The 57671-nt window shown below is 48.6% G+C and carries 46 protein-coding genes and 1 riboswitch (2 of these 47 only partly in view); of the genes, 38 read left to right on the forward strand and 8 right to left on the reverse strand.

Annotation, left to right across the window (positions count from 1 at the left end):
* Positions 1-93 carry the start of a TetR/AcrR family transcriptional regulator gene (locus ACT89M_RS01060; RefSeq protein ID WP_154891538.1) on the reverse strand. The gene continues 474 nt to the left of window position 1, outside the view, so the window shows 93 of its 567 coding nt (coding positions 1-93); its start codon is at positions 91-93; the stop codon falls past the left edge of the window.
* Positions 94-279: 186 nt separating this feature from the next.
* A complete protein-coding gene (locus ACT89M_RS01065; RefSeq protein WP_154891537.1) occupies positions 280-615 on the reverse strand; it encodes a winged helix-turn-helix transcriptional regulator in 336 nt (111 codons plus the stop codon).
* Between the two features lie 105 nt (positions 616-720).
* Between ACT89M_RS01065 and ACT89M_RS01070 the strand changes: the two genes are divergently transcribed.
* The gene (locus ACT89M_RS01070) at positions 721-1107 is read left to right on the forward strand and encodes a RidA family protein (protein WP_154891536.1); all 387 of its coding nucleotides are present in this window, start codon (positions 721-723) and stop codon (positions 1105-1107) included.
* Between the two features lie 153 nt (positions 1108-1260).
* Here ACT89M_RS01070 and pdxA read toward each other — a convergent pair whose 3' ends face one another.
* The 4 genes from pdxA to ACT89M_RS01090 form a co-directional block, all read right to left on the reverse strand.
* Positions 1261-2262 (reverse strand): 4-hydroxythreonine-4-phosphate dehydrogenase PdxA, encoded by a 1002-nt coding sequence (pdxA, locus tag ACT89M_RS01075; RefSeq protein WP_253498657.1) that lies wholly within the window; start codon positions 2260-2262, stop codon positions 1261-1263.
* The gene (locus ACT89M_RS01080; protein WP_154891534.1) at positions 2259-3554 is read right to left on the reverse strand and encodes a four-carbon acid sugar kinase family protein; all 1296 of its coding nucleotides are present in this window, start codon (positions 3552-3554) and stop codon (positions 2259-2261) included. Before ACT89M_RS01080 ends, pdxA begins: the two co-directional genes overlap by 4 nt.
* A gap of 313 nt (positions 3555-3867) precedes the next feature.
* Positions 3868-4854: a 2-keto-3-deoxygluconate permease gene (locus ACT89M_RS01085; RefSeq protein ID WP_154891533.1), complete on the reverse strand. Its 987-nt coding sequence runs from the start codon at positions 4852-4854 to the stop codon at positions 3868-3870.
* Between the two features lie 235 nt (positions 4855-5089).
* Positions 5090-6778, reverse strand: a complete 1689-nt coding sequence (locus tag ACT89M_RS01090; protein WP_308723422.1) for a PrpR N-terminal domain-containing protein — start codon at positions 6776-6778, stop codon at positions 5090-5092.
* Between the two features lie 230 nt (positions 6779-7008).
* Here ACT89M_RS01090 and ACT89M_RS01095 point away from each other — a divergent pair, with 230 nt between their 5' ends.
* From ACT89M_RS01095 to ACT89M_RS01230, 28 genes are all read left to right on the forward strand, one after another.
* Entirely contained in the window at positions 7009-7227 is a 219-nt protein-coding gene (locus ACT89M_RS01095; protein WP_308723421.1) for a hypothetical protein, read from the forward strand.
* Positions 7228-7314: 87 nt separating this feature from the next.
* On the forward strand, positions 7315-8022 hold the full coding sequence (locus ACT89M_RS01100; RefSeq protein WP_186809812.1) for a PspA/IM30 family protein: 708 nt from the start codon (positions 7315-7317) through the stop codon (positions 8020-8022).
* Between the two features lie 30 nt (positions 8023-8052).
* Entirely contained in the window at positions 8053-9084 is a 1032-nt protein-coding gene (locus ACT89M_RS01105) for a TFIIB-type zinc ribbon-containing protein (protein ID WP_308723420.1), read from the forward strand.
* A 23-nt stretch (positions 9085-9107) separates the two neighbouring features.
* A complete protein-coding gene (locus ACT89M_RS01110) occupies positions 9108-9881 on the forward strand; it encodes a TPM domain-containing protein (RefSeq protein ID WP_373323321.1) in 774 nt (257 codons plus the stop codon).
* Positions 9882-9975: 94 nt separating this feature from the next.
* Positions 9976-11022: an SPFH domain-containing protein gene (locus ACT89M_RS01115; protein WP_308723418.1), complete on the forward strand. Its 1047-nt coding sequence runs from the start codon at positions 9976-9978 to the stop codon at positions 11020-11022.
* Between the two features lie 349 nt (positions 11023-11371).
* Positions 11372-11599, forward strand: coding sequence for a DUF896 domain-containing protein (locus ACT89M_RS01120; protein WP_308723449.1), 228 nt, complete (start codon positions 11372-11374; stop codon positions 11597-11599).
* Between the two features lie 179 nt (positions 11600-11778).
* Positions 11779-12738: a ring-cleaving dioxygenase gene (locus ACT89M_RS01125; RefSeq protein ID WP_154891528.1), complete on the forward strand. Its 960-nt coding sequence runs from the start codon at positions 11779-11781 to the stop codon at positions 12736-12738.
* A gap of 105 nt (positions 12739-12843) precedes the next feature.
* Positions 12844-13932, forward strand: a complete 1089-nt coding sequence (locus ACT89M_RS01130; protein ID WP_154891527.1) for a low temperature requirement protein A — start codon at positions 12844-12846, stop codon at positions 13930-13932.
* A 303-nt stretch (positions 13933-14235) separates the two neighbouring features.
* A complete protein-coding gene (locus ACT89M_RS01135) occupies positions 14236-17019 on the forward strand; it encodes a glycoside hydrolase family 3 C-terminal domain-containing protein (protein WP_308723417.1) in 2784 nt (927 codons plus the stop codon).
* A 243-nt stretch (positions 17020-17262) separates the two neighbouring features.
* Positions 17263-17454 (forward strand): hypothetical protein, encoded by a 192-nt coding sequence (locus tag ACT89M_RS01140; RefSeq protein WP_090924244.1) that lies wholly within the window; start codon positions 17263-17265, stop codon positions 17452-17454.
* A gap of 379 nt (positions 17455-17833) precedes the next feature.
* Positions 17834-18853 (forward strand): sialidase family protein, encoded by a 1020-nt coding sequence (locus ACT89M_RS01145; RefSeq protein WP_308723416.1) that lies wholly within the window; start codon positions 17834-17836, stop codon positions 18851-18853.
* Positions 18854-18929: 76 nt separating this feature from the next.
* Complete coding sequence (locus tag ACT89M_RS01150) at positions 18930-19769, forward strand: copper homeostasis protein CutC (RefSeq protein WP_154959877.1); 840 nt, start codon at positions 18930-18932, stop codon at positions 19767-19769.
* A 131-nt stretch (positions 19770-19900) separates the two neighbouring features.
* Positions 19901-21394, forward strand: coding sequence for an alpha-L-fucosidase (locus tag ACT89M_RS01155; RefSeq protein ID WP_308723415.1), 1494 nt, complete (start codon positions 19901-19903; stop codon positions 21392-21394).
* Positions 21382-23190, forward strand: a complete 1809-nt coding sequence (locus tag ACT89M_RS01160) for a glycoside hydrolase family 35 protein (protein WP_308723414.1) — start codon at positions 21382-21384, stop codon at positions 23188-23190. The genes ACT89M_RS01155 and ACT89M_RS01160 overlap by 13 nt, the downstream gene beginning before the upstream one ends.
* Before the next feature lie 115 nt (positions 23191-23305).
* The gene (locus ACT89M_RS01165; protein ID WP_308723448.1) at positions 23306-24172 is read left to right on the forward strand and encodes a sugar phosphate isomerase/epimerase family protein; all 867 of its coding nucleotides are present in this window, start codon (positions 23306-23308) and stop codon (positions 24170-24172) included.
* Positions 24173-24453: 281 nt separating this feature from the next.
* A complete protein-coding gene (locus ACT89M_RS01170) occupies positions 24454-25512 on the forward strand; it encodes a Gfo/Idh/MocA family protein (protein ID WP_308723413.1) in 1059 nt (352 codons plus the stop codon).
* Positions 25513-26210: 698 nt separating this feature from the next.
* Entirely contained in the window at positions 26211-27623 is a 1413-nt protein-coding gene (locus ACT89M_RS01175) for an alpha-L-fucosidase (RefSeq protein WP_154891521.1), read from the forward strand.
* Between the two features lie 314 nt (positions 27624-27937).
* Positions 27938-28915 carry an ABC transporter permease gene (locus tag ACT89M_RS01180; protein ID WP_154891520.1) on the forward strand — a complete coding sequence of 326 codons (978 nt, stop codon included), beginning with the start codon at positions 27938-27940 and terminating at the stop codon, positions 28913-28915.
* A 15-nt stretch (positions 28916-28930) separates the two neighbouring features.
* Positions 28931-29839 (forward strand): carbohydrate ABC transporter permease, encoded by a 909-nt coding sequence (locus tag ACT89M_RS01185; RefSeq protein ID WP_090924237.1) that lies wholly within the window; start codon positions 28931-28933, stop codon positions 29837-29839.
* Between the two features lie 102 nt (positions 29840-29941).
* Positions 29942-31576, forward strand: a complete 1635-nt coding sequence (locus ACT89M_RS01190) for a type 2 periplasmic-binding domain-containing protein (RefSeq protein WP_154984867.1) — start codon at positions 29942-29944, stop codon at positions 31574-31576.
* A gap of 169 nt (positions 31577-31745) precedes the next feature.
* Entirely contained in the window at positions 31746-33971 is a 2226-nt protein-coding gene (locus tag ACT89M_RS01195; protein WP_308723412.1) for a helix-turn-helix domain-containing protein, read from the forward strand.
* Positions 33972-34014: 43 nt separating this feature from the next.
* The gene (locus tag ACT89M_RS01200; protein WP_308723411.1) at positions 34015-36342 is read left to right on the forward strand and encodes a glycoside hydrolase family 3 N-terminal domain-containing protein; all 2328 of its coding nucleotides are present in this window, start codon (positions 34015-34017) and stop codon (positions 36340-36342) included.
* Positions 36339-39644, forward strand: coding sequence for an alpha-mannosidase (locus tag ACT89M_RS01205; protein ID WP_308723410.1), 3306 nt, complete (start codon positions 36339-36341; stop codon positions 39642-39644). Before ACT89M_RS01200 ends, ACT89M_RS01205 begins: the two co-directional genes overlap by 4 nt.
* 219 nt (positions 39645-39863) lie before the next feature.
* Positions 39864-40739 (forward strand): sugar phosphate isomerase/epimerase family protein, encoded by an 876-nt coding sequence (locus ACT89M_RS01210; RefSeq protein WP_154891515.1) that lies wholly within the window; start codon positions 39864-39866, stop codon positions 40737-40739.
* A gap of 11 nt (positions 40740-40750) precedes the next feature.
* Positions 40751-41623, forward strand: a complete 873-nt coding sequence (locus tag ACT89M_RS01215) for a sugar phosphate isomerase/epimerase family protein (RefSeq protein WP_308723409.1) — start codon at positions 40751-40753, stop codon at positions 41621-41623.
* A 189-nt stretch (positions 41624-41812) separates the two neighbouring features.
* The gene (locus ACT89M_RS01220) at positions 41813-42040 is read left to right on the forward strand and encodes a MerR family transcriptional regulator (protein WP_090924231.1); all 228 of its coding nucleotides are present in this window, start codon (positions 41813-41815) and stop codon (positions 42038-42040) included.
* 127 nt (positions 42041-42167) lie between these two features.
* Positions 42168-42728: a hypothetical protein gene (locus ACT89M_RS01225; RefSeq protein ID WP_308723408.1), complete on the forward strand. Its 561-nt coding sequence runs from the start codon at positions 42168-42170 to the stop codon at positions 42726-42728.
* 177 nt (positions 42729-42905) lie between these two features.
* Positions 42906-43334, forward strand: a complete 429-nt coding sequence (locus ACT89M_RS01230; protein ID WP_154891512.1) for a VOC family protein — start codon at positions 42906-42908, stop codon at positions 43332-43334.
* Positions 43335-43477: 143 nt separating this feature from the next.
* On the opposite strand, the gene ACT89M_RS01235 is transcribed toward ACT89M_RS01230, so the two are convergent.
* On the reverse strand, positions 43478-44323 hold the full coding sequence (locus ACT89M_RS01235) for a hypothetical protein (RefSeq protein ID WP_308723407.1): 846 nt from the start codon (positions 44321-44323) through the stop codon (positions 43478-43480).
* A gap of 242 nt (positions 44324-44565) precedes the next feature.
* Here ACT89M_RS01235 and ytxJ point away from each other — a divergent pair, with 242 nt between their 5' ends.
* From ytxJ to ACT89M_RS01275, 8 genes are all read left to right on the forward strand, one after another.
* Positions 44566-45105, forward strand: a complete 540-nt coding sequence (ytxJ, locus tag ACT89M_RS01240; protein ID WP_253498604.1) for a bacillithiol system redox-active protein YtxJ — start codon at positions 44566-44568, stop codon at positions 45103-45105.
* Positions 45106-45536: 431 nt separating this feature from the next.
* A complete protein-coding gene (gene kdpF, locus ACT89M_RS01245; RefSeq protein ID WP_373323320.1) occupies positions 45537-45614 on the forward strand; it encodes a K(+)-transporting ATPase subunit F in 78 nt (25 codons plus the stop codon).
* A gap of 95 nt (positions 45615-45709) precedes the next feature.
* Positions 45710-47383, forward strand: a complete 1674-nt coding sequence (gene kdpA, locus ACT89M_RS01250; RefSeq protein ID WP_308723447.1) for a potassium-transporting ATPase subunit KdpA — start codon at positions 45710-45712, stop codon at positions 47381-47383.
* Between the two features lie 144 nt (positions 47384-47527).
* Complete coding sequence (gene kdpB / locus ACT89M_RS01255) at positions 47528-49621, forward strand: potassium-transporting ATPase subunit KdpB (protein ID WP_154891509.1); 2094 nt, start codon at positions 47528-47530, stop codon at positions 49619-49621.
* Between the two features lie 106 nt (positions 49622-49727).
* On the forward strand, positions 49728-50291 hold the full coding sequence (kdpC, locus tag ACT89M_RS01260; RefSeq protein ID WP_308723406.1) for a potassium-transporting ATPase subunit KdpC: 564 nt from the start codon (positions 49728-49730) through the stop codon (positions 50289-50291).
* A 138-nt stretch (positions 50292-50429) separates the two neighbouring features.
* Positions 50430-52778 carry a histidine kinase gene (locus tag ACT89M_RS01265; protein WP_308723405.1) on the forward strand — a complete coding sequence of 783 codons (2349 nt, stop codon included), beginning with the start codon at positions 50430-50432 and terminating at the stop codon, positions 52776-52778.
* 17 nt (positions 52779-52795) lie between these two features.
* Complete coding sequence (locus ACT89M_RS01270; RefSeq protein ID WP_308723404.1) at positions 52796-54412, forward strand: DUF4118 domain-containing protein; 1617 nt, start codon at positions 52796-52798, stop codon at positions 54410-54412.
* Positions 54413-55114 carry a response regulator gene (locus ACT89M_RS01275; RefSeq protein ID WP_308723403.1) on the forward strand — a complete coding sequence of 234 codons (702 nt, stop codon included), beginning with the start codon at positions 54413-54415 and terminating at the stop codon, positions 55112-55114. It abuts the gene before it with no gap.
* Between the two features lie 89 nt (positions 55115-55203).
* Here the strand turns inward: ACT89M_RS01275 and melA are convergent, their stop codons facing one another.
* A complete protein-coding gene (melA, locus tag ACT89M_RS01280; RefSeq protein ID WP_221790162.1) occupies positions 55204-56502 on the reverse strand; it encodes an alpha-glucosidase/alpha-galactosidase in 1299 nt (432 codons plus the stop codon).
* 226 nt (positions 56503-56728) lie between these two features.
* Between melA and ACT89M_RS01285 the strand changes: the two genes are divergently transcribed.
* Entirely contained in the window at positions 56729-57565 is an 837-nt protein-coding gene (locus tag ACT89M_RS01285) for an AraC family transcriptional regulator (RefSeq protein ID WP_154891503.1), read from the forward strand.
* A gap of 99 nt (positions 57566-57664) precedes the next feature.
* A riboswitch (cobalamin riboswitch) is annotated at positions 57665-57671 on the forward strand (it continues 188 nt past the right edge of the window).

The following is a 57671-nucleotide window of genomic DNA, read 5'->3' on the forward strand; positions in this document are numbered from 1 at the left end:
CTTGAGGTGGAAACCGTCGTACCCATGCTCAAGCACCAATTTTTTGGTCATATCCAGCAGCTCTGTTTCCGTAAACGATTGCTTTCTTCCCATGAACAATCTCTTCTTTCGTCTGATTTAAAACTAAAACGTGTCTTGTGATCGTAAAATGGTGCAGCGACTGCAACACAATCTACTGAATATACTCAGTTTAGCATAAGATACCCGAATGCCGAATATAGACCATTGAAAATGACAGGGAATCCATCTTTATTCGTTGTCTCTAAAAGCATTACCGCTTTAACGATTCTTTTCGCCCCACTCGCACAGCTGTTCCAGCACGGGTAATATTGTCTGTGCTTTCGATGTCAGTGAATATTCTACTTTGGGCGGGATCTGCGGGAACTCCTTACGCGTAACTAATCCATCGGCCTCGAGTTCCTTGAGCTGTGCACTTAGAACTTTGTACGTGATCGCTCCAATCTGCCGCTGCATTTCATTGAAACGAACCGGTTGCTTGGCAGCGAGCAGATATAAAATAATCATCTTCCACTTACCACCGATGACAGACATGGTGTAGCCAAAAGGTGTATCTTGAATAGCTATATTCTCGCCTTCAAAGTCGGATATGCCCATGTTTACACTATCCTTTCAGATAGTACCTATCATTATTGTGCGTACTATCCTAATCTTTTTGCTCAGTCTATACTAGCCTTAATTTAAAGTAAAGGGGCTAGTTATATGACCACAATTCAAACGTACAATCATGATCTCTGGGATCACGGGATCTCTCAAGGCTACTGCGTCAACAATACGCTGTACATTTCTGGACAATTTTCTCACAACGCAGAAGGTAGCTTTGTTGGTGAGGGGGATATTCAGGCACAAGTATTACAGACATTAGAGAACTTGGATACCGTATTAGCACAGTTTGATGTAACCAGGTCTAATCTTGCATATGTTGAAATTTACTTGACTCAGGCGCAGAAGCACGGGGAAATCGCCATCGAAATGTTTAAAGAGTATATTGGTGAGCATCGACCGGCAGGCAGTCTGATTGGGGTAAATTATCTGGCATTCCCTGAACAATGGGTGGAGATTCGAGGCGTTGCCCATGTTGGTTCATAAAAATGGGCAACAGAGGAATCGTAGCTGTTCTTTTCATTAGAGGTGTATGGATATAAAAAAATAACAAGGCAAACCTTCGAATGAAGTAGGTTTGCCTTGGTTGATCTATATGATGTTTACTTTATAGAGCTATATACTAAAGGATTACTCTCTTTACACCAAATCTTTCGGTGCAAGCTCAATGGCGGAGCGAATAGCTGCCAGCATGCTTTTGTCATCAGCGATGTTTTTGCCAGCGATATCAAAGGCTGTGCCGTGGTCCACGGATGTACGGATGATGCCGCCTTTCAGTCCAACCGTGATATTCACGCCTTCCTCAATGCCCATCACCTTGATTGGGGCATGACCTTGGTCGTGGTAGCAGGCTACAACGATGTCGAAGTCGCCGCGGCCTGCGCGGAAGAAGAGTGTGTCCGCTGGCAGTGGACCAACGACGTTAATACCTTCCTGCTGCGCACGCTCAATGCCGGGCTGCAACTTCTCTTCTTCTTCCCCGTTGCCGAATAGGCCGTTCTCTCCGGCATGAGGGTTAATCCCGCATACCGCGACGCGTGGATTGTCAAAGCCTGCTTTTTTCAACGTATCATGAGCCAGCTTCACAACCGTGTAGGTTCTTTCCGGGTTAATGCTCGCAATAGCATCAATCAGACCCATATGAGTGGTCAAGTGAATGACGCGCAAGTTAGGCGTAGTGAGCATCATGGAGAAGTCCTCGGTGTCGGTCAGGTCTGCCAAAATCTCCGTATGGCCTGGATACAGATGACCTCCCAGATGCAGTGCTTCTTTGTTAAGCGGTGCTGTGCAGATCGAGTGAATCTGTTTCTTTTTCGCCAAATCAATGGCCTTCGCAAGAAACTGAAATGCCGCATCTCCCGCCACAGCTGACACTTTGCCGTACTCCAGATCAGCTGGAACAAGGTTCAGATCAATGACATCGACAGTGCCGAATTCATACTTTGCTTCTTCTGGTTCCTGAATAGAATTCACTTTCAAGTTGGAGCCGATCACGGGTAGCACACGCTCCAAAATCTTTGCATCACCAATCACAAGTGGGTTGCACTGATCATACACCTCTTGATGTGCCAATGCTTTCATAATAATCTCCGGTCCAATGCCTGCGGCATCGCCCATCGTAATACCTACTGTGGGTTTCATACGAGAATACCCCCTTTTAATTTTTGAATTGCTCGGATAAAGACGTCCGGTTTGCCGAATCCGCCTGCTTTGGTAATCACATATAAATCTTCAATACCCATAAATCTGGAGATTGGCACGCCGATTTCAAGCTCGTCCAGCAGTTCGAAGCCGCTGATATTCCATTTTAGACAAATCTGTTTGGCGGTATCGCCGCCCGTCATGGATACTCCTTTGAAAAGTCCCTCTTCGAGCAGTCTGGCGCATATTTCGCCTATCGCACGTACGATTTCGTTGCTGACTTGTGTGTGATTCAATCCGCGATTCTCACCTGTTGCCCGTGCCAGCTCAATATCGATGGATTCGGCAGTGGAGTAGAGCACGACATCTTCCCCCTCCAGTGCTTTGGTTCTAACCTCATCGTAGACACGTTCCATCTCCGCAGTACGATCTGCTTCTGCCGATACGGCTTTGAACGAATGAAACGATACGGACGCAATCCGAGACTGACGGAGCAAACGATACAACTGCTCCCGAGAGTTTTTATTCACACTGCCCACGACGGTTAAGATGGGGCCGGTATTCTCCGGGATCGTGAGTGCGGCGGATTTGGATTCTAGCTCATAGTGAGCCGGGAGATAGTTCGCAATCCCTGCTGAACCCGCCCAAGCAAATGTATACGGCATGTCCCGTGTCATCTGCAAAATCTGCTCCAAATGTGCTTCCTCCGTGGAATCCACCAGTACATACGGAATGTTGTTTTGTTTGAACTGCTCCAGTTTGGCATGTAATTGCTTTTGTCCGGCTTCCAGATCACCAACTGTGATCTCGCCCACGCGGTATTTCGTCTGCTGTTTGAGCAGATCCGGCAGGTAAGAGATCGTTACGGGTGTTTTTGGATCAAGGGCAATTTCTGTCTCCGCAAGTGGCACGCCGTTTAGGTAATGAATGCCCTCTCGAATGGTACGGTTATTTTTGGGATAACCGGGGGCGATCATCATGAAATCAGGTTGTACAACATCATATACTGCATCGATCTCGATACCGATATTGCCTCGCATGGTGGAATCCATCTTTTTGAAAAGCGTATCGAACCCGTTCTCCGTCAGCAGCTTGGCTGCATGATACACGCGATTATAAGCTTCCTCTGCTGCAATAGAACGGCTATCCGTATCAAAAACAACGGTATCATAAGAGGCCAGAGAGGCCTCGTCCATATTAAATAGAACACTCGTCTTCAGGCCATGCCGGGCTAGCTGCACCCCGCTGTCATTGGCACCGGTCAAATCATCTGCAATAATGGCCAGTTTCATGCAGTCATCCCTCCTTTAGTTTTCGTTTGTTACATTAACCATATAAATTGAACCAAAGGTGTTTACACGGATCACTCCGATGACAGAATAACCTTCCAATCGCTGTTATCCCCAGATTTCTTGAATCCCTTTTCCAAAGGGGGAAATCCGGTGATAAAGGCGAAGCTTATGCTTCCGATGTAGCTTTCTTTCAGAAAGCTTTTGGCTTCGCTTCTCCAGGTTTTTTCTGTCCTCTCCGTTAATGTGTAAATAGATAGTTCGATTTATATGGTAAAAAATTCAAAAAAAATTACTCAGTATTAATGCCCATTATTTATGTGGTCGGTCGTTTATTATATTTGGCGACCCCGCCTGATTTCTCCAGCCGTTTGGAGAGGAAACCGATAAAGATCGGCAACAAAATTGCCGTGGTCACAACACTTGCCGCAATCTGCACCGTAGCAATCTCCGCAATAGGGCCAAATGAAGCGTTGGCAGCTACGATGGCAGCTGGTGTACCTACCGCATTACCCGCTGTGGAACCTTCAGATGCGCCAACAATGGGATTCCAGCCGATGGCTTTGAAGAGCAAGTATCCAACCCCGCCTGTAAGAAGCACAGTCAGCACGCCGAGCAGAATTCCACCAAGTCCACCTTGGATAATAGAGGAGAAGTTGATGCCCATACCGAGCGCAAAGGCAAAAAACGGAACGAGCTTGTCACTGCCTTTGTGCAGCCATTCAGCCATATTACGATCCAGATTACCAATAATGACACCAACGATCAGTGGAAGCAATACCGCAACAAAGGACATCGGAGAGAACATACCGTTCGCAAAGCCCATCGCACCAAAGATCGAGAGCGCTACCATCGTTAGAAACGGTCCGTCACTAAGTGCGAGGAACGGGTAGGCTGCTTTATCATCTTCTTTGCCATATTGACCTGCAAGTGCAATGTAGAGGCCACCGTTGGAGTTCGTCATAGCTGCAATAATGGCAAGCGGAGCAAGTCCTAGAAATAAGCCGTTTGAGTCAGCGAGTAGAATAGCGATGAAACCAAGACCAGCACCGATTACCCACTTGAACGTAAGCAGGGTCAAACCTTTGCCGACAGAGGAACCAGCTGTTTTAAATGTGATCTGTGTACCTGCAATTAACAGGAATAATGCAATGAGTGTGCTCGCACTGTTTACAAAAAGAGCTTCTGTAAATCCACCGATGCGTAGAGCATTCGGGAAAAATGTATTGATCGTTGCACCTAGCAACAGGGGAACAACCATCATACCGCCAGGGATGCGATCGAGAGTAGCTTTAATGTTCATAGTCGTAGCTCCTTATGAAGTAATCGTTTTCTTAAGCGCTTGCAGAGACTATGTTAGCTTATGTTGTTTAAATTAGCAACAATAAATTATTGTAAATTTAAAGTAAGTTCAAAATTGTTTAAAAATGCAACACAATCATCATGTGCAGTCCAATATCCATTGAACGAGCATAAGGAGTGCTGCTCTTGAAAAGAAGCCCGCAAAAAAAGCCTATAAAAAAGGCGTAAACTTAAAGTTAATCTTTAAGTTTACGCCATAATGTGGCTCGGTTAATCCCCAGACGCTCAGCGGCTTTGGATTGATTATTATTTTCTTCCTGTAGCACTCGCTTAATGACTTCCTGCTCAATTTCTTTTAATGTACCACCAAGCTTCATTGCACTTACATTTGCCGCAGACTGTTGATGAAGTAGACGGGTTAAAGTGCCCCTCGTAATGACATAATCCGGTTCATTCAGGGCAGCTTGTTTGATCAGATGTTTCAGTTGATTGACGTTCATCTGTGCGGCCTGATCCCGAATTATCTGTAATGCATCCTCCTTGATTCGTACAGCGGTAGTGCCGTATTTGTGATAATACCCCGTCAGGAAATGCTGCATCAACGGTTCAAGATCCTCCGTACGTTCGGCCAGGCTTGGCATCATGAGTGTGTTCAGCTTCAGCCGGAGTGTCCAATTCGGATCAGGCACTTGCTCACTTAGAATAAACAGACCGATGTTGTTTTGGAGACAGGTCTCGATGAAGGTAAGCAGCTCAGGATCGTTCAGGCGTGATTCGATCTGATTCAACTCGACCGTTTTCACCTTGGTTAACGGGATTTTGTGCAAATGACCTGAAGGAACCTGGGAGAGATCAATTTGCAACAAAAGTCCACCGCCAGCATGTATCTGATGCATATGTTTGACCAGAAAGGATTTACCAGAGTCGGCTTCGCCCAATAAGTATATCGCTTCATTATGCGAATAGAGTGCGCGGATATTCTTTAATACAGCCTGCATGGCAGGTGATTCGGCAACGATGGGCTCCATCGAGGAATCGGTGAACGTGGTGATGCCGAATTGTGCAAATGCGTAAGGTTCTTCTTTTTCCAGCAGATACACCTTGTAGCTCTTGTTATCCAGCTTGGTTTCATAAGCCTGCACCGTCAATTGATAATCGTCTACCATAAACACGTTCTGAATTTTGGATTGATGGAACTCCAGACTTGTGTTCATTAGATACAAGTGATTTTCGGTGAGTGGATTATGATCAAAATCAGCCCAGTTTTCAAAAACTACTTCGTCCTGTTCGTCCAAAATCAGCAGATTCCGATGCTCTTGGGTCACGAGATCATGGAGTATGATGGAGACCGTCTGATTTTTGCTCAAATAACGGTAGACTAGCTGTGCATCCTCCATGGCTCTGAGAATGGATTCGGTGCCCGATTGAATCAATAAACCGTCCAGACCGTAGGCCTTTGCGGTATTCACGGTAATAACGTCACCCACAATCTGCTGGTACCCAGAGGCCTTCAACTCCAGTAGTAACCTGGCGACCTCTTCGGAGCTATGTATGGTGTAAACTTTGAGCGGCAGATCCATCAGGTCGATTATGGACTGTGCGCCAGATGTAATGTTGGAGAATCCAACGATAGCTGTATGTCCGTTAAACTGGCTTGCCAGTGTGAGAGAACGAATCATGTCATAGCCAGATAGCTGCACATCGATGACAGGAACGGCCACCGCTTGTTTAATGAGTTGCGCGGTTCCACCACGGCTAATAATAATTTCTGCACCGTTTTTCTCAGCTTGAATGGCCAGCTCTACCCCTTTTGCCAAGTCACCCACATCGGTCTGGATGGATAGCTCAGGATAGCGCGGGATGCATTCTTCTATAATAGGAATCATCGATTCATAAGGAGCGATGAAATGAACTCGTGTACGCATAGTTTTCCTGCCTTTTATAAAATCATTGATCCCTTTATTATAGCTAATTTGAAGAAGAAAGGCATCTTTGAAGAGGAGTGAAGCGAGGTATGAAGAACGGTGTGACGAACTGCACTGAATCAAAACAACATGTATTTCAAAATTAAAGCATTGGGAAGGAATTTACCTGAGTGCATAGTTAGAGCGTGTTTGCGACATCAAAGCTAATTTATATAAAGGAGTCGAGACATATGCCAAATATACATAAAGCCGCTGATCCAGACCATATTATCCAGTGTGTGGTGGAGCGATTCCCTTGCAGAGTGCTGTGGAGCGAAGGCCGTCCGTGCCTGGAGTATCAGCGGCAAGAGGATGTGGCAGATATTACAGAATACGTGCGGACTGCGTATGGTGTGGAGCTGCTGGATGTCTTTTTTACAGCGGTGGAGAGCCTGCCTGAGGAGATGTAGCCAGAGCTTAGAATCATTTTAATGAAACGTATGCGGTGTTATTCATGTATTATATTCATATGAACATACCCGAAGGAGGAACAAATGGTGGGAATCTTATCGAGGTTTAGAGACGTGATGAAGGCCAATGTGAATCATATGCTGAACCGGGCAGGCGACCCGGAGAAAACGGTGAACGAGTACATGCGGAGCCTGAGCAGTGACCTGGGACAGGTGAAAGCGGAGACAGCCGCGGTACTGTCGGATGAAAATCGGGCCAAGCGGGCACTGGATGAGTGCCAAGCTGAGGTGAACAAGTTGCAACGTTATGCGGAGAAATCAGCGGAGTCAGGTGATGTGGACAAGGCACGCAGCTTTTTGGAGAAAAAAGTGAAGCTGGCTGACAAACGCAATGAATTACAAGCGGCATATGACCGGGCCTCCGCCAAAGCGCAGATGATGAAACACATGAACGACAAACTTGTTGCAGATTTGGGGACATTGGAGGCAAGACATGCAGAGCTGAAAGGCCGCATGGCTGATGCGAAGGCAAAGCAGCAGTTGAATGAACAAAATGCATCTGCGAGCCGTGCTGAATCTGCGTTTAAAGCGATGGAAGATCAAGCGAATCAGGCATTAAATGAAGCGGAAGCACTTGCCGAGCTTCGTGCAGGCACACAGGAAGATGATCTGGATGAACTTATTGCACAGCTGGAGCGGGATATGAACGCGGATGCGGGTAATAGGAATAGAGAGAATCCAAGTCCAAGTGCGGACGAGGAACTGGCAGCGATCCAGGAGAAACTAGGGAAGTAAGACATCCGATTTAGACACGGAGGTGAACAGATGCCGGTATTAGAGTATAAATGTCCGAATTGCGGCAGCGGCATGATTTTTGATAGTGTGTCCGGTGCATTATCTTGTCCGAGCTGCGGGCGGCAGGACAACATTGAACAGCTCCCTGATCCCTTGAAGAAGCAGGTGTTTACGGAGGGGGAAGTGAAGGAATATCACTGCAACAGCTGCGGAGCAGATATCGTGACCGAACCGGAGACAAGTGCAACGACATGCAGTTTCTGCGGTGCGGCGGTGGTGCTAAGTGATCGGCTGACGGGCAATTTGGCCCCGGCGATGGTGATTCCTTTTTCCATCAACAAAGATCAAGCGAAACAGGCGTTCAAAAAATGGTGCAGAAACGGTCTGCTCACGCCCGGTGGCTTCATGACCGCTGATCGCATCCAGAGCGTTACCGGCATATACGTGCCGTTCTGGCTTTATGATTTACATAACCGAATTGAGGTCCATGCTCAGGGTACCAAGGTACGATCCTATACGCAGGGTGACTACCATTATACGGAGACGCAGCATTTTGATATTTATCGTAAAATTCGGTTGGAATACGTGAATCTGCCCATCGACGCATCGGAAAAAATGAACGACGAGCTGATGGATAAGCTGGAGCCTTTTCCCTACAATGAGCTGAAATTGTTCAAAACCCCGTATCTGGCGGGATATATTGCGGAAAAATACAGTTATTCCGAAGATGAGCTTTTCCCACGGGCCAAGGATAAGACAAGATCCTACATTGATTCTTACATCGCCTCTACCGTATCGGGATATACAAGCGTGAGCTACATCAATAAACATATCGATACCACGCTCAAAAATGCAGACTATGTCCTGTTACCCGTATGGATGGTCAACTATGATTACAACCACAAACAGTACACCTTTGCCATGAATGGACAGACGGGTAAAGTGGTCGGCAAACCACCGATCAGTAAAGCCAAAGTGGCTGGATGGTTTACGGGTGTCGCCGCCGTTTCACTGTTGTCGCTGAAGCTGGTGTCGTGGATGATGGGAGGCGGATTCCTGTGAGCCAAAAAAGACCCGTAGTTGCGATGGCAGCGCTAATTGTACTTCTAGTGACCATGCTCGCTCCGATCTTTCCGATATCATCGGCATCCGCAGCCGAGAACAAAAACCTCATCTACGATGAGGCTAACCTGTTAAGTGAACAGGATCGAAATGAATTAAATGCACTGGCGAATCAGTATTCGGCGGAGCGTCAGACGGACTTGATCATTTACACGACTAACAACGAGGAACAGAAGGAAGATAAGCTTCTGACTCAGGAATTCTACGATAACCGAGCACCAGGGTATGATAAACCTCATGGGAACACCGTTATGCTGACATTGGATATGTACAATCGGAAGGTTTATGTGGCGGGTTTTTATAAAGGTGAAGAATACGTCGACAACGACCGAACCGCTAGAATTACAGACAAAATTTACTCGGATTTATCAGAAGGCAATTATCGGATCGCTTTTGAAAAGTTTCTGAACCTGTCTTACGAATATCTGGATCTCAAGCCTGGAGTGAACCCGGATAATATTATATTCAAAACATGGTTTCAGCTTGCCGCATCTGTAGCGATTGGTGGTATTGTCGTTGGTGTCATGACCTATCGTTCGGGCGGACGTGTGACGGTGAACCGCGCTACTTATGAGGATTCGGATAACTCTCATGTGATTGATCGTCAGGATCGATATATTCGCACAACGGTCACGAAGACCAAAATTGAGAAAAACAATAACAACAGCGGAGGCGGCGGTGGTGGAGGTACGACCGCAGGTGGACATTCGCACAGTGGTAGTAGCCGATCGTTCTAACCGCAATAACCAGACATATCGTCAACATTTATTGAATGATGGCACAACGTAGATGAAGCTTGATAGGGTTACTATAGAAGGGACGGGATCGAACATGGGATTTTTCAGAAATCAGTTCTCCAACGTAGTGGAATGGGAAGAATTCAGAGATGATATGATCTTCTGGAAGTGGAACAACCGAGAGATTAAAAAGGGCAGTAAGCTGATTATCCGCTCGGGACAGGATGCGATTTTCCTGAATAACGGTAAGGTGGAAGGTATTTTTGAGGACGAAGGTTCGTTTAATATCGACTCGGAGATTATTCCGTTTCTGTCCACGCTAAAAGGATTCAAGTTCGGATTCAACAGCGGTATGCGGGTTGAGGTTTTGTTTGTAAATACAAAGGAGTTCACCGTCCGCTGGGGTACGCAAAGTCCGGTACTGATTCCGACACCGCAGCTTCCCGGCGGTATGCCGATTCGGGCGAACGGAACGTTTAACTTTAAGGTGAGTGACTATGTCACCCTGATCGATAAAATCGCAGGCATCAAACAGAGTTACCTGGTGGAGGATGTCAAAATCCGCATCACGTCTGTGCTGGATCAGCTACTGATGAAGTGGATTAGCCGTGAGGGCAAGGACATGTTCAATCTACAAGCGAATGCATCGGATATTGCACGCGGTATTCAAGAGGATCTGGATATGCAGATGATGGATATCGGGATTGGCATAACCGGCTTCCAGGTGATGAGCTTTAACTATCCGCAGGAAATTCAGGATATGATCACCAAAACGGCCTCCCACGAGATGATCGGCAATCTGCAAAAGTACCAGCAGGTGAGTATGACCGACGGGATCTCTTCCGGTAAAGTACAGGGCGGCGGTGCAGCTTCCGATATGGCAGGTATGATGATGGGTATGAACATGGCGAATGAAATGCTGAAAAACATGAACCAGAACAATCAGAACTCCAATCATCAAAATTCAAATAACCAAGGGAATAACCAAAGCAACCAGAATCAAAGTCAACAGCAGAATAATAATGCGGGTGCGCCTTCGTCTTCTGGTGAGGATGGCAAAAAGCCAAACTTCTGTCCGAACTGTGGTGCCAAAAATGAAGGAGCCAACTTCTGTCCGAACTGCGGACAAAAGCTGGCCTGATCGCTTGCTAAATCCGGATTCCCGAAGTAACGGGATACCTGAGGTTCAACTTCAATTTAAGCTTATCTAACTGTATGCTAAGCATAACTTCGAATAAAAGGTTAGTTCTACAGGAGATCATATCCGTAGGGCTAACCTTTTATTGATTTTAATTATATAGGAGCGATACGTTTGAATGCGAAGCAAACCCGCTTGATTTTTCATAAAAACAAAGTGTTGACAACCAAAACAAAATCAATTATCTTTATATTAAGATATTTAATTTGAATGAAAGTGACAGCAAGACTAACACAAGAATATACTCAAATAAATATCTTCAAATGATTGAACAGGAGGAGAGATCCAGATGATGATTCCAACATTGACGCGAATTAATGAACTCGCGAGAAAAGCCAAAGCAGGTGGGTTGACGGAGATGGAACAGGCTGAACAGGCTCGCCTTCGCCAGGAATATTTGCAGACTTTCCGTGGTTCAGTCAACGACATTTTGCTGAATGCCACCATCTACGATCCAAACGGCGATGACGTGACTCCAGATAAATTGAAACAAGAACAGGCTTCCAGACAGAATCCATAGATTTTGTTGCAGAAGCAGAGGGGCACTAAACGTTCCCTGATTAGGGAGTTCACGATAAACTGTGCTACTCGTGCGGATGTTAGTCTCAATCCGGCACTAGTAGCACAGACCATATATCTTAATTTAAAGATAGTATGATTCCACTATAAATAAGCATACAAACCAAGGAGGAAATAATCATGAATATTCAAACGACAGGCATCCACCACATTACCGCTTTTGCTGGAGATCCGCAGGCTAACGTTGATTTTTACGCCGGAGTTCTGGGACTTCGTCTAGTGAAAAAAACAGTAAACTTCGATGCACCGGATGTATACCATCTGTACTTCGGAGATGAGCACGGCAGTCCAGGAACCATTATTACCTTCTTCCCGGCGGCTGGTTCACCACGAGGCCAGATTGGCGGCGGTCAGGTAGGCATCACTTCATATGTCATTCCACCGGGTTCTATGGACTTCTGGCAAAATCGTCTGGAAAGTTTTAATATCGAATTAACTCGCACTAACCGCTTTGATGAGGAATTGCTGCAATTCGAAGATAGCGAAGGCTTGCGTCTGGAGCTTGTTGAGCGGGAAGAAGGAGCGGCAAATACTTGGGTGCAGGAAGGTATTCCTGCTGAACATGCAATCAAAGGGTTCGGTGGAGCCGTACTGTTCAGTGTGAATCCGCAGCGTACGATGGATGCACTTGAGCGTATTCTCGGATTTGTGAAAGTGGGCGAAAATGAAGAATATGCCCGCTTCCGTTCCATCGGAGACATTGGCAACATCGTGGATGTGCCTGTTACCCGCGTGCCACTTGGTATGGGCGGCGCAGGAACGGTGCACCATATCGCATGGCGTGCAGTCGATGATGCACAGCACGCGCAGTGGAGTGAAGCCGTGCGCGGGTATGGCTACCAGCCGACGCCGGTACGGGATCGTCAGTATTTTAACGCGATTTACTTCAGAGAAGCTGGCGGCATTTTGTTCGAAATTGCGACTGATCCTCCAGGCTTTGCCAAAGACGAACCCGCCGAAGCGCTTGGACAGAAACTGATGCTGCCAGAGTGGTTTGAGCAATACCGGACTCAGATCGAGGATAATCTGCAGCCCATTCAAGTCAGAACACTTACGCCTGTCACAGCTGTGACAGAGTGAGATAGAGAGATAAAGGATATTGGAAGGTTGTTCTGTCCTCGAAGTTTGCGTGTGGACACCTTTGTTTCAACGAATATGAAACTAAACCAAAAGGAGCATTGAGGGATGATGGAGAAAAAGGTCACCTGGCTGGAGCTGTTCTATGATTTGCTTTTCGTCGCGGCAGTCTCCAAAGCGGGCCATGTCTTGTTACATGCCGAGCATGGCGTCATTACATGGGAATATTTATTAAAGTTTGTGTTAATCTTCATTCCGGTATGGTGGGCGTGGGTAGGCCAGACCTTATTCATCAACCGTTATGGTCAGGATATTCTGAGCCATCGGATTTTCCTCATCCTTCAACTGCTGTCGGTTCTCATTATGACGGCAAGTCTGTCCACTCATTTTGACGAACACTATCTATCCTTCTTCGTAGGTTATATTGGTTCCAGAGCATTTACCGCGATTCAGTACCTGACGATCCACAAATCGAAAAGCGAGCATCAGCAGCAGGCCGCCCGTTTCCTGGGCCTCTCGTTTATCATTGGCATCGTGATCTCATCGGGTTCGCTGTTCTTTGATTCTTGGGTGCGGTATGTGATTTTGTATGCCGGAATTGCCGTGGATATTATTTTACCGCTGCTTGGTCGTAAAAATCTGGTGAAGGTGCCTGTGCAGACCCATCATCTGCTGGAACGTTTTGCTCTCTTTACGCTCATTCTGCTAGGTGAATCCGTTGTCAGCATTATCGCGGTATTGTCAGCCGACCACTGGGATTGGAAATCGATCTTGTTCGCTGTTTTTACGTCCCTGTTTGTCATCGCCATGTGGTGGCAGTACTTCGATAACGTGGAGAAAAAAGTGAGCAAAGAGATGCAAACCGCCGGGCAGGCGATCATCTACGGGCATTTATTTATCTACATCTCCCTGAGTATGATCGCTGCTTCGATCCAACTGCTGTACCAGAACCTGCTGAGCTATGAGTTTATGCTTGCGTTTGTATTTGGCTCGGTGCTACTGTATTTCCTGTCGACAACTCTTGTGTTTCATCGCTACAGACATCCGCATCTCCGTCTCCGTCCGACTCATATGGTGGTCATGGTGGGGCTGTTAGTGGCCTTTGTGGTGGTGGATCTAATCTACCGCGTTCCCGGATATGTCATCATGGGTGAGGATATGTTGTTCTTTTTGGTATATGCGAAGCTGACGACATGATCTACGTTTATATAAAAAGAGAAGCAAGAGCCACGGACGACTTTGTTCGTGGCTTTCATTTTTGCTATAAGAACATAAATATTTCTCATATATTTTCATGTACGCAATCTGTTAAGATGGGACTAGGTACAAGTAAATCTGCCATATCCATGAAGTTGGTTCTATTTTTTAAATGAGCTTAGCATGAGAAAGAGCAATTCTTGGATTATTTTGCCATCGTAGTAATTGGGGTGCGATCTAATCTTGTTTATAAATAGCCGTTTCACACAGATATGGAGATGACATTTCAGGAGGGAAATCACTTTGAGTACGAATCTAATTGGTGTTCCATTGGAAGGGTTTGCAGAATTCAGTCGTACAGTAGCTGCCGAAGGGGCGGTTTTGCTTAAAAATGAAGGACAGGTGCTTCCACTTGGCCGTTCCGAAAACGTTTCAATTTTTGGCCGAATTCAAGTAAATTATTATCGTAGCGGCACAGGTTCAGGCGGGAGTGTCCATGTCGCGTATACCACGAATCTGCTGGATGGACTACGCAGTAAAAAGAACATCACCGTCAATGAAGAACTGGCAGCGGTTTATGAGAAATGGATCGAGGAAAATCCGTTTGACGATGGCGGCAAAGTATGGGCGGCCGAGCCATGGAACCAGAAGGAAATGCCACTCACGGACGAACTGGTTGCACAGGCTAGAAGTAAATCCAGTAAAGCCATTGTGGTCATTGGACGTACCGCAGGGGAAGATCAGGATAATGCAGATGCACCCGGAAGTTATCGTCTGACCGACGATGAGAAGGCGATGCTGAAGCATGTGACGAACCATTTTGAACATACAATTGTAGTACTTAATGTCTCCAATATTATGGATATGAGCTGGCTGAACGAAACGGTTCTACATCCGATTCAAGGTGTGATCTACTCCTGGCACGGGGGCATGGAAGGCGGTAACGCGATCGCGGACGTATTGGCTGGAGACGTGACACCAAGCGGTAAACTGACGGATACGATTGCATATTCCATCGAAGATTACCCATCCACAAGCAACTACGGAAATGAGTTCAAGAACCTGTATCAGGAAGATATTTATGTGGGTTATCGTTTTTTCGAAACGTTTCGACCTGAAAAAGTACAATTTGAGTTCGGTTATGGCTTGTCTTACACCACTTTTGCTACACAAATCGAGGAAGCTCGCACGGTGACCGAGAACGGTGAGACATCGATCGAGGTTCGTGTGAACGTGACCAACTCCGGTACAACCTATGCAGGTAAAGAGGTCGTTCAGGTGTATTATGAAGCACCGCAAGGGGAACTGGGACAACCGGTGAAAGCACTTGCCGCTTTTGGCAAAACAGGACTGTTGCAGCCCGGCGATTCCGAGCTGTTAACGATCCATTTCCCGGTAAACCGCATGGCTTCGTATGATGATGCGGGTGTAACGGGATATGCTTCCGCATACGTGCTTGAAGCTGGAACGTACCGTCTACATGTGGGTACGAGTGTGAAGCAGGTAGAGCATGTTGGCGTGGATGGCCAAGATGGCTTCGTTGTGGACACGGTTCAACTGGTGGAGCAATTGCAGGAAGCGATGGCGCCAACGGAAGATTTTACACGGTTGAAACCGGGCATTCGCAAGGCAGATGGATCATATGAGCTGACTTATGTAGATGTTCCAAAGCGCAAAGTGTCTATCGCGGATCGCATCACGCAGAACTTGCCGCAAACGTTGGAGCAGACGGGAAATCAGGGTTACAAGCTGAGTGACGTGAAGGCGGGTAAAGTGAGTCTGGAGGCCTTTGTAGCTCAACTGAGTGATCAGGATCTGGCAGCAATTGTACGCGGCGAAGGCATGAGCAGTCCACTGGTTACTTCGGGAACGGCATCGGCTTTTGGCGGTGTGAGTGACAGCCTATTTAACTATGGCATTCCTGTTGCCTGTACGGCAGATGGCCCGTCTGGTATCCGTATGGATAGTGGGGAAAAAGCAACACAAGTATCTATCGGAACGCTGCTAGCGGCAACGTGGAATGCAGACTTGGTAGAAGAACTGTATGTGATGGAAGGACAAGAGCTACTTCGCAATCAGGTGGACACCTTACTCGGACCTGGACTCAATATCCGCCGCAGTCCGCTGAATGGTCGTAACTTCGAGTACTTCTCGGAAGATCCGCTGATCTCGGGTGTATTTGCCGCTGCTTGTACGAAAGGTATTATGAAGGGCGGATCTAACGCCACACTGAAACACTTTGCTTGCAACAACCAAGAGAAACACCGCAGCAAAGTCGATGCTGTTGTATCCGAACGTGCGCTACGCGAAATTTATCTGAAAGGGTTCGAGATTGCGGTGAAAGAGGGTGGAGCGAACTCCATCATGACCTCTTACAATCCGATTAACGGACACTGGGCTGCATCCAACTACGATCTGAACACAACGATTCTGCGTGGAGAGTGGAACTTCGACGGCATTGTGATGACCGACTGGTGGGCCATTATGAACGATGTGGTAGAAGGCGGAGAAGCCGATCGCAAGTTCACGAACTGGATGGTTCGCGCTCAGAACGACCTGTACATGGTTGTGCCAAACTATGGCGCAGAGATCAACGGCTGGGATGACAATACAATGGAATCGCTCGAAAATGGAACCTTGACCCGCGGCGAGCTGCAACGCTCCGCGATCAACATCTGCAAATTCATCATGAACGCGCCGGTATCCTCACGCAAACATGAGATTGTAGAGAACGTGGCCGCGTTCCAGGCGAACGCGTCTCTGACTGCGGCAAACGCCCAGTCGCTGGCTGACAATGCACAGGTAAAACCTGCGGTAACTGAGCCTGTATATATGAAAGTGTATGAAGCAGGCCAGTACCGGATTATTGTGCAGATCATGTCACCTGAGCCTGAACTGGCGCAAAGTGCATGTAATGTGCTGCTGAATGGTCAGCTTGCTACGACGATTCAAACGAACGGTACTGAAGGCAAATGGATCAGACAAAAGCTGGTGAAGGTGCAACTGGAAGCCGGACTGTATGAACTCAAGCTCGACTTTACCAAACCAGGTCTGCAGATCGATTGGATCGAATTCAAGCAGGTGTAGGTTGGGTTTTAACGGGTATGCTTGCGATATAAAAGGTGACATGTAAATGGATTGGCACTTGCATCCATTCGGGTCTCTTTCTAAGTAGAAAGTGTAATAGTGTGGTGCTAGAACCATTACTGGGATGATAACAAAGGACACTGCCTGCAGTGTCCTTTTGTTGTCACCGGAGGAGCAGACTGTTATGATCGAGTTACGGGATCGTGGTCAAACAGAATAATGGGGTCAGGGGTGTGGCAAACGATGAAAAGATACAATTACTTAAGTCCGATTTTGCTGATTGTTGTTGCATTGATCGTACGAGGACTGGTGACTAACGTATGTATGTTGTTTGGCTTGTCGCAAGAGGTGTCCAGCAATATTGCGATGCTTGCCATGATTATTGTGGCTTTGATTATGTTTAACCGAATGACAAAAGCCCGGCGTAACAAGTAAAACGGTGTGGTTTCCGATGGGACAAGTAGGTAGAAAAAAGCAATTTTGAAAGCCCTTTATTTTTTTGAAGGGTTAGGAATAGGTAAGAAAGATGCTAGCACAGGATACAAAGACGATGTAGAGATTCTTCTGCTTCGTCTTTTTTGCGTCATGTCTCAAAAATTTTTCGCCCATCAAAGGGTTGCATGGTAGACCGTGAATTCTATAAAGTTGTGGTTTTAGGGTTCACCTTCGGGTATTGACGTTCACTACCTAACGTTTTAAACTGAAGCTATAATTGAATAACGAATAAAATAACAAAAATAACAAATGGTGATGGTAGTCAAAGCAATAAGAGTCATGGAGGCAGTGAAAGAAGTAAAAGGCAGGGGGCTCACTCATGATCATGATGGCAGAGAAACAGTATGTTTTTCAGGAAGGGCAGCATTTTCAGAGCAGTCATGCGTCAACCGTCACTGTTTTGCCAGGTGGGGTGGTTATTGCAGCTTGGTTTGCAGGTTCATATGAAAAATCCAGCGACACTGCCATTTGGATGGCTGTTCAGGAGCAAGATGGCTTGTGGTCAGCGCCGCGCAAAGTAGCGGATGAAGAAGGTATTGCCCATTGGAACCCGGTGCTGTATGCACATGGGTGCTCACTTGTCCTCTTTTACAAGGTGGGACACGAAATTACAGACTGGCATACGCGCATCATGCGCTCGGAGGATGGCGGGCAGACGTGGACGGCTGCTCGTGAGTTGGTTCCCGGTGATGTGGGGGGCCGTGGTCCGGTGCGCAATAAACCTGTACGACTAGCGGACGGAACGATTTTGGCTCCAGCTTCTATTGAGCGAATGGACACGGAGAATCCGGGCAAGCAGGTGTGGGAAGCTTTTGTTGATATTTCAACCGATGAAAGCATGACATGGACGAAAAGTAAACCTGTGCCGATGAACCTGTCTGTTTATGTGGGGGCGGATCATTGGATTGCAAAAGGGCTGATTCAGCCTACTCTATGGACTTCAAGTGCTAATGATGTACATATGCTGCTTCGCAGTACGGAGGGGAAGATTTTTCGTAGCGACTCGGTGGATGGCGGCAGGACATGGTGTGAAGCTTACCCGACAGAACTGCCAAACAACAATAGCGGAATCGATGTCACACGCTTGGAGAGTGGCTTGCTTGCGCTTGTTTACAATCCCGTGAGCGGATATGCGACAGAGAGTCCCCGGACACCACTGGTGGTTGCTTTTTCGAATGACAATGGTGCGAGCTGGGGAGATGATTGGGTGCTTGAAGATGAGCCGGGAGAGTATTCTTATCCTGCCATCGTATCTCAGGGGCAGAACCTGTACATCTCGTATACGTGGAAAAGAGACCGGGTTGCGTTCTGGAAACTGAACGTTCACACATCGGAATAAAGCAAGGACCGCAGAAACGCTGATCATGCGTTTAATCGGTCCTTTCTGTCGTGGTTACTTGTGAGGAGGTGTTCCTATGAATAGGCACGTCATTAAGAGACAACCGACTTTGGAAGTCATTGTGGTAGACGTAGTAGATGCCCAAGCGGCTGAGCAGGGGGGAGCCGATCGGATTGAGCTGGTATCGGCTATGAACGAAGGTGGTCTTACGACCAGTTATGGGCAGATTGAACAGGTTGTATCCAAGGTGTCGATTCCAGTGTATGTCATGATAAGGCCCCATAGCCGCTCGTTCTGCTATAGCGCTGATGATCTTCAGGCGATGATCCAAGACATACGTGTGGCGAGGGAGCTTGGTGCAGCAGGCATCGTGATTGGAGCTCTCACCAATGAGGGAGAAGTAGATCGCTCCTTTTTACAAACTTGTCTGTTAAGCGCTCAGGGGATGGGAGTTACGTTTCATCGCGCCATCGATTCGAGTGCACATGTGGTGAGAGCACTGGAGAGCATTGGTAGCGTCAATGGAGGGAACGAGGGTAAGGGCAGGTATGAGTATGAGAGGGAGATGAAAAACAAGAGTGAGTGTGAGAGCAAGAGCAAGAGTGCAAGCGTTAGTAAGAGCGAGGAGAGTGTCGTTGAGCGTGTACTTACATCGGGAGGGAAACTTACAGCACCTGAGGGTTTGCTCGAACTACAGCAGTTGCAGGAGATAGGACAGACGTTGAATATATCGATTATGGCGGGTTCGGGTGTCACGATTGAAGGGATTCCAACCATCGTGAGCCGAACGGGGATTACCGAAATTCATATGGGATCGGGTGTGCGGCGTGGAAGCAGTTTCGATCATCCTGTAGATGCTCAGCTTGTCGCTCAGGCCAAAGCAATGTTGATTCGTGCAGTACAAGAGCTGCGGTAATAGTAGCCATTGTGTGGGTGCTGTTAGAAACAGCCAACATAGCGGTAGTTAAAGAAGCGGATGAGCAGCTAGAACAAAGCAATAAAAGCAATGAAAGCAAAATGCACTTTTCATATAAGGGAGTGTGAGCCATGAAATCAAAGCTTTCACCAGCACCAGCGGATTGGATTAAAACGGCGGCACAGGTCAGCCCATCCGAGCGCCAAATGCGATGGCAGCAGATGGAGTTTTATGCTTTTATCCATTTTACCGTGAACACATTTACGGATCGAGAATGGGGGACGGGTGAGGAAGACCCGGCAATCTTTAACCCTTCCCAATTAAACGCAAAGCAATGGGTGGAGACATGTAAGGACGCAGGCATGAAAGGATTAATTTTAACGTGCAAGCACCATGACGGATTCTGTCTATGGCCTAGCCGTTATACAGATCATACGGTCGCAGCAAGTCCATGGCGAAATGGCTCTGGTGATCTGGTTCGAGAAGTTGCGGATGCTTGTCGTGACGCCGGGTTGAAATTTGGGGTGTATCTCTCACCCTGGGATCGCCATGAAGCATGTTATGGGGATTCGGAACGGTATAACGCCTTTTTTCTTCATCAACTGCGCGAACTGTTGACGAACTACGGTGACATCTTCTGTGTCTGGTTTGATGGAGCTTGTGGCGAAGGGCCCAATGGGAAAAGGCAGATCTATGACTGGTCCGCCTATTATGCGCTCATTCGTGAGCTTCAGCCAGAAGCGGTCATTTCGGTTTGTGGTCCAGACGTACGCTGGTGTGGCAATGAGGCAGGACATACGCGCGAATCGGAATGGAGCGTTGTGCCGGCGCATATGCAGGATAATGAGAAGATTCAGGAGCAGTCGCAACAGGTGGATGATGGAGCGTTTGCGAGGAAAATCAATACACAGGACCGTGATCTGGGGAGTCGGAGCGTTATCCGTGATTATGCAGATCAGCTGGTGTGGTATCCTGCCGAGGTGAATACTTCGATACGTCCGGGCTGGTTCTATCATGCGAGTGAAGATGATCAGGTCAAAACGCTGGAGGAACTGCTTTCCGTTTATTATGGCGCCGTGGGCGGCAACGCCTGTTTTTTGCTTAACCTGCCCCCAGACAAGCGTGGTCTGATTCATGAAAATGATGTTCAGCGACTGCGGGAGTTAGGTTCAGCGCTGCGTACCACGTTCAGTGAAGACTTGGCGCAAGGCGCACAGGCGAAGGCTTCAGAGACGATGGACGAAGCACATGATGCTTCACAAGTGCTAAATCCGTATGGAGAGCGCAAACCAAAAGCTTATTGGTGCCCACGCGAAGGAACAGAGCAGGCGTGGATTGAATTGATTTTGCCGGAAGAAAAGACCTTCGACCGTGTGATGCTGATGGAGCACATCCAATCGGGGCAACGGATCGAACGATTCACGCTGGAAGTATGCGGTGAGGATGGTCGGTGGCAGGATATCTATGCCGGAACGGTGGTTGGGTATAAGCGGATTTGCTGTTTTCCAAAAGTGACTGCACGCCGGGTTCGAGTAACCATTCAGGAGTCCAGATGGTTCCCGACGTTATCGAAATTCAGCTTATTTTACAGTGAACGGGGAGGGCGTGTGAGATGGCAGTACTGACGGTTCAGGGGTCACAATTCATACTGGATGGGGAACCGATTCAGATTCTATCAGGAGCCATTCATTATTTTCGAGTGGTGCCCGAGTATTGGGAGGATCGGCTGCTGAAGCTGAAGGCCTGCGGATTCAATACGGTGGAGACCTATGTGCCATGGAATGTGCATGAGCCGCAGCCGGAGATGTATTGTTTCGAAGGCATGGCGGATGTGGAGCAATTTATTCGACTTGCGGGGAGCTTGGGGCTGCATGTGATCGTTCGTCCAAGTCCTTACATCTGTGCGGAGTGGGAATTTGGCGGATTGCCTTCCTGGCTGCTTGCGGATGACCATCTGCGGCTTCGTTGCAGTGATTCGGCGTTTCTGGCGCATGTGGATCGGTATTACGATGTACTTTTGCCCAAATTAAAACCTCTTCTGAGCACCTCTGGCGGTCCCATTATTGCGTTGCAGATTGAAAATGAATACGGCAGCTTCGGAAACGATGCGAGTTATCTGCAATATTTACGGGATGGCATGGTGCAGCGGGGCATGGATGTGCTGTTGTTCACCTCGGATGGGCCAACGGATCACATGTTACAGGCTGGTTCCGTGCCAGGACACTTGGCAACAGTTAATTTTGGGTCGGGGACCGAGTGGGCGTTTGCCAAGCTGCGTGAATATCAAGCAGAGGAACCGCTTATGTGTATGGAGTTTTGGAATGGCTGGTTCGATCACTGGGGCGAATCTCATCACACTCGGGAAGCAGAAGATGTAGCTAAAGTGCTGGAGGAAATGTTAGAAGCAGGCGCTTCGGTGAACTTCTACATGTTCCATGGCGGTACGAATTTTGCATTTTATAATGGGGCGAACTGTCAGCAAAAGGATCAATATGAACCAACCATCACAAGTTATGACTATGACTCACTGCTTAGCGAATCAGGTGAACCGACAGCGAAATTTTATGCGATCAGAGAGGTTCTCTCGCGCTATAGTGGTTCTCAAAAAGAGGATCGTAGCTCAGAAACGGGAGGTTTGTTTTTACCAGAACCTATAGGAACGGCCGCTTACGGCAGGGTCGAGATGAGGCAACATGCTAGTTTGCTTCAGCAACTGAATGCACTGGCTGTTCCAATGCACCGTACAAATCCGGAGCCGATGGAGAAGCTGGGGCAGGATTACGGATTTATCAGTTACCAGACGTGGATATCCGGGCCAAGAGAGCGCCAGGAGTTGGTCGTTCAGGAGGTACGTGATCGGGCACTGGTGTTTATAGATGGCCTTTTACAGGGAGTACTGGAACGTGGAAATCCCACGGCGACGATATCCTTTGAAGTACCCGCGGAAGGCGCAGAGTTGCTCATTCTTGTTGAGAATATGGGGCGAATCAATTATGGGCCGTACCTGAGAGATCCGAAGGGAATTACGGAGGGTGTGCGGCATGGATTTCAGTTTTTGTATGATTGGACGATTCATTGTTTGCCGATGACCGATCTTTCGGGTTTATCTTTTGCTGTGCTGTCTGAGCTTGAGAGTAGCGTAAGAACAGTAACAGAGGAGCCATTTTTTTATCGAGGAAGTCTTCATATTGAAGATGTGTTGGATATAAAGGATACCTTTCTGCGTCTGGACGGATGGACAAAAGGAGTTGCATATGTAAACGGATTCAATCTGGGGCGCTACTGGAATAAAGGCCCGCAACAGACGTTGTATGTCCCTGCGCCTCTTCTCCGTCAAGGGGAGAATGAGATCATTATATTTGAGCTTCATGGGACGGCAGATGCCGCTGTCATGTTCGTGGATCAGCCGGAATTGGGCTAGAAAAGGAAAATCGGTGAGCCATGCGATTATTGGCAATTGCCCTATGGACTGGAACAAGGTATACGTTGGGTATGGACACCCATCACAGGAGAGGGAGAGGGAGAGGATGAGGAAGATGAAAGTTGGACTCAGCACATACAGTTTGCAGCAAGCGTTGGATCGTAAGGAGCTGACTGTGCCGGATGCTGTTCGGTGGATTGCGGAGCAGGGCGGGCAGCATGTGGAGATTGTACCGATGGGCTTCAGTTTGATCGATAATCCAGCGTTAATTGAGGAAATCAAAGCTACGGCTCGGGAGGTTGGTATCGACATCTCCAATTATGCCATTGGTGCAAATTTTGCGGTTCAGGAGAATGCCGAGACTTTGGAAGAAGAAATTCAGAGTATTATGCGCCACGTGGATGTCGCCGCTGCCCTGGGTGTGAAACGGATGCGCCACGATGTGGCTTTCCGGCCTGCACCGGAGGGTACTGTAGCACAGTTTGAAGCCGACCTGCCCGTACTCGTCAAAGCCTGTCAGCGAATTGCCGACTATGCCGCAGGCTTTGGCATTACAACAAGTGTGGAGAACCACGGATATTATGTGCAATCGAGCGAGCGGATTCAGCGGCTGTTACATGAGACGGGTCGGGAAAATTTCAAAACGACGCTGGATATCGGGAATTTTCTCTGTGTGGATGAAGATCCGGTGAGTGCGGTGAAAAATAACATTGCTCACGCGTCTATCGTTCACGCCAAAGACTTCTACTGGCGTCCTTCCACCCGGAATCCCGGCGAAGGCTGGTTCCAGACTTCCCATGGCAATTATCTGCGTGGTGCTATCGTGGGCCATGGTGATATCGACATGCCAGAGGTGTTTCGTGTGATGAAGCAGTCCGGTTACGAGGGATATATCTCGGTTGAATTCGAAGGCATGGAGGATTGCCGAACCGCCTCGCGCATTGCAATGGATAACGTGCGCCGTTTGTGGGATGAGGCGTGACAATATGTAGTTATGTGTCTTGCTATGATATGGGATCGCTATGCTATCCCGTGTCGATTGGTTTAGTGCTGTGAGGTGCAGTGTAGGGAGTCTTCTATACAGGAGGTTTAGTAAAAAAGTAGGCTGTATGAAAGAAGACGTCGTTATCCGTTCTCTCTCAGATGAAATACATTGAAATGTAATCAGTATGAATGATTCAAGGTCGTACAACTTTTTATAAAAGGTGGCTCTGCCGAGCTGAACGATATTCTTTTTCATTTTTAACACTGGAGGGGTAGTAAATGTCCAAATTAAAAGTCGCTGTCATCGGTGCCGGTTCGATATCCGATTGCCACCTGCAAGCGTATGCCAGTAATCCGGAAGTAGAGATTTATGCGATCTGTGATCTGAACGAAACCCGTGCAACCGATGTGGCGAAGCAGTATGGAGCAACCCATGTGTTTACGGACTATAGAGACTTGCTCGCTCTACCGGAAATTCATTCGGTCAGTATCTGTACCTGGAATGATTCGCACGCCGAAATCAGTATTGCGGCGCTGGATGCAGGCAAAAACGTGCTGTGCGAGAAACCCCTCTGCCAGACTGTGGAGGATGCATTAGAGGTAGAAAAAGCCGTTCATCGCAGTGGTAAGCTGCTACAAGTAGGCTTTGTTCGCCGCTATAGTGACAATGCTCAAATTTTGAAAAAGTTCATCGACGAAGGTGAACTTGGCGAAATCTATTATGCCAAAGCCTCCAGTCTGCGCCGTCTGGGCAACCCGGGTGGCTGGTTTGCGGATAAAAGTCGCTCCGGCGGCGGCCCGTTAATTGATATCGGCGTACATGTTATCGACATTTGCTGGTACCTGATGGGTAGACCGAAGGTGAAATCCGTTTCCGCTAACGTCTCCAATCGTCTCGGCAACCGGGCAAACATTCGCAATCTTTCGTTCTATAAGGCTGCCGATTACGATGCAGAACAGAACACCGTGGAGGATATGGCGAATGCATTGATCCGTTTTGAAAACGGAGCAAGCCTGCTGGTCGATGTCAGCTTCACTCTGCATGCAAAGGCTGATGAAACAGCAGTTAAGCTGTATGGCGACAAAGGCGGAGCCGAGCTGGAGCCCGAGATTTCAATTGTTGGCGAGAAGTTCGATACCATTCTGAACATGACACCGCAGGTCGATTTCAAATCCTTTGACTTCATGGGTTCGTTCCGTAATGAAATCAACCACTTTATCGATAGCACGCAGGGCCGAAAAGAAACCCTCAGCCCCGTCGAAGACGGTGTGGAAGTCATGAAAATGCTATGCGCCATCTACGAATCCGCGCGCGAGGGTAAAGAGATCACGTTGTAATTTACACGTGAAACGGAGTGACCCAGTGTAGTGTAAATCCACCAGTGATCTTAAGTCATTTGTTCTACCCAAACGGAGGAATAAGTAACCCGACGTATCCAAGTTACCCCATCGACGAGGTGAAACCGTCATTGCCCGTTGTAAAAATCATTTACACGTGAAACGGAGAGTGCAGAACCAATCTGGAGAAGCGAAGCGCTCGCCTGAAAGCTTTCTGCAAGAAAGCTACATCGGAAGCATACGCTACCACCGGATTTCCCCATCAGGGAAATAATTCATAGAAATCCGGGGGTAACAGCGCTCGGAGGATTGTTCTGACCGCGGAGTGGTCTAGTGTAAATTCACCAGTGATCTTAAGTCATTTGCTCTACCTAAAACGGAGGAATAAGTAACCCGACGTATCGAAAGTTACCCCATCGACGAGGTGAAACCGTCTTTGGCGTTATAAAAAATCCATTTACACGTGAAACGGAGAGTGCAGAACCAATCTGGAGAAGCGAAGCGCTCGCCTGAAAGCTTTCTGCAAGAAAGCTACATCGGAAGCATACGCTACCACCGGATTTCCCCATCAGGGAAATAATTCATAGAAATCTGGGGGTAACAGCGATCGAAAGATGGTACTGCAATCGGAGTGGCCTAGTGTAAATTTAATCTTTTTTTACAGCGTGAGAAATTTCAACTAAAGGAGATGCTTTATTTTGACTCAAACCAATTCCCCCCTGCCAGAGCAGGAAGAGCATATCGTTGAAGCAGGCGTACACAACTTTAGTAAAGAGAATGAGTGGGTAAAGCCGGATGATCCACTGCTACTAGAGCGGCTGGAGTGGTTCAAAGATCAGAAGCTCGGTTTGATGATGCACTGGGGGCCATACTCGCAGCTCGGCTTGGTGGAATCATGGGCGCTGAGTGATGAGGATGGCGACTGGTCACGGGATGATGTGGACTGGACGGACGATATGGAGGACTTCAAGCGTGAATATTTTGACCTGAACAAAACCTTCAATCCGATTCGGTTCCAGCCCGAGGAATGGGCACAGATGGCCGCCGACAACGGCTTCAAATACTTCCTGTTTACGACCAAGCACCACGACGGTTTCTGCATGTGGGATACCAAAACAACCGATTACCGGATTACAGGCAAAGATACACCGTTTCACACGCACAAATATGCCGATATCTGCCGTACGCTATTTGATGCCTTTCGAGCGAAAGGGCTCGGTATCTCTGCGTATTTCTCCAAAGCAGACTGGCACACACCGTATTACTGGGCACCCGGTATGGAGCGTGGACGCCATATGTGGCGCGGGCCTTCCTATGATCCACACAAGTATCCATGGATGTGGGAAAAGTTCGTGGAGTTCACCCATGAGCAGATCATGGAACTGCTGACGAACTATGGACGGATCGAGTGTCTGTGGCTGGATGCAGGCTGGGTACGTGAAGGCCGCCACGGTCAGGATATTCGGCTTGGCGAAGTGGTCGAGCGGGCGAGAAAGAGCACGCAGCCTTGGCTTCTGTCTGCAGATCGCACCGTAGGCGGGCCGTATGAAAACATCGTCACCCCGGAGCAGACGATCCCCGAACATCCGATGAATATCCCGTGGGAGAGCTGTATTACCGTCGGGCACTCCTTTGCTTTTGGCTTCGATGATCAGTATAAATCAGGCCGGCAGCTTGCACATATTTTGCTCGAGGTGGTATCCAAAGGCGGGAATCTGGCACTGAATGTCGGGCCGCAGCCGGACGGACGTCTACCTAAAGGGGCAATTCGAGGCATCCAGGGACTCGGCGAATGGCTGAACACACACGGCGAGGGCATTTATGGCACCCGCATTTGCGCACCGTTTTACACGAAGGATTGGGCATTTACACAGAAAGAAGACGTACACACCGTCTATGCCTTCCGCATGTATCGCAACGAGAGCGAGACCCCGGAAGAGCGCCTGATCATTCCTTATGTGGAAAAGGTAGAGCGTATTGAACTCATCGGTACGAATGACGTACTTTCGTTTCAGCAGACCGAAGAAGGGCTGCTCGTGGAGTTGCCACGATCCGCTACAAGCAACCAAGCACCGATCACTCATACATTTAGATTGATCACCAAATCATAAAAATGCATGTCAATTCCGGGGGAGATATCTGGGCCTCCGGAATTTTATTTTTGTACATATAAACATACAGAACCCCACAGAACATGGCTTTAAACACTTGCTGCACAAGGGTTTTTAGAATAAAGAGAGGTCAGAGAAAATTGCAAATTGATCAAAAAGACCTCGGCAAGGTACTATCAAATTAAGAAAGCGCTACCTGATATGATTGTTAACATTGATTAGATTAAAGGCAACGGATTAGCATCAAAAACGAACGTTTAAGAGATGTAAATGTAATGTATTATTACACTTGAGGCTGAGAAGGAGTGACGCAAATGAGTCGAGGTACAGATAGCATACCTGCGAACATAGAGCTGCAGCAATTACGTCAGACAGCGCCCAAGAAGCAGCATCCGTTTATCAAAAGCTTCAAAAAGCACTGGGAGCTGTACCTGCTTGTGCTGCCTCCGGTGTTGTATCTATTGATCTTCAAATACATCCCGATGGTGGGTGTGCAGATTGCCTTTAAAGATTTCAGTGTAGTCAAAGGCATCTGGGGTAGCCCATGGGTGGGGCTCAAACATTTTGAAGCCTTCTTCAATTCCCCGAACTTCTGGCTACTGATCAAGAACACCATTGGCATCAGTTTCTATTCCCTCATTGCAGGTTTCCCTATACCGATCTTGCTCGCCTTGGCGCTGAACGAGATTCGAACGGGTTATTTTAAAAAGACCGTACAGATGGTCACGTATGCACCGCATTTTATCTCCACCGTTGTCATGGTATCCATCATCATTCTGATGCTCTCGCCACATGTAGGCGTCGTAGATAAGTTATTTACCTGGCTGGGTTTCCCGATGACCAACTTTATGGGTATTCCCGAATATTTCAAATCAATCTATGTATGGTCGGGGGTATGGCAGGGCATGGGGTATTCCTCCATTATCTACATCGCGGCCTTGGCTGGAGTCGATCCATCCCTGTACGAAGCGGCCAAGATGGATGGCGCCTCAAGGTTGCGGAAAATCTGGCACATCGACCTTCCCACCCTTGTTCCGGTGACCGTAATCATGTTGATTCTAAGTCTGGGCAGCATTATGGGCGTAGGTTTCGAGAAAATTTATCTTATGCAAAATCCGCTGAATACAAGTGCTTCGGAGGTCATCTCCACGTACGTGTACAAGGTCGGTCTGATCGGAGCGAATTTCAGCTTCTCCGCGGCTGTCGGATTCTTTAACTCCATCATTAACCTGATTCTGCTGGTCATCGTCAATAGCATTTCACGCAAAGTATCCGAGAACAGCTTGTGGTAAAGGAGGAGCATGTCCATGTTTAATCTGATCAATCGGAACCGAATCAAAGATCCCATTGGCGACCGTATTTTCATGACCATCAACTATATCTTTCTGATTGCCATTCTGTTAACGGTGTTCTACCCGCTCTTGTACATTGTCAGTTCCTCATTCAGCTCGTCACGTGCCGTAACTTCCGGCCAGGTGTGGCTGTTCCCGGTTGATTTCAACATCAAGGCATACATCTCCATTTTCAAAAGCCAGCAGCTCATGCTCGGGTTTTACAACACGATCATTTACACCGTGGTTGGTACGTTCATCAACGTGGCGCTGACGGTTATGCTAGCCTACCCGCTCTCCCGTAAGTCGTTCTATGGACGGGGAGCGATCATTATCTTCATGATGATTACGATGTTTTTTGACGGGGGTCTGATTCCGACCTACCTGTTGATGAAAGACCTGCATCTGCTGGATACCCGCTGGGCGATGTGGCTGCCCGGAGCGCTTGCCGTGTTCCAGGTCATCGTTGCTCGCACCTTCTTCCAGTCGTCGATTCCCGAGGAGCTTGGTGAAGCTGCCGAGATGGACGGGTGCCGGGATATTCGCTACCTGATCAGCGTGGTGCTGCCGCTCTCCAAACCGATTTTGGCGGTCATGACCCTGATGTACGCAGTAGGCCACTGGAATGCATACTTTGATGCACTCATTTACCTCCGTTCAGAGAAACTGTTCCCATTACAATATGTGCTTCGCAACTTGTTAATTCTGAATGCGGCTGACCCGGCCATGCTTGCGAATACAAGCCAGCAGATGCGAGATCAGGGCTTCGAGCAGGTGCTGAAATATGCGCTGATTGTGGTCGCCAGTATTCCGATTCTGATTATGTATCCGTTTGTGCAAAAACACTTCGTCAAAGGGGTTATGGTGGGTTCACTTAAAGGATAGATGGTAGCCGGTTTATGAAAGGAGGTGGGGGCACACGCCGGCTATATCAACCCAACAGCTTAACCAAAGGTTTGCCGTTATGAATAAAAAGGAGGAGTCAGCTTGAGAAAATCCTGGATTTCAATTTTGTGTCTGGTCTTAGCTTCGATAACGATATTATCTGCATGCAGTTCATCTGAAAAAGCGGGTACAGGTAGCGAGGGGAGCGGCGAGAGCGGCGGCCCGGTGACGATGACTTTTTTTGCCCCACAAGGTAAAGCACCGATGGAAGACAATGAATTCACCAAGTTTATCGAAAAAAAGTTCAACGTGACCTTGAAATGGGATCTGGCCCCGACAGACGCTTTGCAGGATCGCAGACAATTGCTGCTAGCCAGCGGGGATTATCCTGAAGTATTCCTGCACGGTAAATTCACCACCTCGGATCTTCAAACCTATGGTAAACAAGGCGTGTTCCTCCCGCTTCAAGACCTGATCAAGCAATACGGCCCGAACCTCACCAAAGTGATGGAAGAGAAGCCTTATTTCAAGGATGCCATAACGGCACCGGACGGTAACATCTATGCATTGCCTATTTTTAATGAATGTTACCACTGTACGTATGCGCAGAAGTATTGGATCAACCAAGAGTGGCTGGATAAGGTGGGGCTGAAAATGCCAACGACGACGGATGAACTGTATACCGTTCTGAAGGCGTTCAAAACCCAAGACCCGAACGGCAACGGCAAAGCCGATGAGATTCCGCTCACAGGTGCACCGAACAAATATGTGTGGAACGGCAACATCGATGCCTATCTGATGAACAGCTTCATATACAACGATAACGATAAATACCTGATCGTGAACGATGGCAAGGTGAGTTTTGCCGCCAACCAGGAGGGATGGAAGAAAGGGCTGGAGTACATGCACAAGCTGTACGCGGATGGCCTGATCGACCCGGCTTCCTTCACACAGAATGACCAGGCGATTGGTCAACTGGGGAACAAAGAAGGAGATGAAGTGGTTGGTTCCATTACAACGGCACTGGTGAGCTATCTGGTGAATACGTATGACAAAAAAATTACCCGTCACCAGCACTGGGAGATCGTGCCCCCACTCAAAGGACCGGACGGTGTGCAGACGACTGGAGCAACGCAAAGTGTAGGTGAGTTTGAATTTGCCATCACCAACAAAGCGACCGAAGCACAACAGATCGCAGCGATCAAAATTGTAGATTACATGTTCAGTGAAGAGGGTGCACTCTACGCAGAGTACGGCCCAACGGAAGGAAAGGGCTGGAAGAAAGCAGACCCGGATGAGAAAAACATCAACGGCGAACCTGCCAAATACAGCTATTACAACCTGCCTGAACGTGATCCCAACGTGGTTGTGAACGAGAGCTGGTCACAGATCGGTGCGCATGATTTGTCCAATACGTTCCGTAATCTGTTTGCAGAGGGTCAAGATCCACTGTCTGCTGAAGGATACGGTACAAGGCTTGCTCAAGCGACGAAAGTATATGCTCCATACGCTCCGAAAGAAGTATACCCTGCCAACGTATTTATTCGTCCAGAAGATACCGAGACAGCAGCTCAACTGACCACCGCGATCAAAGATTATGTGCAGACGAATATGGCTCAGTTCATCATTGGTAGCAAGAGCATTGATAAGGACTGGGATTCATACGTCAAAGGTTTCGATGGGCTTGGATTAAGCAATTATCTGGATATTTATCAGCGTGCAATTGAGAAAAAGTGATGCAAAAGGACTGTCCCGTCTGTCACCCGTGACCGGGGCAGTCTTCTCCTATGACAACCCCACGTCATTCGATATAATGAACGCATAATTATGAAAACTTTGTGAACAGAGGCAAGGTGCAAGTGGTTGTCGTCATGCAACATGAAATGGATTGGTGGGGGGCGCGGAGATGAACAACAATTGGTTCAGACGTTTGCTGTTATCGTATTTGCCTATTTTTTTTATTGTGACGACGATTTTATTTTTTATTTTCTTTCAGGTATTCAATGAGCAGAACCGGAGAGAAGCGCTCAAGGCTAATGAATTTTTGGCTTCACAGGTGACACAGTATCTGGATAATTCCTTGCGTTCCATCGATTTCAAGGTGTTGCGCGAGATTTTGACCAACTCGAATCTGAAAAATTATTTCTCGGTATCTGGCAGCGAGGATGTCTATGCCGGCATTCAGGCCGTTAAGGTCATCGATGAATTGAAGATAGAATATCCGCTGATCGACTCGGTCTACCTGGTCAGGTACAGCGATAACACCGTTTTTAGCAATGGCAAGGCCGTTCCGATCAACGAATTCCCCGATGCAGCCTTTATTGCAGACAGCCGGACGAAGGATGAGCAGAAGTGGGTCGGCGGACGGTCATTCAAGGCGTTTCCTTCCCAATCGGCGGAGCAGGTCATTACGATTGTGCGGAATGTCGGGAACGGTAGAGGTCTTGTAGTGACCAACGTGGAGTTGAATACGCTGCAAAAGTCCATTATGCAGATGTACGACCCTGAATTTACGTTTGTGAACATCTATAACCGATCCGGGGGGAGTCTGTGGCATGGTGGTACGCCTGATGCTGAGATGCTTGCTTCCAAGCCAGCTTCCGCTTCGGGAGAGGTTTTCTCAGAATTCACATCCAGCTATAGTGGCTGGAAGGTGCAGACTGGGCTGAATAACGGAAAAATCATCAAGTTTACGCTGCAATTTTATAATATCTGGTTTATTTTCGCCGTCGCTGTTGTGCTGATCGGGGTTGTGTGGGTCGTCTATGTGACGCGTAGAAACTATAAACCGATCCAGCAGATTGTTACCCTGATTCAGACGGTCTCCTCACAGAAACCGTCACCACTGAACTATGGCAAGGAGAATGAATTCCGTTTCATTCATACCACGCTGGAGCGCATGATCGACCAGACGAAGCAATATCAGGAGGAGCATGAAGAGAATCTGATTTTGCAGAAGAAGGTCTTCTTTCAGGAACTGCTGGAAGGTACGCGGGAATACACATGTCATGAGTTATCTGCGGAGATGAGCAAGTTCAAGCTACCGGCATTAGAGCATCGCTGGGCTGTAATGGTGGTGGAGATGGATCGATACGACGTGTTTGTGGATGAGTATCATCAGCAGGATCAAGCCCTCCTGAAATTTGTGCTGTCGAGCATTTTGCAGGAAAGTGCAAGGCAAGAAGAAACCGAGGTATGGGCAGAGTGGGTTTCGAGTCAGCGATTGTATGCCATCCTGTGGCTACCTGAGGCCGAACAATCTGAAGAGACAGAGCGACGCTTGCTCAGTGGTTATCTGGATCAGGTGGGTCAGTATTTGAATTTTACCGTAACCATTGGTGTGGGCAGGGTTGCTGTGGATATTCGCGGGCTTCGAGCTTCGCTTAAAGAGGCTGTGCATGCCCTGGAGTACAAGGCGGTTCTGGGCACCAATCAGATCATACCGTGCGGAGATGTACCGAGTTCGACGAATGATGTGTATGAGTTTCTTAAGACCATCTCCTTGCTCGTGCAGGCAATGCGGCTATCAGACGATGTTTGGGAACAGCACTTCGAACGGCTGTTTAAGCAGATTCGTCAGTCTGTTCTGTCTCGTCAGGAGATTATGAACACGGTTCAGCTGTTGTTCCAGCATTATAATCGTGAGTTTGCCGAGCTTCCGCGTGAATATCAGGAGTCATGGGCAGCGATATTTACGCCATTGTTACCACGGCTAGAAGGTTGGGAGACGCTGGATGATCTGCGCGAGCTGTGCCTGGAAGGGTTCCGTGAGTTGGCGAAGCAGATGGAGACACTGCAATGCTCTCGTAAACATCGGTCACATATTCTGGAGATTCGCAAATATATCGAAGAGCATTACAACAATCCCGATCTGTCGCTGAATTACCTTAGTGATCTGTTCGATATCAATCCGAAGTATCTCAGCAAGCTTTTCAAAGATGAGATCGGGGAGAAATTCGTGGATCTGCTCATCAGTCACCGGATCGAAAAAGCAAAACAGCTCATGCAACAGACGGACAAAGCCATTCAGGAGATCAGTGAGGAAGTGGGATATACCAATTACAATTCCTTCAACCGCGCTTTTAAAAATGTCGTGGGCATGGCTCCAAGTGACTATCGCAAGGCGATGTAAGCTCGACGTATGACCAACTCACAGGCAGGAGGAGAATGTGCACATGCAAACGCAAACGGGCTACAAAGATGCATCACTTCCCATTCAGGAGCGGGTACAGGATCTGCTCGAACGAATGACAACCGCAGAGAAAATAGGGCAGTTAATCCAGCCTATGGGGTGGAAAACATACAAGAAAGCGGCAGACGGTACGGTACAGGTAACCGAAGAGTTCGAGGCGGACATGGCGCTGGGTGGTGTCGGCTCGTTGTATGGGGTGCTCAGGGCAGATCCATGGACAGAAGTTACTTTGGATACAGGGCTGACACCCCGGCAAGGAGCGGTAGCCACGAATGTGATTCAGCAATATGCGATAGAGCATTCCCGATTAGGGATTCCGATTCTGTTCGGAGAAGAATGTTCCCACGGGCATATGGCCATTGGTGCAACGGTCTTTCCTGTGCCGTTAACGGTAGGTAGCACATGGAATAAAGATCTATATCGCAGGATGTGCGAGGCGATCGCTGTGGAAACTCGGAGTCAGGGCGGCGCAGCTACGTATTCTCCGGTGCTGGATGTTGTGCGTGACCCGAGATGGGGACGGACGGAGGAATGTTTTGCCGAAGATGCTTATCTCATCGGACAGTTTGCCGTAGAAGCCATCTATGGATTGCAGGGGGATCGTCTTGATTCCGACCGGACGGTGGTGGCGACACTCAAACATTTTGCAGCGTATGGCAGTTCGGAAGGCGGGCGCAATGCGGCGCCAGTGCATATGGGAATGCGTGAGTTGCACGAAATCGACTTGCTGCCGTTCAAACAAGCAGTAGAAGCCGGAGCCTGCTCGGTCATGACGGCTTATAACGAGATCGATGGTGTGCCGTGTACATCCAGTACGTATCTGCTGCATGATCTTTTGCGGGAAGAGTGGGGTTTTGACGGATTTGTCATTACCGATTTTGGGGCGATCCAGATGCTAGTGAACGGACACAACACGGCAGAGAATGGAGAGCAAGCCGTAGCGCAGTCCCTGCGGGCAGGTGTAGATATGGAGATGTCTGGATTCATGTACCGCAAACATCTGGCACAGGCACTTGAACAAGGTTTACTGGAAGAGAAGGAGCTGGATGTGGCGGTACGACGTGTGTTGGAGATGAAATTCAGGCTCGGTTTGTTTGAGCGGCCTTATGTTGATCCTGATTTTGCAGAGAAGGTTATCGGGTGTGAGGAACATGTTCGGCTCGCACGGGAGGTGGCACAAGAGGGAATTGTCCTATTGAAAAATGAAGGACATGTGCTTCCGCTTGCTACTCAGGGAATCAAACTGGCTGTGATCGGGCCGAACGCCAACCATATCTATAACCAGCTTGGAGATTATACCTCTCCGCAGCCAAGAGAGCAGATTGTGACGGTGCTGGATGGTATCACGCGCAAAATCGGTGGGGCGGATTCTGCTCAGGTGCTGTATGCACCCGGATGTCGGATTAAGGGTGACTCGAGAGAAGGCTTTGCGCAGGCGCTGGCATGTGCGGAGCAGGCTGATGTCATCGTTATGGTGATGGGTGGATCGAGTGCGCGTGATTTCGGCGAAGGTACAATTGATCTGCGAACAGGGGCATCCGTGGTAACCGACGATCCGTGGAATGACATGGAGTGCGGGGAAGGCATAGACCGTTCTTCGTTGAACCTGATGGGTGTGCAGCTAGAACTGGTGCAAGAAATACATAAGCTGGGGAAGCCGGTCGTTGTGGTGTATATTAACGGGCGCCCTATTGCCGAACCGTGGATCGACGAGCACATTCCAGCCATTCTGGAAGCATGGTACCCGGGGCAGGAAGGGGGCAATGCCATCGCCGATGTACTGTTTGGGGATGTGAATCCATCGGGGCGACTGACCGTTTCCTTTCCCAAACATGAAGGTCAGCTTCCCGTGTACTATCATGCGAAACGGACGCGCGGCAAACGGTATTTGGAGATGGATCTAACGCCGCAATATGCCTTCGGACATGGGCTGAGCTACACGGACTTCAAGTACGACAATGTACGAGTGACACCGGAAGTGATTGGCCCGGACGAGGAGGCACAGGTGCAGGTCGAAGTGACGAATGTGGGTGCTGTGGCAGGCAAAGAGGTCGTACAACTGTACATTAGCGATGTGACGGCTTCCGTTACCCGGGCTGAAATTGCCCTGAAAGGTTTCAGCAAAATCCATCTGGGACCAGGAGAGACTCAAACCGTAACGTTTTCTGTACAAAAGGAACATCTCGCACTGATCGACTCCCGTCTCCAGTCTGTGGTGGAACCGGGTGAATTCAAGCTGATGGTTGGACGCAGCTCTGCGGACTGGACGGCTTGCAGTCTGCATGTACAACAGGTGGAGGTGAAGGTATGATCCGAATGCAGAGGTTTATCGAAGACTTGAAGCAGAAGCAGTGGCTGGAAGTCGTTGAGCTTCCCGAGTGGCAGATGCAGCGAGCACGATATATTCGGCCGGGAGAATACGAGTATGAGCAAGAATATGCACATGAGCAGGGATATGCGTATGGTCAGGAGCGCGCATCTGAACAGGAAGGGCACGAGGAGATCCAGCATTCCCTGAATCCGTTGAACAGCACGCACGGAACGACGTATTTTCTGAGCAAAAGAGTGCAGATTCCTGAGACGTGGCAGGGTGAGGCTATCGGATTCATTTTTGAAGCGGGTGGGGAAGGGTTGATGAAGGTCAACGGTGTTCCGTATCACGGGCTCGATCGCAATCATACCTTCGTACCTCTTCCAAGAGAACGTGTGGGAATCTCGCCACAGCTGGAGATCGAGCTGTATGACCCCATCCCTGAACCGCATGATCCCTTGAATCGGCAAGCGGTAATTCAGCCCCCGATTCAGGGGATACGAGCGGCGCTGGTGCATGTGAATCAACCGTTGCAGAGCCTGATGTACAGCATAATGGTACTTTCAGAATCGCTGCAAGCTTTACCGGAGAAGGATTTGAAACGCACAACACTGGTTCGGTCTGTCCATCAGGTGATGGATGAGATGTACCATGATTCGAGACGCTGGCAGGATGGTGTATGGCTACATGAGCTGGAGCAGAGAATCGTCCAGACCGTGGAGCGGGAAGACCCGGAGCAGCATCGAAGCGGGTTTATGCATCTGGTTGGACAGTCTCATATTGATGTGGCTTGGCTCTGGCCTGTGCGGGAAACCGTGCGCAAATCGAGCCGAACGTTCTCTACGATGTGTACGCTTATGGACACATACCCGGATTTTGTGTACTCCCAGAGCCAGCCTCAACTATATGCTTTTGTTAAGGAGCATTATCCTGAGCTGTATGAAAGGGTTAAGGCACGAATTGCTGAAGGGCGCTGGGAACTGGTCGGTGGCATGTGGGTGGAGCCGGATCTGAATATCCCAAGTGGTGAGTCCCTGGTGCGGCAGATTTTGTACGGACAGCAGTTCTATCAGTCGGAGTTTGGCAAACGTTCGAACATTGAATGGCTGCCGGATACGTTTGGATATTGTGCTTCACTGCCTCAGATTCTGAGGCTTGCCGACATTCCTTATTTTATGACGACCAAACTAAACTGGAATGATACGAATGTGTTTCCGTATGATCTGTTCGACTGGGTGGGGATTGACGGTACATCGGTGCTCTCTTACCTGAATCATGGTGTAAACGAACATACGCGTCCCAAAGATGTGCATGAACACTGGCAGTCCTACAAGCAAAAAGACGTTCATGCGGAGCAGATGTTGCTTTATGGGCACGGCGATGGTGGCGGCGGTGTAACGAACGAAATGGTGGAGTTTGCGGAGCGTTCTCACCTGATGGCAGGGCAGCCGATCAGTCAATTCAGCACGGCGAGCGCCTTTTTTGAAGGGATTGCAGCGAGTAAGCCAACACTGCCGAAGTGGCATGGTGATCTATATCTGGAGCTGCATCGGGGCACATATACAACCCATGCACGGAATAAACGCAGCAACCGTAAGGCCGAGGTACTCTATCGCGAAGCAGAAATCTGGAGCCAGTGGGATCAGAATCACGGCCGAATGTTGGATCGCAAGGAAGTGCTTGAAGAAGGCTGGAAGCTGATCATGTTGAATCAGTTCCATGATATTATTCCGGGTACATCGATTCCCGAAGTGTATGTAACTTCTGCTGAGGAGTATACGAAGGTGTTTGCGCTTGGTGATGAAGTGTTACAGGGATCACTTGATGTGCTCACGGATAACATTGCAACAAATGAAGTATCAGGTAAGCCTTACGTTGTTTTCAACAGCCTTGGCTGGGAGCGGAGTGAAGTGATCTGTATCGCAGGGGATACAGATTGGGAGGGCTTGGCGGCGTATGATCGCTATGGAAATCGTTTGATTAGCGAGGTAGAGCGGGAAGAGCAAGAAAATAGGGTTAGATTGCATGTTCTTGTTCCTTCGATTCCTGCCTTTGGGTATATCACCATATGGTTGCGCGAGACAAAAGAAGAAGTAGAACGATATTCAAAAGAAGAAATAGCGGTAACTGTAGAACAGGGAGCGGATAGCGCATTAGGAGCAACAGGTGAGGGCGACATTCCAGTAGGGAAAAAAACAACAAATGCAGATCTAGAAGTGAGTTCAGCGATCCAAAAGACAGCTAAGCTTGAGCAGATACCTGCATGTTGGGAAACCGAGTTCTATTTGCTCGAATTCAACGATTTGGGTGAGATCACAAGATGGTATGACAAGACGGTAGAGCGTGAATGGTTGAGGCCAGGCGACCAAGCGAATGAGTGGCAGTTTTTCCACGACAAACCGACGTACTGGGATGCATGGGATATAGACCCAAGATTTGAATCTCAGCGGGCGAGTGCTGTGCAGCTGATCTCCAGAGAGATTGTTCAGCGCGGCCCTGTGCAGGATGTACTGCGTTTCCGATGGAAGCTGAATGAATCCGAGATTAGCCAGGATGTAATTTTGTTTCATCATCAACGGCGCGTTGATTTTAAAACTCGGGTAGACTGGAATGAAAGTCACAAGCTGCTCAAGGTGGCGTTCCCAGCAGATTTGGTGGCGGCTAAAGCAACCTATGAGATTCCGTTTGGTGCCTTAGAGCGGGCAACGCATAACAATACAAGTTGGGAACGGGCGCAATTTGAGGTGTGCGGGCATCGCTGGGCTGATCTCTCGGAGGGCAATAGTGGTATCAGTTTGTTGAATGACTGCAAGTATGGCTACGACATTAAGGATCGCACGATTCGTCTTTCACTGTTGCGAGCACCAAAATGGCCTGATGTACATGCCGATCAAGGGCAGCATGAATTCACGTATTCAGTACTGCCACATGCAGGTGACTGGCGTCAGGCTGATGTGGTACAACGTGCGATGGAACTGAATCACCCGGTACAGGTGGTTGCATCCACACCACATGGGGGCGATAAATCCTCAGAACATAGCTGGCTTCAGTTCCACAGTGAACATGTTATTTTGGATACGATTAAGGCATCGGAAGATGCAACGGGAACGGTACTGCGTTTCTACGAATCAAGCGGAGGCCGGGAAACGGTACAGGTGCAGTGGAATGAGCAAAATGTGAGTGCATCAATGATTAATCTGCTGGAAGATGAGCTTGCCCCGCTCACTTGCGAGGGTGGAGCGTTTAAACTGACGTTTAAGCCCTATGAAATCAAGTCGGTAAAGCTTGTGCCATCAAGTTGATACGATATAAGTTGAACTATACATTTACACTATAACGGAGAGGACAGAAAAAACCTGAAAAAGCGAAGCGCTCGCCTTTATCACCGGATTTTCCCCTTTGGAAAAGGGAACCAAAAAATCTGGGGATAACAGCGATTGGAAGGTTATTCTGTCATCGGAGTGTTCAGTGTAAAAACCTTTAGTTCAACTCATCTAATCTCATCTCATGGGAGGTACGACATGAAATTAACCAATAAAATCGGTGTAATCGTGGACAGTTTTGGGGTAGGCGTACGGGAAGGGCTGTTGAAAGCCAAGGATGCAGGTGCAGAAGGCGTACAGATCTACGCGGTGAAGGGGGAGATGGACCCGGAAAATCTGTCGCTAGCGGCTCGTAAAGAGCTTCGTAGTTATATAGATGGTCTCGGTCTTGAGATCTCGGCATTGGTTGGTGATCTGGGCGGTCACGGCTTTCAGGTCAAGGAAGACAATGCTTGGAAAGTGGAAAAATCTAAACGAATTGTTGACCTGGCCCTTGATCTGGGCACAAATATTGTGACCACACATATCGGTATTGTTCCACATGATCCTTCTTCCGAAGTATACGAAACACTGCACGCTGCCTGTGAAGAACTGGGACAGTACGCCAAAAGTGTCGGAGCCTACTTTGCGATCGAGACGGGGCCGGAAACGGCTGCTGATCTGAAAAGTTTCTTGGATACCCTCTCCACGAACGGGGTATCCGTAAACTTTGACCCGGCAAACATGGTGATGGTGACAGGAGATGATCCGGTACAGGGTGTGAAGCTACTCAAGGATTATATCGTGCATACACATGTGAAGGATGGCTTGCGTCTGAAAGAGGTCGATCCACGGGACGTGTACGGTGCGGTGGGTTATGCTCCGATGGATCATGGGAAAATTGCCGAAATGGTAGCTTCCGGCGCCTTTTTCCGCGAAGTGCCGCTGGGCGAGGGAGCTGTTGATTTTAATGCTTATTTTGCCGCGCTGCAGGAGATTGGCTATACAGGGTATCTGACCATTGAGCGCGAAGTGGGAGACCAACCGGAAGTGGATATTCGCAAAGCCGTGCAGTTCATCAAACAATATCGATAGGAGTGGAGCAGATGAAGGTAGGTCTGAGCACGTACAGTTTGTTGAATGATCTGAATTCAGGAGCCATGACGGTGCTGGATGTAATCGACTGGATTGCAGCGAACGGCGGCGAGCACATGGAGATGGTTCCCTACGGATACACGGTGGAGGATAATCATGAACTGGCGGATGCGATTCGGGGGCGCGCCGAAGCAGCTGGGATTGAACTGTCGAACTATTCTATGCCAGCCAACTTTGTGCAGGAGACGGAAGAGGCTTTTGAAGAAGAGATGGCTCGGGTCAAAAGACATGTGGATGTCGCACACCGGATGGGTGTCAGGCATCTGCGCCACGACGTTACTTCATTCAGGCTACCCAAGGAGAGCACGACCATTGCCTGGTTTGAACAGCATCTGCCGTTGATGGTTAGGGGAAGCCAGATCATTGCCGATTATGCTGCAAAGTACGGGATGATTACAACGATTGAGAATCATGGATTCAGTGTGCAGGCTAGTGATCGGGTTCAGCGAGTATTGCATGCCGTAGATCGGCCGAATTTTAAAACAACGCTGGATATTGGCAACTTCATGTGTGTAGACGAAAACCCGATTATCGGTGTGATGAAAAATCTGCCGTACGCTTCGCTCATTCATTTCAAAGACTTCTACTTCCGTCCGTATGACGAGCATCCGGGGGAAGGGGAGTGGTTTACCACAACTTATGGTAACTTCCTGCGCGGTGCGATCGTGGGTCAAGGTGATATCCCCATCCGTAAAATCGTCAAGCTGATCAAAGATTCCGGTTACGATGGCAATATCACGGTGGAGTTCGAAGGCATGGAGGAATGCAAAGCCGCTTCCAAAATCGCCATGGATAATCTGCGTCGTTTCTGGGATGAAGCATAGAGGGAATATTAATAGTGATTTGGTATAGGGCCGCGTTTTCGTGGCTCTTTTTGTCATATACAGCATATGAACTAGGAGATCATTTTGTAGTGCCATAAAGAGGAATAAGTGACGATAATCACAAGTATGCTATACTGAATGTACGCAGCCTGAAAATAACTGGCTATGGATAGGAGAGATCGTGAATCTATGCAGGTATTTGAGGACTGGAACCAAAAGGTAAAGAAGACGTTCAACGCAACGAATCCCGAAGTGGTATTGACGGTAACTGAGGCGGGCAGCCTGCTAGGGCTGAGTAAAGACCAGATGAAGTTATACGTGGATAAAAACAAACTCACCAAAGTACCTATTATGAGAAGTGTGCATCGATATCTTTTGTTAAAAAGTGAAATTGATCGCATTGTGCAGGCACAATAAATAAGTAGGAAAAAGGCAAGCAGTCTTAGTTGACCGGGGTAATAACTGAATAGAACATTTATAGCCATTTTACCGGGCAGTACTCGGGAGAGTGGCTTTTTTCTTGAATAGAGAGGGGGAGTCAGGCATGCTCGGCAGGTTATCATCAGGTTTATATCGGTATGTAAACTGGAAATGGGTTGTCGTTGCGACCATTGTCTTTGGGTGTTTTATCGCATTCGTTCTACCTTGGCAGGCGGAAAAGTCAAAGGAGGCAACAGGCGGCGGAGAATCACCGGATTCGTCGTTTCTATACAGCGCCGATGATTTGTATCGGGTGGCTGAGCACTATGGAGAGAGCGGGCGAAGCGCTTATATTCAGGCGAGGTTTACGTTTGATATGATCTGGCCGCTAGTGTATCTGTTCCTGCTCGTCGTTTTGATATCCATGCTGTATCGAGTACTTCCTGCCACAAGCCGCTGGAGGTGCATAAATCTGCTGCCCTTTATGGGCTGGGGGATGGATATGCTGGAAAACCTGGGGGCGTCTTTGGTCATGTTCCGGTATCCCGAGCGAACATCTGTGATTGCTGAACTGACTCCTGTATTTACGTTGTTAAAATGGTGTATGATCTACGCCAGTTTTGCCGTTCTTGTACCGGGGATGGTGATCATGGTTGTGCATTACCTTCGCAAGCGTAAGGTTTAAATGGTGAAGTTGAATGAAGTAGAGAATGGGAGAAGAAGATTTTGGGAAATATAGCTCAGTAACGGTCACCGTATAGAGTGGAAACTTGTGCTTGTCAAAGGACAATTTGTTCCTATATACTCATGTCGCAAGTGACCTGACCCATAAACTAAACGAATCCAGGGAGATGAATAATCCATGGCAATTAACTTGAATGTATACCTTGTTACCAATGGTAACGGGCGTGAAGCTGTCGAGTTCTACAAAGAGGCATTTGGTGCGGAAGTACTCGCAATGCAGACGTTTGGGGAAGGCCCTTCCAGTCCGGATCATCCGATTCCACCAGAAGCCAAAGACTGGATTATGCATGCGTCTCTGCAAATCGGCAGTTCGGTGCTGATGTTATCTGACACACTGCCTGGTATGCCTCACACCATTGGCGATAATATCACGGTGACGGTCAATACGGACACAGCTGAGCAAGCGAAGGATATTTTCAGTAAACTTGAAGTGGGCGGTAAAGTGAATATGCCGATTCAGGAAACGTTCTGGAGCCCGGCTTACGGTAATGTAACCGATAAGTTTGGTGTGCAGTTCCAAATCAGTGCAACTCCTGGACAAGCATAGGGACAGTTACAGTCTGGGCTTATGTGCTAAATATCAAGCATTAAACTATAAAACACGTAATAACTAAATAACTAGCTGGAAAAAACCTCCATTCGCTACATAATGCAGCGTGGAGGTTTTTTTGCTGTTTTTTTAAAGAAAGACTAATCTTCCTTCTGAATCTTGGACGGGTTGTTGATTTTATAGGGTACCGGATTGCGGGTTAATTTCTTTTTGATAATTTTAGCTTCAAAGGTTAGCACATCGCCAACTTCTAATTCCTGTTTCTTCATCGTTGCACTGTGACTGGACCAAGCCTCTCCGACCTCAATGACATCAGGCTCCGTAATGGTTACAGACTCATAAATGATAACTTCATCGTCATTGTCCGAGAAATGGTTGGGTACTGTCGTAAACTCCTTAACCACCCCGCTCATCTTCACTTTGCCTTCGGGCAGATCGATTTTAACGGCTTTTGTTTTCGGTGCAGCTTTGGTTTTGGATTTGGTTTCTGAAGTCGCATCGGCATTGCTGCCTGCCTGAGGCCCGATGTATTCCTCCACCAATCCGTCAGGATCACCTTTGAGCTCGGAGAAGGAATCTGGCCCATCCATGTCATCCTCCGGATTAACCAGCTCGGCTGACGAGTCGTCCTGGGCAGATGTTTCAGCGGAATCAGGGGCTTGTGCAGTGTAGCCCTGTTCCGTTCCCGTCTCTGCTCCCGCTCCGCTTAATCCTCTGGTGCTGTAGCTCGAAGCCTGCATTTCTTTGAGATAGGAGGGGTGAATGCAGTGTTTTTGCCCATTATCCAGCTCAATTACAGCCGTCATGTGATCCACAAAACCTAGAATGTTACAGGGCAGGTTCAGCCCGTTGCCTTTATAATAAAATGTTTTGAGTTTAGTTGCTTTCGCCGAAATCAGACCCCATTCCTGACACTTGGCAATTAACTCGTCTTCGTTGTCCAGTGCATAATATTCCGGTGGTTCAATCGTAAAAGCGTATGTCATATTGAATTTCCGCCTTTCAGTTGCTCTTATGTTCATCGTTTCCAAATTACCATCAGTGTAACACAATTATGTACCCGAAAGATGCAGATTCTGAAAGCTTGTGTGCAGGGGCTGTGCTATAATTTGAACAAAATATGAGATAAAAATATGATCATTGAAGTATTCAGGAAAAGCCTGTTTAGTCGTTCGACTTATATAGCTTCGAATCGCTTGATTCATACGTAGAGAAAGGATGACTTGATGTGGAGAAAAAGGTAAATCATCAGGCACTTTGGCTCGGAGTCGGTGTGGCTCTTGGTGCAAGCTTTGGTACAGCTACGGGGCAGATTGGACTGGGCATCGCTTTTGGTGCTGCTCTTGGCGTGGTGATCGGTTCCGTGGTCAGTAAACGTACAGGCGCCGATTCACATGAGATGTTAAGCGAGCATGTGCTGGAATTGCATAAACTGGAGGATTGGCAAGAGGCGCTCCAACGTTCGCAAGAGCATCCGGTGCTTTTGCTGAAACACAGCACAACTTGTCCCGTTAGTGCGCGAGCATATAGAGAGTTCATGGCTTTTGTCGGCACCAATGCATCCGATCCGAAACAGACGATGGAATATCGTATGGTGAAAGTTATCGAGAACCGTCCGTTATCCCGTCACATCGCCGAAGAGACCGAGGTTCGCCATGAATCGCCGCAGGTACTCCTACTCGATCAGGGGAAGGTTATTGAACACACTTCACATGGACACATCACCAAAAAACGGCTGACACAGTGGGCGCAGAATCCGTTCGGGTAGGGAGGGCTCTGGATCTAATTCTTGATTTCCTTTTTGTTGTAAAACCTTGAGATCTAAAATGTTTTCCCCGCTGGCATTAAGGGCAGGACTACTCGCAGTTCTTAAAAAAAGATGACCTATTCAATGTAATCTTTAATCCTACATTGATATGTATTTACGTCAGACCCGTTCTTTCAGCTGATCGCTGAGAAGAACGGGTCTTTTTTACGCTTTTTTTACAGCCAGAGCGGCGTTTCTTTACCCCCTTTTTACAGCGATTCGTATTACGATTTTACTTGTAGCAAGCGAGAGGAACGGTAGAGAAGAGAGGATGAAGGACGCATGGTGAATGATGCAACGATGATTGGACTGATCGTACTGTTGTTTGCGGTGTTTTGGGGCTTTGTAAAATTTTGCGAGAAGGCCTGAGGGCAGAAAGGAAGGGCGAAAAGATGATTTTCATCGGCGTGATTGTCATGGCTCTGATTGTCTATCTCGGGTACGTGCTGTTGAAGCCAGAGAAATTCTAACGTAACTCTTCAGATCATGTGCCTGTAACTGAAGATAAATAACAGGTCAGCAGGAAACATCAAGGTTGAATTAGGGAGGATATACAGATGTGGGTATCGGTGTAGTGCAGGTAGCGGTTACGCTACTCATCATATTGTTACTGGTGAAGCCAACGGGCAGTTATTTGGTGAGGGTATTTGACAGGCAACGAACGGGACTTGATCGTGTGTTTGGCGGGCCGGAGCGATTATTGTATCGGCTGATGGGGGTACGGGAAGATGAAACGATGGGGTGGAAAAAATATCTGTCTGCCGTGCTCATCTCCAATGCGGTCATGTTGATCCTGATGTTTCTGGTATTACGGCTGCAAAAGTTCCTGCCCCTCAATCCGGATGGGATCGATAACATGCCGGCTGCGCAGTCCTTTAACACAGCGGCATCGTTTATGACCAATACCAACTGGCAGTCCTATACGGGAGAGAATGCCCTGTCGTATCTGTCACAACTGCTCGCGGTAACGTTCCCGATGTTCACCTCGGCGGCAACGGGATTCGCGGTGGCGATTGCCTTTATTCGCGGATTAGTAGGCCGCCGGGATGATCTGGGTAACTTTTATGTCGACTTGGTTCGGTCGATTACTCGTATTTTTTTACCGCTCAGCCTCATTGTGGCCTTGTTCCTTGTATTTCAAGGGGTGCCGCAGACGCTGGCCGGTGCGGTGAAGGCAACCACGCTGGAGGGTGCACAGCAGACCATTACGCGTGGATTAGTGGCTTCGCTCGAGTCGATTAAACACATTGGAACCAACGGCGGGGGCTGGTTCGGCACCAATGCCGCGCATCCGTTTGAGAATCCAACGGCGCTGAGCAATCTGGTGCATATCGTTTGTATGATGTTGCTGCCGACAGCGCTGGTGTATGCATTTGGCTTAATCGTGAACAATCGGAAGCAGGGCTGGACGTTGTTTGCTGCAATGGGAGTTCTGTTCCTAGTGATGCTGACGACGGTATTTGTTTCCGAGTATCGCGGAGTGCCTGCGCTGGCTGCGAATGGACTACAAACCAACATGGAAGGTAAGGAGGTCAGGTTTGGGATTCCCGAATCGGCTTTGTTCACGGCTGTAACTACAGCAGCAACAACGGGGTCGGTGAACAACATGCATGAGTCACTTACTCCGCTTGGAGGTCTGGTCTCTCTTGCTCAGATGATGCTGAACAATGTATTTGGCGGCAAGGGTGTAGGTTTGTTGAATGGTCTGCTGTATGTGATCATTGCGGTCTTTATCTGCGGGTTGATGGTCGGCCGGACACCGGAGTTCCTGGGCAAAAAGATTGAAGGCAAAGAGATTAAGTTGGCTTGTATCGCGCTGCTGATTCATCCGTTGATTATTCTCGTGCCAACCGCACTCGCTTTAATAAGGCCGGAGGCCGTGGCTTCCATTTCCAATGGCGGTACACATGGGCTAACCGAGGTGTTGTACGCTTTTGCCTCAGGAGCGGCCAATAACGGATCGGCTTTTGCCGGATTGAACGCCAACACGGACTTTTACAATATCGCTATAGGGATTGTGATGTTGCTCGGAAGATATATCTCGATGATTGCCATGCTGGCGATAGCAGGTTCACTTGCCGTGAAACGGGTTGTCCCGGTTACCACAGGAACGCTACGGACGCATACACCGCTATTTGCAGGCATTCTGGTCATGATGATTGTGGTCGTAGGCGCGCTGACATTCTTCCCTTCGTTGGCTCTTGGTCCTATTGCGGAGCATTTGGCGATGGTGCGATGAGCGGCAGGTGAATGATACGAGGTGGTGATGGCTGAAGAAGTGGCAGGCGAATAAGCCAGCGGAGCGACAGCGACACAGCCAATAATTATGGAAGCACGGCAAAGGATTGAAGTAAGCACGTATAGTATGGAGGTGGCATTCACAATGAATGCAGTGGAACAAAACAAAGAACAAATTCATCAACGCATCAACCACGTTCAGCATCATCCCGGGTCGAAACGATCTTTAAATAAATCCATGTTGCTCCAGGCCATGCGAGATGCATTCAAAAAACTGAATCCGATGGTCATGATCAAAAATCCAGTCATGTTTATCGTGGAAGTCGGCACATTCATTACGTTGCTATTATGTATTGATCCCAATCTATTTACCGCTTCGGATGCAGGGCGAGGATACAATGTGGCTGTATTTTTTATTCTGCTCTTCACGTTGCTATTTGCCAATTTTGCCGAGGCGCTAGCGGAAGGGCGGGGCAAAGCACAGGCGGATACCCTGCGTAAGACAAAATCGGATACGATGGCCAATCTATTGCAGAAGGATGGAACTGTGAAACAGGTCGCTTCGACCGAGTTGAAAAAAGGGGACCTCGTCCGTGTGGAAGCCGGGCAACTCATTCCAACGGACGGTGAGATTACCCAAGGTTTGGCCTCTATCGATGAATCGGCTATTACAGGGGAGTCCGCCCCGGTGATCAAGGAAGCCGGCGGCGATTTCTCTTCAGTCACCGGAGGTACACGGGTGACCTCTGATTACATCATCATGCGAGTTCAGACCGATCCCGGCGAATCGTTTCTGGATCGAATGATCTCTCTCGTGGAAGGCGCACAGCGTCAGAAAACGCCAAACGAGATTGCCCTGACTACCCTTCTTGCCGTATTAACGCTAATCTTCCTGATCGTCATTGTGACGATGGTCCCTATGGCAAATTATCTCGGCATCCGGCTCGATCTGGCTACCTTAATTGCTCTGCTTGTGTGCCTGATTCCAACTACGATCGGCGGTCTGCTGTCTGCCATCGGGATTGCTGGCATGGATCGGGTGACACAGTTTAACGTGCTAGCGATGTCGGGGAAAGCGGTGGAAGCGGCTGGCGATATCGATACGTTGATTCTGGACAAAACAGGCACGATCACATACGGCAACCGGATGGCTTCTGAATTTATTCCGGTTCAGGGTGTAACTGTACCCGAGATGACACGGGCGGCGCTTCAAGCTTCAGTGCGAGATGAAACACCAGAAGGTCGTTCTGTCGTCGAGCTTGCAAGTAAGCAGGGGCAGAGCTGGGAGGAAGGCAACTACACCAATGCCGATCGTATCGAGTTTACTGCGGAAACACGCATGTCTGGTCTGAATCTGAGTGATGGAACGAAAATCCGCAAAGGCGCAGTAGATGCAATCAAGCGGTATGTGACCTCCGAAGGCGGACGTGTACCCGGTGATCTGGACGAAATCGCAACACAGATTGCAAAGGCCGGGGGGACACCACTGGCGGTAGCGATCCATAACCGAATCTATGGCGTGATTTATTTGAAAGATACCGTGAAACCCGGTCTCAAGGAGAAATTTGCCGAGATGCGTGCCATGGGTATCAAGACAATCATGTGCACCGGCGATAACCCGCTGACAGCAGCGACGATCGCACTGGAGGCGGGTGTGGATGATTTTATAGCGGAAGCGAAGCCTGAGGACAAGATTGCGGCGATCAAAAAAGAACAGCAGGAGGGTAAACTTGTCGCCATGACAGGCGACGGCACCAATGATGCTCCTGCTCTGGCGCAGGCCGATGTGGGCCTGGCGATGAATTCTGGAACCATGGCGGCCAAAGAAGCGGCTAACATGATTGACCTGGACTCTGACCCGACCAAGCTGTTGTCGGTAGTCTCTATAGGCAAGCAACTGCTGATTACCCGCGGCGCGCTGACCACCTTTTCCATATCCAACGATATCGCCAAGTATTTTGCTATCATTCCAGCGATGTTCATTCTCGCCATGCCACAGTTGCAGGCTCTGAACATTATGAATCTCTCTTCACCGCAGTCTGCAATTCTGTCCGCACTGATCTTTAATGCGATTATTATTCCGTTGCTCATTCCGATTGCGATGAAAGGCGTGAAATACCGTCCGATGTCTGCCGAACGGTTGCTGAGTCGCAACGTGTACATCTATGGAGTTGGCGGTGTGATTGTACCGTTTATCGGCATCAAGCTGATTGACCTGGTTTTGTCAGGTTTGATGTAAATGTCACTGCAGCTGTGAAGTACAGGCGTGATGTCACTCATGGTGAAGATGACGTGGTTGCCCGCCTTTTTGATATTACATTAAATCCATTCAGGAAGTGATTTGTATGAAGATGTTTATACCCGCATTGCGGTTGTCTGTTGTGCTCATGCTAGTCTGTGGTCTGATCTATCCGCTCGTCACAACGGGGGTGGCCCAGTTGCTGTTTCCTTCACAGGCAAACGGCAGTCTCATCATTCAAGATGGGAAAATCATCGGTTCATCCCTGTTGGCGCAGCAAGTGAAATCACCGGGATTGTTCCAGCCCCGCGCTTCCAATGCGAATTATGATCCAACCGCTTCCGCAGGGTCCAATCGAGCGGTGGCCTCGCCGGAGTATATTGCAGAGATGAACCAGAAGCTGGCTACACTCCGCCAGGAAAATCCTGCGCTGCCGCATCAAATTCCTCCCGATCTGGTTACAGGTTCCGGTTCAGGGCTTGACCCGGACCTGTCTCCTGAAGCAGCAGAGGCGCAGATTCCGCGAATTAGCCAAGCGACAGGACTCAGTAAGCAAAAGTTGGCTCAGCTTATTGAGGATCATACACAAGGCCGCCAGCTAGGTATATTCGGTGAACCGCGTGTCAATGTGAACGAGCTGAATCTGGCACTGATCGCAGCCGAGAAGTAGAAAAGAGGAGTCTGCGAAAGTGTGGTGGCCCGCTTAACGCCTTCTTCCAACCTGGAAGGGGCTTTCTCCATTTATTGTCGCGGGGAACCGTGCACCCACTTGTAGGGAAGAAAACCTCAAAAGGAGGAGGACAGTGGCATGGAGGACAGTGGCATGGAGGGCAGCTTCAAGCGGAAATCGCCGGAAGAGATGCTGCGTATGATTTCGAAGCTGCAAGAGGGCACGTTTAAAATCTACATTGGCCCGGTCAGCGGTTCAGGTAAAACGTATCATATGCTCAGAGACGGCAATCATTTGCGCGAGCAGGGCATAGATGTCGTCATATGTGCGGTCTCCACGATGAGAAGACCGGAAACGGTAGAACAGCTCGGTGAGCTTGAGCGTGTGCCCAGCATCCACTGGATTCGGAGCAGTGACGGAGCGGAGATGAAAGACTTAAATCTGGATGCATTGTTAATTCGCAATCCGGAGGTTGTTCTGGTCGATGGGTTGGCACATCGAAACCGGACGGGAGCAAGACATGTAACGAGACTGGAGGATATCCGTTTTCTATTGCGCCACAATATCAGTGTCATAACTACCGTGAATGTGTATGAGCTCGAGGGATATACCGAACTCGCCAGGCGGCTCACTGGAATTAAGGTGGCACATACCGTGCCGGCGGACACACTGGAACTGGCGGATGAAGTGAAGCTGATCGACGTTACGCCAGAGACCATTTTGAGTCGTCTTGCGGAAGGTCACCTGCAAGGGCACGGGGGTATGGACATTTTTCGCCATGGTAATCTTGGGATTTTACGTGAGCTGGCACTGAAACTTGTTGCAGAAGGGGTTAACGAGTCTTTACGTGAACATCGCGAGGAAATGGGTCTTCCGCCCGCAACAGGCATCATGGAACGCATTCTTGTCTCCGCGCAGTACCACTGGAACGGTTCGATCTACATTCAGCGCGGACAGCAGATTGCCCGTCGATTGAACGGGAGCTTGCATGTTGTTGTCTTCCGGCCCATGAAACAGCCACTAACGAAGGAAGCTACGGTATTTCGCCGCAGTATGATGAAACTAGTGGAGAAGATCGGCGGGCACATGGAGGAGCTTCCGGTCATACATCACCGCTATATCCCAGCCACATTGGCACAGTATGCGATCAGACAGCAGATTACCCGGATCGTTATGGGACATTCGCGGCGTACACGCCGGCAGGAGTTATGGCAGGGCTCTCTCATTAACTCGTTGCTTCGCAAACTGCAAGGAGTAGATTTACTACTGGTTGCAGATCGGTCGGCGCAAGAGGGCGAACGGGTTGTGCCGACAAAAGTAAGTGAAACGGAACAAAAAACCTATCGCAGACTCAGTGAGCAGGAGATAGAGGAACAGATTGGGCTGATTAGGCGCGGTACGTTCAAAATCTATATTGGAGCTGCTCCAGGGGTGGGCAAAACCTACATGATGCTGAGGGAAGGCAATGATCTGTTGCGCAAAGGCATCCATGTGCAAATCGGTTTGCTGGAAACCCATGGACGAGCGGACACGGTGGAACAAATCGGCTCTTTGTCCATCATCCCGCGAGCGCAGCGTGTGTATCAAAGCACATGCTTAGAGGAAATGGATACAGAAGCGATATTACGATTGCATCCCGAAGTGGTGCTTGTGGATGAGCTCGCGCATACCAACGTGCCTGGAAATGCTCGGCAAAAGCGTTACGAGGATGTGCTAAGGCTGCTGGACGCAGGCATATCCGTCATTACAACCGTGAACGTACAGCATCTTGAAAGCTTGAATGATGCCGTTGAGCATATTACCGGTGTTCGGGTGCGAGAAACGGTACCTGATCGGATCATTCAATTGGCAGACGAGGTGCAACTGATTGATGTCGCTCCCGAGGCCTTGCGGCAGCGCATGCGAGAGGGTAAAATCTATGCAACTGCCAAGGTGGAGCAGGCGCTTGCGAATTTTTTTAAAATGGGTAATCTGATCGCATTGCGTGAACTGGCTCTACGCGAACTTGCAGACGATGTGGATGAGCGGCTGGAATCGCAGCGAGCGGCGCGAACACTACGGGGCCCATGGCGCCGTGAGGAGTCGGTTTTTGTGTGTGTCAGCAGCGACCGTCACGCCGAGCGGTTAATTCGCAGAGGTTTTCGCATGGCTTATCGGCTGAAGGCATCCTGGCATGTCCATCATGTACACATCGGCACAGGCATGGTAATGACTCCCGAAGTGAAGGAGCACCTCGCAGGTTTGGAGCGGCTCACTGTGCGGCTAGGGGGGCATTTTCATGTCCATCAAAGTGCAAAGTTGCGGGAGGTACCAGGTATTTTGGATGCAAAGGCCACGGAAGCGAAGGCAACACAACTGGTGGTGGGGCAGGCGAAACGAGTATGGTGGCTGAATGGCCATCGCGGCTCAGGCTCGGTGGTGAAGCAGCTTGTTCGTCTGTCGAGACATCGCGATGTGCTGATCGTAGCGGATGATGATTATAATTAAAGCGGGTGGAATTGAATTTGTCTGAGCATATGGAAGAGGGCAAAGATCAGGAAAGCTTACAGGGAATCTCCCGTTGGAAAAGGGTTCCCACCTATATATGGGTAACACTTGCCATCATTCTGTTAACCGTACTGCTTCATATCATCGGGATGAGTGATGATCTGGTCAATGTTGCTTTGGTGTACCTGTTTCCCATACTGATCAGTGCTGTATATTGGGGAATGGGGCCAGCGGTATATGCAGCGACCCTTAGTGTTGTCATGTTTGATTTCTTTTTTGTTCCACCTTATCTCAGTTTTACGATAGAGGATTTGCGATATCTGATTTCGTTTGGGGTGTATTTGGCTGTCGCTGTCATGACAGCAAGTCTCGCCGGACGTTTACGGCAACAGCTGGATCGGGTTAAATCTCGTGAAGCCACAACGAATGCCCTGTATGATCTTAGTCGACAGATCACTGCAATTACTAATCTGGATACCTTGTTGGATAACATGACGAGCCAGATATCCCTAATGCTCGGAAGTCCAGCCGCCATATATCTGCCGGATCAGCAGGATGAACTGAAGCTTTGGGTAAAACAGAGACCTGCGTCTGAGATCGGGACAGAGAAGAGTGCCTGGGGAAGCCATCCTTCGGAGCTGGCTATTGCCGATTGGGTCTATAAACAGGGGCAGATCGCAGGCAAAGGTACACCAAAGCTTGGTGAATCGGCGGGGTTGTATGTTCCGCTACGAACAGAGAGTCACATTCACGGTGTACTTGCCGTGTACATGACTACTAGTGAGCCGGAAAAGCAACAGGAACAGGGCCAGCTGCTGGAAGCCTGCGGCAGTCTTGCGGCAGGTGCAATCGCCCGGGTGAAGCTGGCTGAGGAAGCGCGCCTTGCTCAAGTTACCGCTGAATCAGAGCGCATCCGAACTGCGCTGCTGGATTCGGTATCCCATGAGCTACGTACGCCGTTAACTGCCATTATCGGTTCAGCCACAGGGCTGATGGAGAATGACAGTCTTTTTACACCCGAGGATCGCCTGGAATTGACTGGCAACATCCGTGACGGCGCGTTGCGTATGAATCGTCTCGTAACCAACTTGCTTGGCATGGTGCGGCTGGAGAGCGGTATGCTACAACTTAATCGCAAATGGTGTGATGTAGGAGATATGATTAGCGTTGTTTTGGCAAAAGTCAGAGAATTCAGCCCTCACCGCAAAGTTACGGTACAACTGCCGGAAGAACCGGCCTTTTTTGACGGAGATGAAGTGTTGTTGGAACAGGTACTTGTGAACATCGTCAGCAATGCAATCAAATATTCACCCGACGAGAGCATGGTGATCATAAGGGTAAAGAATGAACCGAGACAGAGTTGTGTGACCTTCATCGTAGATGATCAGGGTGTTGGGATTGAGGAAGCGGAGCGCACTCGCGTGTTTGATAAGTTTTATCGCTCACCCTCCACGCAGCATATTACGGGAACTGGATTGGGGCTTGCCATCTGCAAAGGGATTGTGCAGGTTCACGGAGGTACAATCCAAGCTGAGGGCAATCCGGATGGAGGAACAAGAATACGTATAGAGTTGCCTGTAGGAAGGGATGAAATGCCATTTTCCTATACAGTGCAAGGAGAGGTTGGAGATTAGATGAATGCCGCATTAGGGGCTCGCATTCTGGTGATTGATGATGAACCACAGATTCGCAAACTGCTAAAAGTGACTCTTCAGGCTCACCAATATGATCATTATGAGTGTGCTAACGGAGAGGAGGGTATTACGCAGGCAAGTGTGGTGCATCCCGATTTGATCATTCTGGATCTAGGTTTGCCAGGCATATCTGGCATGGACGTGCTTCACCGAATAAGGGAATGGTCACAGGTGCCAATTATTGTGCTAACAGCAAAAGATCAGGAGGCTGATAAGATTACCGCACTGGATGCAGGTGCAGATGATTATGTGACGAAGCCGTTTGGCATGGGCGAACTGGTTGCCCGAATTCGGGTAGCGCTTCGGCATGTGGCCAAAACAACGGATGAACCCATTTTGCGATTTGGCTCACTGGTTATCGATCTGGCTCTCAGGCAGGTTGAGCTGGACGGAGAGCAGGTCAAATTAACGCCAACCGAATATGAGATGCTGAAGGTGCTTGCCTCGAATGCAGGCAAAATTATTACCCAGCGCCAGCTTTTACAGCAAGTATGGGGTGCGCATCATCATGAGTCGGACAGCCATTATTTGCGAGTTTATGTGGGTCATTTGCGTAAAAAGCTAAAGGAAGATCCCACCCGGCCCTCCTATATTCAGACGGAACCAGGGATTGGATATCGTTTTCTGCTGCCTGCGGAGTAATGGAGTAATCTGAAAATAAGTGAAAAAAAGCACCGTCCCCTTCGATTTCGAAAGGCACGGTGCTACTTTTGTATGTCTTGATGTTTTTATTATGAGAATTTAGGCAGCCAGTCGCCATGAGCTTCAATCAAATCGTCGCACATCGCCACGATGTCGTCCATGGACAGCTCAGCAGCCGTATGCGGATCAAGCATAGCCGCGTGATAGATATGCTCTTTTTTGCCAGTCATAGCCGCTTCAATGGTGAGCAATTGGGTGTTGATATTGGTACGGTTCAGCGCTGCCAATTGTGGTGGCAGGTCACCAATATACGTCGGGCTGATGCCGGAACCATCAACCAGACAAGGCACCTCGACACAAGCTTCGCGTGGCAGGTTGGTGATGAGCCCGTTGTTTATAACGTTACCGCCAATTTTGTACGGGCGATCCGTCTCCATCGCTTCCATGATATGCGAAGCATATTCATGACTGCGGGTATGCTGAATATTTTCACTCGCAAACAGCTTCTCCCGCATTTCCTTCCATTCTGCAATCTGGTTTACACAGCGACGTGGATATTCGTCGAGTGGAATGTTGTAACGTTCGATCAATTCCGGGTAGTTGCGTTTAATAAAATACGGATGATATTCTGCACTATGCTCAGAAGACTCGGTAACATAATAACCGAAGCGATGCATCAGTTCATAACGTACCATGTCATCATGTGTCTCCTGCTGTTTCTGTCTCGCAAGACGTTTGATCTCAGGATATAGATCGACACCATCCTTTGTTACTTCCAGGAGCCATGCCATGTGGTTAATCCCGGCGATTTTGGCAACGACCCCCGTCTGGTCAATCCCCAGCGTATCGAACAGATGAGGTACGCAGACTTGTACACTGTGACACAGACCGATCGTTTTAATTCCGCCATGTACGTTCATGACATTAGTGAGTACAGCCATCGGGTTCGTGTAGTTCAGGAACCAGGCATCCGGGCATACTTCCTGCATATCCTTGGCGAAGTCCAGCATCACCGGAATGGTACGCAAGTTACGGAAGATTCCGCCAATGCCGAGCGTATCGGCAATCGTTTGACGCAGGCCGTATTTCTTCGGAATCTCAAAATCGGTAATCGTACACGGGTCATATCCGCCCACCTGAATGGCATTGATGACATATTTAGCTCCGCGGAGCGCTTCCTTGCGATCATGGTATGTTTTAACGGAACAGCGGCTTCCCAGCGACTGAGCCAAACTTTTTAACAAACGCTCCGAGTCACTTAGACGTTCAGCATCAATATCAAACAAGGCCAGTTCAAAGTCCTGCAAGGCCTCCGTCATCATCACATCACCCAATACATTTTTGACAAAAACGGTGCTGCCTGCACCGAGAAACGTAATTTTGTTCATTTCAACTTCATCCTTCCCGAAAAATGTTGTACCCCAACTATAGGCCGAACAGGCTCATATCACTATGGCTCAAACCCTCTCAAATATGGCATAATCCCATTTTTGTTTTCGTTTTCAGCAAGATTTCCTCTCTTCTACCTGTTATAATTTGTTGTGTGCACTGGTAATGGAATATGTGAGCTCATATTAAGATATCTTTAACCTCATCGTCGAAAGGAGGGGAAACATGAGTCGGAAAGTGGAAATGAATGTGGTCTCTGCCGGCTGGACGCAGATGGAACTGGTCTTGTTATTTTATGGATGGGAGGCATGTGATCCTGCCCACTATTGGGGGCCGGGGGTGCGTGATTCCTATATCGTGCATTACGTACATGAGGGTTATGGTACGGTATATATGGGAGATCGGGAATATCCTCTGGGCGAGGGCCAAGGATTTCTCATTTTACCCGACACGGTCATTCATTATGAAGCCGATGCTGAGGAGCCTTGGACATATTCATGGTTTGGCTTCAGAGGTGTACAGGCGAAGGCTTTTATGCAACGTGCACAGTTAAGCGAGGAGCACCCGGTATTTACTGCTCATGATAAGAATATGATGGCAGCGCTGTATGACGAGATGCTTCAGGCCGGAACGAGCTCCGTTGCAGGAGGGGATGTGTTACATCAAAGTCTGTTATACCGACTTATGGCGGCATTAATCGCATCCTCACCGATCAAAGAAGAAGAAAACACGCTCCTTTCGACGAAAGAGACTTATATTCGGCAGGCTGTGCAGTTTATGGAGAACCGGTATAGCCAGCGTACTTCTATTCTGGATATCGCACAGGCGGTAGGACTGGATCGAACGTATTTATCGGGATTGTTCAAAGAGCGATATGGCAAGTCGCTGCAAGCCTTTTTCCTGGAGTATCGCATGAATCGTGCAGCGGAGTTGCTTCGTAACCCGATGCTGTCTGTGAGTGAAGTAGCCCACTCCGTTGGATACACCGACCCGCTGCTTTTTTCCAAAATGTTCAAACGTGTGACGGGGGTGTCGCCCAAGGGCTCGCGAGTGCGAGATTAGCCGCAATCATGATTTTAAATTTTGAAAGAAAAGTTTTGAACATTATTCCGTATGCCGCTATACTGATACAGAAGTGTAACAGATACCAACTTTTAGTGAATTGAAT

The organism is Paenibacillus sp. NN59, from assembly GCF_057597225.1.

Bases quoted from the DNA above. Each gene is read 5' to 3' on its own strand.
- ACT89M_RS01065 (WP_154891537.1), bottom strand. From the start codon at position 615: ATGGGCATATCCGACTTTGAAGGCGAGAATATAGCTATTCAAGATACA.
- ACT89M_RS01070 (WP_154891536.1), top strand. From the start codon at position 721: ATGACCACAATTCAAACGTACAATCATGATCTCTGGGATCACGGGATC.
- pdxA (WP_253498657.1), bottom strand. From the start codon at position 2,262: ATGAAACCCACAGTAGGTATTACGATGGGCGATGCCGCAGGCATTGGA.
- ACT89M_RS01080 (WP_154891534.1), bottom strand. From the start codon at position 3,554: ATGAAACTGGCCATTATTGCAGATGATTTGACCGGTGCCAATGACAGC.
- ACT89M_RS01085 (WP_154891533.1), bottom strand. From the start codon at position 4,854: ATGAACATTAAAGCTACTCTCGATCGCATCCCTGGCGGTATGATGGTT.
- ACT89M_RS01090 (WP_308723422.1), bottom strand. From the start codon at position 6,778: ATGCGTACACGAGTTCATTTCATCGCTCCTTATGAATCGATGATTCCT.
- ACT89M_RS01095 (WP_308723421.1), top strand. From the start codon at position 7,009: ATGCCAAATATACATAAAGCCGCTGATCCAGACCATATTATCCAGTGT.
- ACT89M_RS01105 (WP_308723420.1), top strand. From the start codon at position 8,053: ATGCCGGTATTAGAGTATAAATGTCCGAATTGCGGCAGCGGCATGATT.
- ACT89M_RS01110 (WP_373323321.1), top strand. From the start codon at position 9,108: ATGGCAGCGCTAATTGTACTTCTAGTGACCATGCTCGCTCCGATCTTT.
- ACT89M_RS01115 (WP_308723418.1), top strand. From the start codon at position 9,976: ATGGGATTTTTCAGAAATCAGTTCTCCAACGTAGTGGAATGGGAAGAA.
- ACT89M_RS01120 (WP_308723449.1), top strand. From the start codon at position 11,372: ATGATTCCAACATTGACGCGAATTAATGAACTCGCGAGAAAAGCCAAA.
- ACT89M_RS01125 (WP_154891528.1), top strand. From the start codon at position 11,779: ATGAATATTCAAACGACAGGCATCCACCACATTACCGCTTTTGCTGGA.
- ACT89M_RS01130 (WP_154891527.1), top strand. From the start codon at position 12,844: ATGATGGAGAAAAAGGTCACCTGGCTGGAGCTGTTCTATGATTTGCTT.
- ACT89M_RS01140 (WP_090924244.1), top strand. From the start codon at position 17,263: ATGAAAAGATACAATTACTTAAGTCCGATTTTGCTGATTGTTGTTGCA.
- ACT89M_RS01145 (WP_308723416.1), top strand. From the start codon at position 17,834: ATGATCATGATGGCAGAGAAACAGTATGTTTTTCAGGAAGGGCAGCAT.
- ACT89M_RS01150 (WP_154959877.1), top strand. From the start codon at position 18,930: ATGAATAGGCACGTCATTAAGAGACAACCGACTTTGGAAGTCATTGTG.
- ACT89M_RS01155 (WP_308723415.1), top strand. From the start codon at position 19,901: ATGAAATCAAAGCTTTCACCAGCACCAGCGGATTGGATTAAAACGGCG.
- ACT89M_RS01160 (WP_308723414.1), top strand. From the start codon at position 21,382: ATGGCAGTACTGACGGTTCAGGGGTCACAATTCATACTGGATGGGGAA.
- ACT89M_RS01165 (WP_308723448.1), top strand. From the start codon at position 23,306: ATGAAAGTTGGACTCAGCACATACAGTTTGCAGCAAGCGTTGGATCGT.
- ACT89M_RS01170 (WP_308723413.1), top strand. From the start codon at position 24,454: ATGTCCAAATTAAAAGTCGCTGTCATCGGTGCCGGTTCGATATCCGAT.
- ACT89M_RS01180 (WP_154891520.1), top strand. From the start codon at position 27,938: ATGAGTCGAGGTACAGATAGCATACCTGCGAACATAGAGCTGCAGCAA.
- ACT89M_RS01185 (WP_090924237.1), top strand. From the start codon at position 28,931: ATGTTTAATCTGATCAATCGGAACCGAATCAAAGATCCCATTGGCGAC.
- ACT89M_RS01195 (WP_308723412.1), top strand. From the start codon at position 31,746: ATGAACAACAATTGGTTCAGACGTTTGCTGTTATCGTATTTGCCTATT.
- ACT89M_RS01200 (WP_308723411.1), top strand. From the start codon at position 34,015: ATGCAAACGCAAACGGGCTACAAAGATGCATCACTTCCCATTCAGGAG.
- ACT89M_RS01205 (WP_308723410.1), top strand. From the start codon at position 36,339: ATGATCCGAATGCAGAGGTTTATCGAAGACTTGAAGCAGAAGCAGTGG.
- ACT89M_RS01210 (WP_154891515.1), top strand. From the start codon at position 39,864: ATGAAATTAACCAATAAAATCGGTGTAATCGTGGACAGTTTTGGGGTA.
- ACT89M_RS01215 (WP_308723409.1), top strand. From the start codon at position 40,751: ATGAAGGTAGGTCTGAGCACGTACAGTTTGTTGAATGATCTGAATTCA.
- ACT89M_RS01220 (WP_090924231.1), top strand. From the start codon at position 41,813: ATGCAGGTATTTGAGGACTGGAACCAAAAGGTAAAGAAGACGTTCAAC.
- ACT89M_RS01225 (WP_308723408.1), top strand. From the start codon at position 42,168: ATGCTCGGCAGGTTATCATCAGGTTTATATCGGTATGTAAACTGGAAA.
- ACT89M_RS01230 (WP_154891512.1), top strand. From the start codon at position 42,906: ATGGCAATTAACTTGAATGTATACCTTGTTACCAATGGTAACGGGCGT.
- ACT89M_RS01235 (WP_308723407.1), bottom strand. From the start codon at position 44,323: ATGACATACGCTTTTACGATTGAACCACCGGAATATTATGCACTGGAC.
- kdpF (WP_373323320.1), top strand. From the start codon at position 45,537: ATGATTTTCATCGGCGTGATTGTCATGGCTCTGATTGTCTATCTCGGG.
- kdpB (WP_154891509.1), top strand. From the start codon at position 47,528: ATGAATGCAGTGGAACAAAACAAAGAACAAATTCATCAACGCATCAAC.
- kdpC (WP_308723406.1), top strand. From the start codon at position 49,728: ATGAAGATGTTTATACCCGCATTGCGGTTGTCTGTTGTGCTCATGCTA.
- ACT89M_RS01265 (WP_308723405.1), top strand. From the start codon at position 50,430: ATGGAGGACAGTGGCATGGAGGGCAGCTTCAAGCGGAAATCGCCGGAA.
- ACT89M_RS01275 (WP_308723403.1), top strand. From the start codon at position 54,413: ATGAATGCCGCATTAGGGGCTCGCATTCTGGTGATTGATGATGAACCA.
- melA (WP_221790162.1), bottom strand. From the start codon at position 56,502: ATGAACAAAATTACGTTTCTCGGTGCAGGCAGCACCGTTTTTGTCAAA.
- ACT89M_RS01285 (WP_154891503.1), top strand. From the start codon at position 56,729: ATGAGTCGGAAAGTGGAAATGAATGTGGTCTCTGCCGGCTGGACGCAG.